General features: G+C 36.8%; 42 protein-coding genes, 1 tRNA gene, 1 other RNA gene and 1 pseudogene (1 of these 45 only partly in view). 28 read left to right on the forward strand and 17 right to left on the reverse strand.

Going from position 1 to position 47,606, the window contains the following annotated elements:
• The 3 genes in view from AC4BHA_RS11235 to AC4BHA_RS11245 are tightly spaced (at most 49 nt apart) and all read left to right on the forward strand, a layout consistent with a single transcriptional unit that may run on beyond the window.
• A protein-coding gene (locus tag AC4BHA_RS11235) for a gluconeogenesis factor YvcK family protein (RefSeq protein ID WP_302621342.1) crosses the window boundary here: on the forward strand, nt 1-898 show its 3' portion. It extends 77 nt beyond the left edge of the window; only the last 898 of its 975 coding nucleotides appear in the window; its start codon lies beyond the left edge, outside the window; the stop codon is at nt 896-898.
• Between the two features lie 29 nt (nt 899-927).
• Nucleotides 928-1,869: a DNA-binding protein WhiA gene (gene whiA / locus AC4BHA_RS11240; RefSeq protein WP_148630643.1), complete on the forward strand. Its 942-nt coding sequence runs from the start codon at nt 928-930 to the stop codon at nt 1,867-1,869.
• A gap of 49 nt (nt 1,870-1,918) precedes the next feature.
• Nucleotides 1,919-2,191, forward strand: coding sequence for an HPr family phosphocarrier protein (locus AC4BHA_RS11245; protein ID WP_148630645.1), 273 nt, complete (start codon nt 1,919-1,921; stop codon nt 2,189-2,191).
• 50 nt (nt 2,192-2,241) lie between these two features.
• Here AC4BHA_RS11245 and AC4BHA_RS11250 read toward each other — a convergent pair whose 3' ends face one another.
• From AC4BHA_RS11250 to clpP, 3 genes are all read right to left on the reverse strand, one after another.
• The gene (locus AC4BHA_RS11250; RefSeq protein WP_148630648.1) at nt 2,242-4,638 is read right to left on the reverse strand and encodes an immune inhibitor A domain-containing protein; all 2,397 of its coding nucleotides are present in this window, start codon (nt 4,636-4,638) and stop codon (nt 2,242-2,244) included.
• A 169-nt stretch (nt 4,639-4,807) separates the two neighbouring features.
• Complete coding sequence (locus AC4BHA_RS11255; protein WP_140461771.1) at nt 4,808-6,232, reverse strand: amino acid permease; 1,425 nt, start codon at nt 6,230-6,232, stop codon at nt 4,808-4,810.
• A gap of 346 nt (nt 6,233-6,578) precedes the next feature.
• Nucleotides 6,579-7,181, reverse strand: a complete 603-nt coding sequence (gene clpP, locus AC4BHA_RS11260) for an ATP-dependent Clp endopeptidase proteolytic subunit ClpP (protein WP_066106206.1) — start codon at nt 7,179-7,181, stop codon at nt 6,579-6,581.
• 296 nt (nt 7,182-7,477) lie between these two features.
• Here clpP and AC4BHA_RS11265 point away from each other — a divergent pair.
• The 10 genes from AC4BHA_RS11265 to eno all read left to right on the forward strand — a co-directional run bounded on the left by AC4BHA_RS11265 (nt 7,478) and on the right by eno (nt 17,877).
• A tRNA-Arg gene (locus AC4BHA_RS11265) sits at nt 7,478-7,549 on the forward strand.
• Nucleotides 7,550-7,971: 422 nt separating this feature from the next.
• Nucleotides 7,972-8,772, forward strand: a complete 801-nt coding sequence (locus tag AC4BHA_RS11270) for an alpha/beta hydrolase family protein (protein ID WP_490558632.1) — start codon at nt 7,972-7,974, stop codon at nt 8,770-8,772.
• Between the two features lie 253 nt (nt 8,773-9,025).
• Nucleotides 9,026-10,318, forward strand: coding sequence for an RNA polymerase factor sigma-54 (gene rpoN / locus AC4BHA_RS11275; RefSeq protein ID WP_490558633.1), 1,293 nt, complete (start codon nt 9,026-9,028; stop codon nt 10,316-10,318).
• A 45-nt stretch (nt 10,319-10,363) separates the two neighbouring features.
• Entirely contained in the window at nt 10,364-10,603 is a 240-nt protein-coding gene (locus AC4BHA_RS11280) for a glutaredoxin family protein (RefSeq protein WP_254654715.1), read from the forward strand.
• Nucleotides 10,604-10,746: 143 nt separating this feature from the next.
• On the forward strand, nt 10,747-11,778 hold the full coding sequence (locus tag AC4BHA_RS11285) for a sugar-binding transcriptional regulator (RefSeq protein WP_066106212.1): 1,032 nt from the start codon (nt 10,747-10,749) through the stop codon (nt 11,776-11,778).
• A 58-nt stretch (nt 11,779-11,836) separates the two neighbouring features.
• Nucleotides 11,837-12,844 carry a type I glyceraldehyde-3-phosphate dehydrogenase gene (gene gap, locus AC4BHA_RS11290; RefSeq protein WP_066106217.1) on the forward strand — a complete coding sequence of 336 codons (1,008 nt, stop codon included), beginning with the start codon at nt 11,837-11,839 and terminating at the stop codon, nt 12,842-12,844.
• Between the two features lie 171 nt (nt 12,845-13,015).
• A complete protein-coding gene (locus AC4BHA_RS11295; RefSeq protein ID WP_066106220.1) occupies nt 13,016-14,200 on the forward strand; it encodes a phosphoglycerate kinase in 1,185 nt (394 codons plus the stop codon).
• Between the two features lie 36 nt (nt 14,201-14,236).
• Entirely contained in the window at nt 14,237-14,995 is a 759-nt protein-coding gene (gene tpiA, locus AC4BHA_RS11300) for a triose-phosphate isomerase (protein WP_490558634.1), read from the forward strand.
• A complete protein-coding gene (gene gpmI / locus AC4BHA_RS11305; RefSeq protein ID WP_490558635.1) occupies nt 14,992-16,527 on the forward strand; it encodes a 2,3-bisphosphoglycerate-independent phosphoglycerate mutase in 1,536 nt (511 codons plus the stop codon). Before tpiA ends, gpmI begins: the two co-directional genes overlap by 4 nt.
• Before the next feature lie 54 nt (nt 16,528-16,581).
• Nucleotides 16,582-17,877: a phosphopyruvate hydratase gene (gene eno / locus AC4BHA_RS11310; RefSeq protein ID WP_066106229.1), complete on the forward strand. Its 1,296-nt coding sequence runs from the start codon at nt 16,582-16,584 to the stop codon at nt 17,875-17,877.
• A 189-nt stretch (nt 17,878-18,066) separates the two neighbouring features.
• Here the strand turns inward: eno and AC4BHA_RS11315 are convergent.
• A pseudogene (locus AC4BHA_RS11315) lies at nt 18,067-18,357 on the reverse strand (CAP domain-containing protein); the annotation flags it as partial.
• A gap of 704 nt (nt 18,358-19,061) precedes the next feature.
• Between AC4BHA_RS11315 and srtB the strand changes: the two are divergent.
• Nucleotides 19,062-19,805 carry a class B sortase gene (srtB, locus tag AC4BHA_RS11320; protein WP_140461767.1) on the forward strand — a complete coding sequence of 248 codons (744 nt, stop codon included), beginning with the start codon at nt 19,062-19,064 and terminating at the stop codon, nt 19,803-19,805.
• 46 nt (nt 19,806-19,851) lie between these two features.
• On the opposite strand, the gene AC4BHA_RS11325 is transcribed toward srtB, so the two are convergent.
• Nucleotides 19,852-20,694, reverse strand: a complete 843-nt coding sequence (locus AC4BHA_RS11325) for an aldo/keto reductase (protein WP_490558636.1) — start codon at nt 20,692-20,694, stop codon at nt 19,852-19,854.
• Nucleotides 20,695-20,784: 90 nt separating this feature from the next.
• Nucleotides 20,785-21,432 carry a bifunctional 4-hydroxy-2-oxoglutarate aldolase/2-dehydro-3-deoxy-phosphogluconate aldolase gene (locus AC4BHA_RS11330; RefSeq protein WP_490558637.1) on the reverse strand — a complete coding sequence of 216 codons (648 nt, stop codon included), beginning with the start codon at nt 21,430-21,432 and terminating at the stop codon, nt 20,785-20,787.
• A 193-nt stretch (nt 21,433-21,625) separates the two neighbouring features.
• Here AC4BHA_RS11330 and AC4BHA_RS11335 point away from each other — a divergent pair, with 193 nt between their 5' ends.
• Complete coding sequence (locus tag AC4BHA_RS11335; protein ID WP_490558638.1) at nt 21,626-22,396, forward strand: IclR family transcriptional regulator; 771 nt, start codon at nt 21,626-21,628, stop codon at nt 22,394-22,396.
• Nucleotides 22,397-22,575: 179 nt separating this feature from the next.
• Here AC4BHA_RS11335 and AC4BHA_RS11340 read toward each other — a convergent pair whose 3' ends face one another.
• From AC4BHA_RS11340 to AC4BHA_RS11370, 7 genes are all read right to left on the reverse strand, one after another.
• The gene (locus tag AC4BHA_RS11340) at nt 22,576-23,526 is read right to left on the reverse strand and encodes a sugar kinase (RefSeq protein ID WP_140461764.1); all 951 of its coding nucleotides are present in this window, start codon (nt 23,524-23,526) and stop codon (nt 22,576-22,578) included.
• Nucleotides 23,527-23,584: 58 nt separating this feature from the next.
• On the reverse strand, nt 23,585-24,574 hold the full coding sequence (gene kdgT / locus AC4BHA_RS11345; RefSeq protein ID WP_066106251.1) for a 2-keto-3-deoxygluconate transporter: 990 nt from the start codon (nt 24,572-24,574) through the stop codon (nt 23,585-23,587).
• Nucleotides 24,575-24,749: 175 nt separating this feature from the next.
• Nucleotides 24,750-25,199 carry a NanQ anomerase/TabA/YiaL family protein gene (locus AC4BHA_RS11350; RefSeq protein ID WP_262366002.1) on the reverse strand — a complete coding sequence of 150 codons (450 nt, stop codon included), beginning with the start codon at nt 25,197-25,199 and terminating at the stop codon, nt 24,750-24,752.
• Nucleotides 25,200-25,235: 36 nt separating this feature from the next.
• Nucleotides 25,236-26,012, reverse strand: coding sequence for a 2-dehydro-3-deoxy-D-gluconate 5-dehydrogenase KduD (kduD, locus tag AC4BHA_RS11355; RefSeq protein WP_490558639.1), 777 nt, complete (start codon nt 26,010-26,012; stop codon nt 25,236-25,238).
• 92 nt (nt 26,013-26,104) lie between these two features.
• Entirely contained in the window at nt 26,105-26,935 is an 831-nt protein-coding gene (gene kduI / locus AC4BHA_RS11360) for a 5-dehydro-4-deoxy-D-glucuronate isomerase (RefSeq protein WP_140461762.1), read from the reverse strand.
• A 359-nt stretch (nt 26,936-27,294) separates the two neighbouring features.
• Nucleotides 27,295-28,761 carry a sodium/proline symporter PutP gene (putP, locus tag AC4BHA_RS11365; RefSeq protein ID WP_066106265.1) on the reverse strand — a complete coding sequence of 489 codons (1,467 nt, stop codon included), beginning with the start codon at nt 28,759-28,761 and terminating at the stop codon, nt 27,295-27,297.
• 341 nt (nt 28,762-29,102) lie between these two features.
• Nucleotides 29,103-29,438, reverse strand: coding sequence for a winged helix-turn-helix transcriptional regulator (locus AC4BHA_RS11370; RefSeq protein WP_139892222.1), 336 nt, complete (start codon nt 29,436-29,438; stop codon nt 29,103-29,105).
• A 174-nt stretch (nt 29,439-29,612) separates the two neighbouring features.
• Between AC4BHA_RS11370 and AC4BHA_RS11375 the strand changes: the two genes are divergently transcribed.
• Nucleotides 29,613-30,461 carry a VOC family protein gene (locus AC4BHA_RS11375; protein ID WP_490558640.1) on the forward strand — a complete coding sequence of 283 codons (849 nt, stop codon included), beginning with the start codon at nt 29,613-29,615 and terminating at the stop codon, nt 30,459-30,461.
• Nucleotides 30,462-30,503: 42 nt separating this feature from the next.
• Nucleotides 30,504-31,109, forward strand: a complete 606-nt coding sequence (locus tag AC4BHA_RS11380; protein ID WP_066106273.1) for a nitroreductase family protein — start codon at nt 30,504-30,506, stop codon at nt 31,107-31,109.
• Between the two features lie 90 nt (nt 31,110-31,199).
• Here AC4BHA_RS11380 and AC4BHA_RS11385 read toward each other — a convergent pair whose 3' ends face one another.
• A complete protein-coding gene (locus AC4BHA_RS11385; RefSeq protein ID WP_490558641.1) occupies nt 31,200-31,733 on the reverse strand; it encodes a hypothetical protein in 534 nt (177 codons plus the stop codon).
• A gap of 177 nt (nt 31,734-31,910) precedes the next feature.
• Between AC4BHA_RS11385 and secG the strand changes: the two genes are divergently transcribed.
• The 7 genes from secG (at nt 31,911) to ssrA (ending at nt 38,563) form a co-directional block, all read left to right on the forward strand.
• Nucleotides 31,911-32,129, forward strand: coding sequence for a preprotein translocase subunit SecG (gene secG, locus AC4BHA_RS11390; RefSeq protein ID WP_373925489.1), 219 nt, complete (start codon nt 31,911-31,913; stop codon nt 32,127-32,129).
• A 141-nt stretch (nt 32,130-32,270) separates the two neighbouring features.
• Nucleotides 32,271-33,011, forward strand: coding sequence for an alpha/beta hydrolase (locus AC4BHA_RS11395; RefSeq protein WP_490552541.1), 741 nt, complete (start codon nt 32,271-32,273; stop codon nt 33,009-33,011).
• A gap of 41 nt (nt 33,012-33,052) precedes the next feature.
• The gene (rnr, locus tag AC4BHA_RS11400) at nt 33,053-35,428 is read left to right on the forward strand and encodes a ribonuclease R (RefSeq protein ID WP_490558642.1); all 2,376 of its coding nucleotides are present in this window, start codon (nt 33,053-33,055) and stop codon (nt 35,426-35,428) included.
• A 202-nt stretch (nt 35,429-35,630) separates the two neighbouring features.
• Complete coding sequence (locus AC4BHA_RS11405; protein ID WP_490558643.1) at nt 35,631-37,013, forward strand: L-cystine transporter; 1,383 nt, start codon at nt 35,631-35,633, stop codon at nt 37,011-37,013.
• A 137-nt stretch (nt 37,014-37,150) separates the two neighbouring features.
• Entirely contained in the window at nt 37,151-37,528 is a 378-nt protein-coding gene (locus tag AC4BHA_RS11410; RefSeq protein ID WP_066106287.1) for a RidA family protein, read from the forward strand.
• 69 nt (nt 37,529-37,597) lie between these two features.
• A complete protein-coding gene (gene smpB, locus AC4BHA_RS11415) occupies nt 37,598-38,062 on the forward strand; it encodes an SsrA-binding protein SmpB (protein ID WP_066106290.1) in 465 nt (154 codons plus the stop codon).
• Nucleotides 38,063-38,200: 138 nt separating this feature from the next.
• Nucleotides 38,201-38,563, forward strand: a transfer-messenger RNA (tmRNA) gene (ssrA, locus tag AC4BHA_RS11420).
• Between the two features lie 466 nt (nt 38,564-39,029).
• Here the strand turns inward: ssrA and AC4BHA_RS11425 are convergent.
• Nucleotides 39,030-39,956, reverse strand: coding sequence for a restriction endonuclease (locus tag AC4BHA_RS11425; RefSeq protein WP_490558644.1), 927 nt, complete (start codon nt 39,954-39,956; stop codon nt 39,030-39,032).
• A 290-nt stretch (nt 39,957-40,246) separates the two neighbouring features.
• On the opposite strand from AC4BHA_RS11425, the gene AC4BHA_RS11430 reads away from it, so the two are divergent.
• Nucleotides 40,247-42,232, forward strand: a complete 1,986-nt coding sequence (locus AC4BHA_RS11430) for an ATP-dependent nuclease (RefSeq protein ID WP_490558645.1) — start codon at nt 40,247-40,249, stop codon at nt 42,230-42,232.
• Nucleotide 42,233: 1 nt separating this feature from the next.
• Nucleotides 42,234-44,006, forward strand: a complete 1,773-nt coding sequence (locus tag AC4BHA_RS11435; RefSeq protein WP_490558646.1) for an ATP-dependent helicase — start codon at nt 42,234-42,236, stop codon at nt 44,004-44,006.
• A 287-nt stretch (nt 44,007-44,293) separates the two neighbouring features.
• Here AC4BHA_RS11435 and AC4BHA_RS11440 read toward each other — a convergent pair whose 3' ends face one another.
• Nucleotides 44,294-44,527, reverse strand: a complete 234-nt coding sequence (locus AC4BHA_RS11440) for a hypothetical protein (protein WP_490558647.1) — start codon at nt 44,525-44,527, stop codon at nt 44,294-44,296.
• Between the two features lie 678 nt (nt 44,528-45,205).
• Nucleotides 45,206-46,180, reverse strand: coding sequence for a hypothetical protein (locus AC4BHA_RS11445; RefSeq protein WP_490558648.1), 975 nt, complete (start codon nt 46,178-46,180; stop codon nt 45,206-45,208).
• A gap of 364 nt (nt 46,181-46,544) precedes the next feature.
• Here AC4BHA_RS11445 and AC4BHA_RS11450 point away from each other — a divergent pair, with 364 nt between their 5' ends.
• A complete protein-coding gene (locus tag AC4BHA_RS11450; RefSeq protein ID WP_490558649.1) occupies nt 46,545-46,820 on the forward strand; it encodes a DUF3986 family protein in 276 nt (91 codons plus the stop codon).
• Nucleotides 46,821-46,914: 94 nt separating this feature from the next.
• Nucleotides 46,915-47,403, forward strand: coding sequence for a hypothetical protein (locus AC4BHA_RS11455; RefSeq protein WP_140462136.1), 489 nt, complete (start codon nt 46,915-46,917; stop codon nt 47,401-47,403).
• The last annotated feature ends 203 nt before the right edge of the window (nt 47,404-47,606 follow it).

Consider the following 47,606-nt stretch of genomic DNA (forward strand, 5'->3'; position numbering starts at 1 on the left):
AAAGGCATATCCTCTCGACATTACCGCTATAGTGACCGTTGCGGATGATGGTGGCAGTTCTGGCAGACTGAGAGAGGAACTGGACATCCCTTCTCCTGGTGATATACGGAATGTTTTAGCAGCTATGTCTGATGTAGAGCCATTAATTGAGCAAATGTTTCAGCACAGATTTACAGGCTCTGAACAATTATCAGGTCATGCGCTAGGGAATTTAATTCTTGCTGCGATGACTTCTATTACCGGTGACTTTGTACATGCTATTCAGGAGATGAGTAAGGTTTTAAATGTAAGAGGACAGGTTTTGCCCTCTGCTAACCAGAGCGTAATCCTACATGCAGAACTCGAGGATGGGACGGTTGTTTCCGGTGAATCAAAAATTCCATACTCCGGGAAACGCATAAAGCGGGTATTCCTCAGTCCTGAGCATATTCAGCCTCCTCATGAAACCATCCAGGCCATCAGACAGGCAGATTTAATTTTGATGGGGCCGGGAAGTCTTTATACAAGTATATTGCCTAATTTGGTTGTGCCTACAATTGCAGCTGAAATTGCAAATGCCAAAGCATCCAAGGTATATATTTGTAACTTAATGACTCAAGCAGGGGAAACCCTGAATTATACAGCAAGTGACCATTTGAAAGTAATAAATGAGCATTTAGGTGAGTCATGTATGGATACAATCTTAGTCAATAAAGAGGATATCCCTGCGCATTTAAAATTAAAATATAAAGAAGAGTATGCCCAACCGGTTATCTTTGATATAAACAGACTTGAACAAATGGGACTGCAAGTGATTAAGGATAATATAGTAACGATTCAAAATAACCGTGTCAGACATGATACAGTCGTCGTTGCTTCTATTATCTATAATTTATTAAAGGAAAAGAATAAAGTGTAAGTTGTAAAGGGATTGAGGTGTAAAAAAGGATGTCGTTTGCGTCGGAAACAAAAAAAGAATTAACCAATTTAGAAGTAAAAGAGTGCTGCGCACGGTCAGAACTATCTGCGCTAATCCGGATGAACGGATCCTTATCCTTTTCCAATCGTCATCTTATTGTGGATGTGCAAACAGAAAATGCAGCGATTGCCCGGAGAATTTATACGTTTTTAAAGAAGCTTTATAATCTCCAGGTTGATTTGCTTGTTCGTAAAAAGATGAAGCTGAAAAAGAATAATGTCTATATTGTACGGTTTTCTGAGAAAGCGAAGGAAGTACTTACAGACTTGAATATCATTGAAAATGAATTTACGATTATCCATGATATATCCGAGGAATTAATCCACAAGAAATGCTGTAAACGATCATATTTACGTGGTGCATTTCTTGCAGGCGGATCAGTTAATAATCCTGAGACTTCCTCTTATCACTTGGAAATATCGTCTTTATATAAAGAGCATAATGATTCTTTGTGTGAGTTGATGAACTCATTCGGATTAAAAAGCAAAACGCTCGAAAGAAAAAAGGGATTTATCACCTATTTGAAGGAAGCGGAAAAGATTTCTGAATTCCTGAATATTATTGGAGGGCATAATGCACTCTTGAAATTTGAGGATATTCGTATTGTAAGAGACATGCGAAATTCTGTAAATCGACTTGTAAATTGTGAAACTGCAAACTTGAATAAAACAATCAGCGCTTCATTGCGCCAGGTTGAAAATATACGGTATATTGAAAATACAGTTGGTCTGGATATATTGCCTGATAAACTACGTGAAATTGCAAGACTGCGTGTCGAATACCAAGATGTAACCCTAAAAGAACTTGGGGAAATGGTTTCAAGCGATAAAATAAGCAAGTCGGGTATTAATCATCGTCTACGTAAAATAGATGAAATTGCCGAAAAGCTGCGAGCCGGTGAATCTAAATAAGTATTCCAAGCATTATGATATAAATAATATTTAATGGAGGGGAATCGCTGTGATTGAAAAAGAAGTCACTGTACAGCTTAAAACAGGCTTGCAGGCACGCCCGGCTGCTCTATTTGTTCAGGAGGCAAGTCGTTTTTCATCTGATATATTTATTATAGATGGAGAAAAGAAGGTCAATGTAAAAAGTATTATGGGATTAATGAGTATGGCGATTGGTACAGGTAAGACAGTGACCCTTGCAGCAGATGGTCAGGATGAAGAAGAGGCTATAGAGGTTTTAGAAGCATTTATGACAAAGAGTAGTAATACGAAGAATCATTAGGATACAAATAGAAAAGAGGTGGCTATCTATAAGCCGCCTCTTTTCCTGCTTTATTTACTAATAAGAATTTTTCCGACAGTACGGTCTTTGCTTTGACCCGTTAACTTGATTTTTACGCCAAACTCAGGGATATTCCGCCCTGCGTCAGGTTTGCCAGGATTTAAATAATTTTTGCTATCATCAAACACAGAAAATGGTTTCGTGTCAAAATCTGACAATGTTAAACCATTTACACTCTTATAATCCAAATACATTTTATCTGTTTTATCTAATCTAAATGCAGCATCATGAATTTGATAACGAGTTGCAGCTAAGGATTTGTCACTCCATTTTAATGTTCCTTGGTCAGCATCGACTACCCCTAGGAAGCCTTCACCTGGGTGACTGCCTGTCCAGTTATCTGAATAGCTGTCATCCACATACCAAACTACTAATCCACCATCATATTTCATTAGGCTGGCTCCGCGTTTGATATGAGCAAGTCCTAAATCGACCCCCTGATGATTTCGCCATTCTGCCAAATAGTATTGATCGCTTGTATAGAAGCCTTCATTCTTGGTGAAGCCATCTAATGTAAAGGCAGAGGTTGAAGTATCTGCATTATCTTTTACGAGTTCCTGTCCATCAGCAGTAATTGTAATGTCATCTACATAAAAACCTGGTTCAATAGCTGCTATATCAGTCCAGTAATTAAAGCGTAATTCAATTTTCTTGCCGGCATAGGCATTTAAATCAAATATACCATCTACCCATCCGTTGGAGTTTCCTGTTATACCATTACCCGGATTTTGTTCATATGGATTAGTAGAAGTGGTTATATTCCCTGCTACGCCTGTCCAGTTTGTTTGTCCTTCTTCACGCACTTGAACAGATGCATAGTCCCAATCCTGCTCTATTTGGTACCATGTCTTGAAAGATAACTGGGCTGTCGACTTATTTGTTAGATCAAGAGAAGTAACCAAAGAGTTATTTAGGTTATTACCTTTTCCGCTATGATATTCATACTTCCCGCTATAAGGAGTATTTACTGTGGTCTTCTTTTGTGGCAAATTCACTTTAAGCGCATCCAGGTTTCTTCCCTTTGTATTGGCTTGATCGAGAAGGAATTCAGATCCCCGTCTAGTCAGATCATCCAAATCGACCTCTTCATAATTAAGCCAGTTTCCACCGAGGCTCTCCTGAAGATATTCTTTGGCATATGGGCTGAATCCAGTTGGTTCTCCTCCTGGAACTTTACCTGCCCAGCTGCCGCTTGCCATGATTGACCAATAGCCGATGGCTTCACCAGATCCTGAGTATTGCGTATCATATTCATCCGGTAGACCCAAATCATGACCATATTCATGGGCAAATACTCCGGCAGCTCCATCAATTGGTTCGATTGTGTAATCGTAAGCAGCCATTTGTCCATTCCAGTAAGGTATGTCTGTTTCCGTATTAGCAATTGGGAATATCCCGTCGAATATCCCGTCCAAATTCGAACGATGGGACCAGATTGCATCTCCACCCAGTGTGCCGCCACCTGCTTCTTCACCTACAGCAGAGTGGACAATCATTAAGTGATCGATTAATCCATCTGGCTCGCGTTTATTGCCGTCCCCATCATAATCGTAGCGATCTTCCTGATCATACTCAGCAAAATCTACATTTGGATCGTTTGCTGCAGCTTCAAGTGCTTCCTCTACAAGGCTACGTGCATCCTTGTCATTTCCATCAGGTGTGGGAATATTTCCACCATACTCAGCAGCAGGTTTTTCAGCCATATACCAACCAGCTACTTCACCATCTACGGTATAGCTACCGCCAGATTGCTGTTCATAATATTGCTTCATAGAAATTAGCTTTTCGCCGTTAGGACCTGTATATCCCTTTTTACCAAAAATCATTTGTTGGTAATGATCCTTAGTATAATCTTGATAGTACATGTCTGTATCCTCTGGTCTGACATTGTCACCATTGTAATCAGGGAACTCAATCATCAGAACCAAAACTTTATCTTTTACTACAGACCCTTTATATTTCTCTTCTTTTACTGGTTGAACAACACCATTACTAGGTTTGGAACCTTTGCCAGTTTTTTTACCTTTTTTCTTTTTGTTCCACTTCTTTTGCAACTCTTTTATTTGCTTATCGAATTTTTTTGATGAGTCCTTTTTAGCGTTTTCTTCTTTTTTCTTTAGGTACTTTTTCAACTGTGCCTGTGCTTCTTTATCTGTTGCATTTTTCTTGATAACACCTTCCTTTTTAAGCATTTTAATTAATCGTTCCTCGTTGGCAATGCTTAAATCAAAAGAGCTTCCTGTATAGGTAACTGAATGATTATGACTGGTCTCGGTTGCAGCATGATTACTTATTGTCGAAACTTGGTGAGCAGAAGTGGCTGGTGCAAAGGCACTGAATGTTAAAGCAGCAGCGAAGGCCGATGCCAAAATAGATTTTCCTCGCAAATGGTTTCCTCCTCTTAATTTTAATTAACATCTATAAATATTCTAACTATTCTGTTAAAAAACCTCTTTAATAGTAGAAAATGGTAGATTAGGAGTAGTTGAGGAAAAAGAAGTGGGTAATTAGACATAAAAAAACCACCCTTTTTGAAAGAGTGGTTTCGTCTTATGATTATCTATCTTCTGTCAAACTTCTAGAAATTTCTTTTGGTTTCTTGTTTTTCATCAGGATTGGATAGAGAACAAGACCGAGGACAAATAAACCTATACCGAGCGAGAAGGTTTTTAAGTCGGCTGTTCCGGTTTTAATTACCCATAGGGTGTATACAAGAGCCACTATCGCTATTATGCCATCTATCAATCGTGATCGCTTCATCCCTGTGTATGTTTCACCGGTAATAATCAGTTTTACCTGATAAAGAACACTAACGAAATACGGGATTAAGTAAGCTAATGTAGCAACGACCATTGCGAATTCATAAGCTTCCATTATCGTTCCGGAAACAGTAGCGAATAAAAAGAATTGCGTTAAAAGGTTTGTGATAGTCAAAGAATTGACTGGACTTCCTTTTTTATTCGTTTTTCCGAAGAATGCCGGGAACAAGTTGGATTTAGCAGCTTGATATGGTACCTCGGAGCTAACGACAATCCAACCGACTGTGGATCCGAATAATGAAATTAAGGCAAGGAATCCTAAAATATAAGCACCGCTAGATCCGATTGCAGCTTGCAGAGCATCAACCAAAGGTTTATGTGACTGTTGCAATGCCTCTTGGGATAAAGCGCCCATTGTTAATAGTGTTATACCAATATAGATCGCAATGGCAATAATCAGTCCGGTGATTGTCGCTTTTTTCACATCAGTCTGAGACTTTGCCCTATTAGATAGCATCACAGCAGCTTCTACCCCAATGAAGGCCCATAGCGTGGCAATAGCTGCGTTATTTACTTGTCCACCCAATGAATGGGAAACCCCAGATGCATCGATGAATTCTTTACCGTTCATTATATTAGTAGAATCAAATATGAAAATGGTTGCGACGATAAAAAGGGCGAACCCAATTACTTTAGTGATGGTTGCCAGCAAATTGATTTTTCCAGCGCTGTTAAAGCTTTTGCAGAGAATAAAGTGAATGCCCCACAGCATAACTGTACATACCATAAAGTTTAAGAATTTCCCTAATTCCAGATCAAAATTGCCGCTTGAAAAAAGGATGTACTGGCTTTGCATAATTGGGAAGAAGGTAGATAAGTACCCGGCAAACGAGATAATGACTGATGCCGTTGCAGCCCAGTTAGCAGCCCAGTAACCCCAAGCAATACTATAACCAGCGATTTTCCCTTTCCTTGGTGAACTGAACATGGCTTGAGCATAGCTTTGCGGTCCCGTTTTTAATTCCGGCTTTCTGATAGCCAAATTTCCAAATACAAGAGCAACCATTAATACTCCAGCTCCTGTTAAGATCCAGGCCATTGATGCTCCAAACGGACTAGAAACACCAGCTAGGTTTGCCGGAAGCATAAATATTCCTCCACCAACCATGTTGCCGACAACAAACATGGTTAATATCCAAAATCCCCATTTTTTATTATTCATGATGAAAGACCCCTTCTGTTTTCAAAAATATGCGAAAAATATAATAAGATAAATTATTGCTAGTGGTACAAATCGTTATAATTCTATACCCGAATTATAATTTGATCATTCCGGTGGCTTATTGGTTGAGATTGTTAAGTATGAAATTCAACACAATAAACTCTCTTCAGAATGACTAATTATTAAATTGTGCTTTCATATTAACATCAAACTTTAATTTGGTAAAGTGATAAACAATTAGAGAACTAAAATATTGTGAGGTAGGGGAGTAGAGGGGGATATCTACATTATTTTTTTGATAAAACAAAAGAGCTGCCGAATATCTCGACAGCTCTTAATCAGTTTATTATTTTTTATTTTCTTCTACTACATTGCGGGTGATAATTTTATCAACTAATCCGTACTCTACCGCACGTTCAGCTGTCATGAAGTTATCACGTTCTGTATCGCGAGCAATTGTTTCATAAGATTGACCAGTACGTTCAGCCAAAATTTTGTTTAAGCGCTCACGCATAAAGAGAATGCGTTTAGCAGCGATTTCAATCTCAGTCGCTTGTCCTTGAGCTCCGCCAAGTGGTTGGTGAATCATCACTTCACTGTTTGGTAACACAAAACGCTTTCCTTTTTCGCCGGCAGCAAGAAGGAATGCACCCATTGAAGCAGCCATACCGATACAGATCGTAGAAACCTTTGGTTTAATATATTGCATTGTATCGTAGATTGCCATACCAGCTGTGATGCTTCCGCCTGGGCTATTGATGTAAAGATATATATCTTTCTCTGGGTTTTCAGTTTCAAGGAACAATAATTGGGCAACGATAGAGTTGGCAACATTGTCATCAATTGCACTTCCAAGCATGATAATCCGGTCTTTTAATAAACGGGAATAAATATCGTATGCGCGTTCCCCGCGATTTGTTTGTTCAATAACTGTAGGAATTAAATTCATTTATTTTCTCCTCCTTATATGTAAAAAAATAATACATTTGGCTTTGACTTTATCATACACTTTATGGTCAATAAAGGTCAAACAAAAGACGCTTACATTACTATATGTTTTTTATTAAGGACTGATGTCTAGTTTATCTGATTGGTCTGCGCTTAATTTGCAGCTGATTCTATGTATGGAAACAAAATAATCCCTGATATCCATCTTACCCAACATAAAGGCTTATAAACCTAAGGAATAGTTCTTGCAAAAAGACTTTCTCTTCCTTATAATATAATTTTGTAGGCTAACATTTTGCCCTCGTAGTTTAATGGATAGAACATAAGATTCCGGTTCTTACGATGGGGGTTCGATTCCCTCCGAGGGCGTATAATATTTTTTGGGAAATTTAACATTTTATGCTTTTATTGCCTCTGCGCTGTTTTATTGCGTAGAGGTGTTTTTATTTTCTGGGCATATACCATGCATATAACCATGGCTAACCTTTTGTGATGATTGTAAAGAGACACATTACTAAATAAGGAGATTGATTCTGAATGTCCCATGCAGGATATTAAAGAATTTCTATAAAACGCTAAAAGGCTAAAGTAACACTAGGGTTTGACTTATTATCATTATATCTGAGTTGAATAGGAATACTTTTTATGGTTCAGCTTTCCTCTTTTTAAAAGAGGTATTAATATCTTAAAAAGCATACCCCAGTTTATTATTAACTATTTAGATATTGTTTTATAAATATTCCTTATAATATAATTAATTGGATAGAAATGATACACCTGGAGGATAGTTGATGATACAAGGGAAGTTGGTTTCTAATAATTCAAAAAAGTTAATTATTATTTTCCAAAGTGCTGGTAGGATCTCAAAAGAAATGTTTGATAAGATATTAAAAAATCAAATTGATGAAAAAGAGATCATTGAAGCACACAGTAAATATAACTGGTATAAACTTAGCGAAAGAACGTATGCTGATTACCTCTATATTGAAGATTATTTTTCAAAAAGCTACGGTTGGTATATGTTCGATTCCGGTAGAAGTATTATTGAAGAGTTCAACAAACAATTAGAGGACTTTATTACTTCCAAAGGTTACACCTCAGTTACATCTTTCGGAAGTAGTAAGGGTGGGACTGGGGCATTGTTGTATGGATTAATAAACCCAAAAATTGACCATGTATATTCGATAGTACCACAAGTACATACCGTTGATTATATTGATTTACATTTAGCGCAATACAAATCACTTTTCTTTCCAGATAGTAATAAAGAAATTGAAACGTATTTCAATGAAATATTTTTTAATGAATCTCTCTATATAGAAGAAAATTATTTAAATACGACTATCTATCTATATACCGGAGTCGGAGATGAACAATATCTGGAAGCTTTAAGTTTGAATCAATTTTTATCGAAAAAGGTGAAAAATAACAACATCATTATTAATACAAGTTTAAAAAGACACAACGCAATCGTGATGGATAATGTACCATTTATTCGTTCAGGATTAAAGTTAATTGCCAATAATGAGCCTATGGCAGGCCCTAGATTATCCAATGTTAGAGATAATATATTGTTACTTAAAGATAAATAAGTTAATAACGTAAAACGGTAGAGCCAACATTAGTCTTCAGTATTTCCATATGCAATTCATCTAAAAGAACTTAATCTTATGTAGTTGTTTTTTCAGAGATTAAGAAAAATACATTAGTAGAAATGAAGTTATAATTCAAATTTATGCCTTAATGTCAATTCAATATTTTGTAAATATATCCTCCTTTTTCTTGCTCTGCTCCTTCCTATTTACTACTATTAATGTAAGCGATTTATTATAAGGGGGCAGGGATTTGAACGTAGAGTTTGGTTTGTACCAGCAACAAAAGTTAAAGCTGACGATGACGCCGGAATTAAATCAGGCAATAAACTTGCTTCAATACCCGGCAATTGAATTAGCTGCCTATATCGATGGAAAAGCACTTGAGAATCCGTTAATTGAAATAGATGACGAGTATCCGAAAGTCTCAGGCAGATCATATGGCGACTCATCAATCAATCAAATCAGTGAGGAGACTGTTTCATTAAAATCTTATTTACGATCCCAAATTCCATTTAAAGTATTAACCGACAGGGAAGAGTGCGTTTTATTGTTTTTGATTGATTGTATCGATGAAAATGGATATTTACGTATTACCTTTGAGGAAGCTCGATCCCTTGTGGAGGTTAGTCATGCAGAATGGGATGTTGCCTTATCTGTTTTGCAGGCATTGGAGCCTGTCGGAGTGGGTGCCAGGAATCTAAGTGAATGTTTGCTCATACAGGCTAAACGTGATTATATCGATGATCTGCCACTAGAAGAGGTTTTGGTTAATCATTTCGATATGCTTGTGAATAGAAAGTGGAAAGAGCTTGCCAAGCTGGTTGGTGTAACAATTGCAGATATTCAATCCATTTTTGATTTAATACAGGCATATAACCCCAAACCTGGTTCAGCTTTTAATAGTGGTGAATTCCAATATTTCATACCGGATGTAAGTGTTTCTGTTTCAAAAGGAGTACCCACTGTAAAAGTTTTATCAATGAGAAGATTTAAAACGAATGAATTTACTTCCCCTATAAATGGAAGTGATGACCTAACTAAAAAGTATATGTACGAAAAGAAATTGGAGCTTAACTGGCTAAAAAAGGCTATTGAGCAAAGAGAGCAAACTTTAAGGCGTGTAACTTATGCCATCATGGAAAAGCAATCTGCCTTCTTTGATACTGGAAAAAGTGTCACCTTAAAGCCATTAACTATGAAGGAAATCGCCAAAATGGTTGATGTGCATGAGTCCACAGTAAGCAGGGCGATTAGAGACAAAGTGGTAGAGACGCCATTTGGGACTTATGATATGAAAATGTTTTTTACGAGCAGCATCCCGAACACTCAATTGGAAGACTCTTCATCAGAACAAGTAAAGCAAGAAATAGTGCGGTTGATAAAGGCAGAGCAGAAAACATTACCTTTATCGGATCAGGCAATTGCAAAGCAACTTCAGGATGATTTTGGTATTCTTGTATCACGGAGGACAATCGCGAAATATCGGACTCTGCTTCATATACCATCTTCTTCAAAAAGAAAACGATATGAGGTTAGTGAATAATTAATTTATAAATGTAGAAAATAAGAAAGAGCAGGGGGAAAGAGAGTGAGTGTACCAATCATTCATTTTTATACAAAAAAGAATTGCCCATTATGCGAAGAGGCAAAGGATCTTTTGAAAATTTTGCAAAGAGAAATGACGTTTACTCTCCTTGAAGTCGATATATATTCCAATGATAAATTACTGGAACAATATGGGCTTATGATTCCTGTAGTCGAAATCAGTGATCAGGTTATTCAATACGGTCGTATAGATTTAGATGAGATTCGTCGCTATTTAACGTGATGTTCACATTTAGAACCTTGCAACTATTCGAAACTCCTGTTAGAATGGAATTACATCAGGAGCTATTTTTTTTACATAAACTGGGACGCTAAACGTCTAGCTAGGACAAAAAATGACCAAAGTATAAAAGGAGTTTGAAGGATATGGACGGAATACTCCATTTACAGAAGAAATTAATTCCAGATATATTTGAGGTCATGCAAAAAAGATACAATATCTTAAGAACGATTCGTACTCTGCAGCCGGTAGGCAGACGAAGCTTATCACTGACTTTGAACATTACGGAGCGGATTTTGCGCAGCGAAGTGGAATTTTTGAAAAACCAAAATCTTATACTCATTGCGAGCTCTGGAATGACTGTTACCAATGAAGGGAAAGAGGTACTCGACCATCTGGGTGGTGTAATAAGGCAATTATCGGGTATAGATGATATGGAACGCCTATTACAGGAAAAACTTAATTTGGAGAAAATAATCATCGTTAGCGGTGATAGTGACCAATCCCCATGGGTAATAGATGAGCTTGGACGTGCCGGTGCTTCGCGTATGAAAAGTCTCTTAACGGGTAAAAATATCATTGCCGTAACAGGTGGAACAACAATGGCAGCAATAGGAAGAATGTTACCTGATGTCTCAGAGCTTCCAGATGTGGATGACATTTTGTTTGTACCAGCGAGAGGCGGTCTTGGCAAGGGTGTTCAATACCAGGCCAATACAGTTTGCGAACAAATGGCGGAAAAGATGCATTCACGATATCGTGTCCTGTATGTACCGGACAACCTAAGTGAAGCAGCATACAATACGCTAACCAGTGAACCTGCTATACATGAGGTATTGAATTTGTTGAAATCAGCTAATATCGTTCTTCATGGTATAGGGGAAGCCAAAACAATGGCTGAAAGAAGGAAATCATCCGATGACAGTCTTCAGGAGCTTGAGAATAAAAAGGCAATTGGAGAGGCGTTTGGATATTATTACGATGAAGATGGCAACATAATACAAAAAGTCCATACAATCGGCCTTCAATTAGATGATCTGGTTAATGCGGAACATGTAATCGCCGTCGCTGGCGGAGCTTCAAAAGCTAAGGCAATAAAAGCCTATATCAAAATGGCACCTAAAAAACCGATCTTAATTACGGATGAAGGTGCGGCACTACAGTTACTTAAGGGATAACACCCTTTTGAATATAATTTAAATCTATTTCTAAGATTCCAAAAGGAGGAACCTTCTAATGGCAGTAAAATTAGGTATTAATGGTTTTGGTAGAATTGGACGTATCGTATTCCGTGCAGCGTTAAATAATCCGGAAGTAGAAGTTGTAGCAGTTAACGATTTAACTGATGCAAAAATGCTTGCGCATCTTTTAAAATATGATTCCGTTCATGGAACTTTAGATCAAGATGTAACAGTTGACGGAGACTACTTAGTAGTAGCTGGACAACGTGTGAAAGTTCTTGCTGAAAGAGATCCAGCTCAACTAGGTTGGGGAGATCTTGGAGTAGATATCGTTGTTGAATCTACTGGACGTTTCACTAAACGCGCAGATGCTGCAAAACACCTTGAAGCTGGCGCTAAAAAAGTTATCATTTCTGCACCTGCATCTGATGAAGATATCACTATCGTTATGGGTGTTAACGAAGATAAATATGACGCAGCTAACCATGATGTAATCTCTAATGCATCTTGTACTACAAACTGCTTGGCTCCATTTGCAAAAGTATTGAACGATAACTTCGGTATCAAACGCGGAATGATGACTACAATTCATTCTTACACAAATGACCAACAAATCTTAGACTTGCCACACAAAGACTACCGTCGTGCTCGTGCTGCTGCTGAAAGCATGATCCCTACAACTACTGGTGCTGCTAAAGCTGTTGCTCTAGTATTACCTGAATTGAAAGGTAAATTGAACGGTATGGCTATGCGTGTACCAACTCCAAACGTATCTGTTGTTGACCTTGTTGCTGAATTAGAAAAAGAAGCAACTGCAGAAGAAATCAATGCAGCATTGAAAGCAGCTGCTGAAGGTGAATTAAAAGGAGTTCTTGAGTACAGCGAACTTCCATTAGTATCTCGTGACTACAATGGAACTACTCAATCTTCTACTATTGATGCTCTTTCTACAATGGTTATGGAAGGCAACATGGTTAAAGTACTTTCTTGGTACGATAACGAAACTGGTTACTCCAACCGTGTAGTTGACCTTGCAGCTTACATTGCTAAAAAAGGTCTTTAATCTTTACGGAGTAGATAGAAAACCTTATTAAAGGTATAATGAATTTGTTTAAGGGGGGAGAGGGGAAAATTCCCCTTTCTCCCTGTTTTATTTTAACGGCAATTAATCAGAGTTTGGGCAGACCTGATTAAGTCTTTAGCTGGTCCCTTATTTTAAAGGAGGTTCATTTAAGTGAACAAAAAATCGATTAAAGACATTGATGTACAAGGAAAAAAAGTATTTTGCCGCGTTGATTTTAACGTACCAATGCAAGATGGCAAAGTAACTGATGACACAAGAATTCGTGCGGCTTTACCGACTATTCAACTTTTAATTGAAAAAGGCGCAAAAGTAATTCTTGCAAGCCATTTGGGCCGTCCAAAAGGTGCAGTAAAAGAAGAGTTACGCTTAACTCCTGTTGCTGCGCGTTTAAGCGAATTGCTAGGCAAAGATGTTAAGAAAACGGATGAAGCATACGGAGAAGCTGTACAAGCTGAAATCGGGCAGATGAAAGATGGCGATGTACTTCTTCTAGAAAACGTACGTTTCTATCCTGGTGAAGAAAAGAACGACGCAGAATTGGCAAAAGCATTTGCAGATCTTGCAGATGTGTATGTAAATGATGCATTCGGTGCAGCTCACCGTGCACATGCTTCCACAGAAGGAATTGCAAAACATATCCCTGCTGTAGCCGGTTTGTTAATGGAAAAAGAATTAGAAGTGCTTGGAAAAGCTCTTTCTAATCCAGAACGTCCATTCACAGCAATTATTGGTGGAGCAAAAGTAAAAGATAAAATTGGTGTAATTGATAATCTTCTTGAGAAAGTGGACAACCTAATCATTGGCGGTGGACTTGCATATACGTTCATCAAAGCTCAAGGTTATGAAATAGGTCAATCTCTTTTAGAAGAAGATAAAATTGAATTGGCTAAATCCTTTATGGATAAAGCAAAAGAAAAAGGTGTTAACTTCTTAATGCCGGTGGATGCGGTTATTGCAAAAGAATTTTCACCTGATACTGAATCTAAAGTGGTAGATATTGATGCGATTCCAGCTGATTGGCAAGCGCTTGATATCGGTCCTAAAACTGCAAAATTATATGAAGACACTATTAAAAATTCCAAACTCGTGATCTGGAATGGACCAATGGGTGTATTCGAATTTGATAAATTCGCTGGCGGTACAAAAGCAGTAGCAGAAGCACTTGCAAATGCGGAAAATACATACTCCGTAATTGGTGGTGGAGACTCAGCTGCGGCAGTTGAAAAGTTCGATCTTGCGGATAAAATGAGCCACATCTCTACTGGAGGCGGTGCTTCCTTAGAATTCATGGAAGGTAAAGAGCTTCCTGGTGTGGTAGCGTTAAACGACAAATAAATACATTATACGGACACATACGAGAGGATGAGAAAAGTGCGTAAACCAATTATCGCAGGAAACTGGAAGATGAATAAAACGGTTGGCGAAGCTTTACAATTTGTAGATGAAGTTAAAGGTTCCATTCCTACTCCAGAAAAAGTGGATGCGGTTGTGTGTTCTTCTCCGCTATTTCTTGAATCGCTTGTAAAAGCAACAAAAGGAACGGATCTTAAAGTTGGTGGACAAAATATGCACTTTAAAGAAAGTGGAGCATATACGGGTGAAGTAAGCCCGGAAGCACTTTCTGATTTAGGGGTAGACTATGTTATCATTGGACATTCCGAACGTCGTGAAATGTTCAATGAAACAGATGAATCAGTTAACCAGAAAACACTGGCTGCTTTTAAGCACAATTTAATCCCTATTGTGTGTTGTGGGGAAACTTTGGAGCAGCGTGAAGCTGGTGAAACGAAAGCTCTTGTAGCTGATCAAATTAAAAAGGCATTTCAGGGCCTAACTGAAGAACAAGCTAAGAAAACAGTTGTTGCTTATGAACCAATCTGGGCAATTGGTACAGGAAAGTCTTCCACAGCAGCTGATGCTGATGAAGTTTGCGGTCATATCCGTCAAACAATCGCTGAAAGCTTTTCAACTGAGGTGGCAGAAGCAATTAGGATTCAATATGGCGGTTCTGTTAAACCTGAAAACATCAAAGAATATCTTTCTGAAGATAATATCGATGGTGCTTTAGTTGGCGGAGCAAGCCTTGAACCAACTTCTTTCTTAGGATTATTGGAGGCTGTTTCTAAATGAGTAAGAAACCAGTAGCGTTAATCATTCTCGATGGGTTTGGATCTCGAGATGTAACACAGGGAAATGCTGTGGCACAGGCTAAAAAGCCTAACTTTGACCGTTATTGGGCAGAGTATCCACATAATCACCTGACAGCGAGTGGCTTAGCAGTTGGTTTGCCGGAAGGACAAATGGGTAACTCAGAAGTTGGCCATTTAAATATCGGTGCTGGCCGGATTGTTTATCAAAGCTTAACTCGTGTAAACCTTGCGATTCGTGAAGGTGAATTTGAAAAGAATGAAACTTTCATAGGCGCGATTCAACATGCGAGAGAGAATAATAAGGCTCTTCATTTGATGGGATTATTATCTGATGGTGGAGTACACAGCCATATTCAGCATTTATTTGCTTTACTTCGCTTGTGCGCTAAGGAAAACTTTACAAATGTTTATGTACACGGCATTTTAGACGGACGTGATGTTGGTCCTCAAACTGCTGAAAAGTACATTCAACAAACTGAAAATATGTTTAAAGAAATTGGTGTAGGCCAGTTCGCGACTATTTCAGGACGTTATTACTCCATGGACCGTGATAAACGCTGGGATCGTGTAGAAAAAACGTATCGTTCCATGACTTATGGTGAAGGACCTTCTTATTCTTCCGCAATGGAAGTAGTAGAGGATTCCTACCGTAATGGGATTTTTGATGAATTCGTTCTACCATCTGTAATTACGAAAGCTGATGGACAGCCTGTGGCGAAAATTGAAGATAATGATTCTGTTATTTTCTATAATTTCCGTCCTGACCGTGCTATCCAAATTTCTAACGTATTTACAAATGATGATTTCCGCGGCTTTGACAGAGGTCCAGGATTCCCGCAGAATTTGTATTTTGTTTGCTTGACTCACTTTAGTGAAACTGTTAAAGGATATGTTGCATTTAAACCAACAAATCTGGATAACACAATCGGTGAAGTCTTATCGCAAAACAACTTAAAACAGCTTCGCATTGCCGAAACTGAAAAATACCCACACGTTACCTTCTTTATGAGTGGTGGACGTGAAGATGAATTCCCAGGCGAGAAACGTATTTTGATTAATTCTCCAAAGGTTGCCACGTATGACCTTAAACCTGAAATGAGCGCTTATGAAGTGACTGAAGCCCTTATGAAGGAATTGGATGAAGATAATCATCATGCGATCATCCTAAACTTTGCTAACCCTGATATGGTTGGGCACTCCGGAATGCTTGAACCAACAATCAAAGCAATTGAAACTGTGGATGAATGCCTTGGAAAAATCGTCGATAAAATCCTATCTATGGGTGGTAAAGCCATTATCACAGCTGACCATGGTAATGCTGATGAGGTAATCACTCCAGATGGAGATCCGATGACAGCACATACGACAAACCCTGTTCCAGTGATTGTCACTGATAAAGAGGTAGAACTTCGTGACGGTGGAATTCTGGGTGATTTAGCTCCAACTATGCTTGAACTATTGCATGTAGAGCAACCGAAAGAAATGACTGGAAAATCATTAATTAAAAAGTAAGTTGTACAAACTATAAAATGTACTATATTTTCCAATTAAAAGGAGAGAAATTTAATGCCAATTATTATTGACGTTTATGCACGTGAAGTATTAGACTCCCGTGGTAACCCAACAGTTGAAGTAGAAATTGAAACAGAATCTGGCGCATTCGGCCGTGCTATGGTACCAAGTGGTGCTTCCACTGGTGAATACGAAGCAGTAGAACTTCGTGATGGCGATAAAGACCGTTACCTTGGAAAAGGTGTTCAAAAAGCAGTAGATAACGTAAACAATATCATTGCTGAACAAATCATCGGTATGCATGTTCTTGATCAAGCTGGAATCGACAAAGCGATGATCGACCTTGATGGAACTGAAAACAAAGGTAAATTAGGTGCGAACGCAATTCTTGGTGTTTCCATGGCTGCTGCAATCGCTGCTGCTGATTACCTAAACATTCCTTTATACCGTTACCTTGGCGGATTCAACACGAAACAGCTTCCAACTCCAATGATGAATATCATCAACGGTGGTTCTCACGCTGATAACAACGTTGACTTCCAAGAATTCATGATCATGCCTGTTGGAGCTCCAACTTTCAAAGAAGCAATCCGTATGGGTGCTGAAGTATTCCACAGCTTGAAAAAAGTTCTTCACGACAAAGGCTTAAACACTGCAGTAGGTGACGAAGGTGGATTCGCTCCAAACCTTGGTTCTAACCGTGAAGCTCTTGAAGTAATCATTGAAGCAATCACTAAAGCTGGCTACGAAGCTGGTAAAGATATCTACCTTGCAATGGACGTAGCTTCTTCTGAGTTCTTCAACAAAGAAACTAAGAAATACGATCTAGCAGGCGAAGGACGCAATGGTCTTTCTTCCGAAGAAATGGTTAACTTCTATGAAGAATTAATCAACGAATTCCCAATCATCTCTATTGAAGATGGTTTAGATGAAAACGACTGGGAAGGCCACAAATTGTTAACTGAGCGCATTGGCGATCGTGTACAACTTGTTGGTGATGACTTGTTCGTTACAAACACTAAAAAGCTTGCTGAAGGTATCGAAAAAGGTATTGCTAACTCTATCCTAATTAAAGTTAACCAAATCGGTACTTTAACTGAAACTTTCGATGCAATCGAAATGGCAAAACGCGCTGGTTACACTGCAGTTGTATCCCACCGTTCCGGTGAAACAGAAGATTCTACAATCGCTGACATTGCAGTAGCAACAAACGCTGGCCAAATCAAAACTGGTTCTATGAGCCGTACAGACCGTATCGCGAAATACAACCAACTTCTTCGTATCGAAGATGAGCTTGGCGATTTAGCTGAATACAAAGGTCTTCAATCTTTCTACAACCTTAAGAAATAATTAACGAAGTAGAAATTTTTGATGAGTTGATGAGTATTTTATATGATTTTCAAGGACGCTTGAGAAGTATTATAAAAGCTCAAAAGGGAAAACTCCTTTATACTGAATTTCAGTATAAGGAGTTTTTTTTTACAATAAAACGCCTCTTTCCAATAAGGAAAGAGGCATTTTTGTTAGAATAATGGTTGATTAATTTTGAATGAACATTTGCACCCAGTAATGCTCATACTTTTCATAACCAATCCCGATTTCAGTATAGTTTGGATTTAGGATATTTTCTCTGTGACCCTCTGAGTCCATCCAACCTTCCATAACGGCTTCAGCTGTTCTGTGGCCTTGCGCAATGTTTTCAGCTGCTGCTACATATGTGATTCCGAAAGCCTTCATCATATCAAAGGGACTTCCGTATGTTGGTGATGTATGGGCGAAATAACCGTTTTCTGACATATCCACAGCTTTCGTGTAAGCAACCACGGATAAGTCTGCATTATTGCGGTTTAGGTATATTATCAACTAATGCCTAGGAATACTAGTTTAATAATATTTATTCGCATATAAACAACCAATCTATCTAACAATTTAAATAGTAAACTTTTGGTTAACCATATTGAAGGTAACATTAAAGAGAAAATTCAGTCAAGTTTTATGCAAATGTTGTCGAATAATGATGAAAAATATACATGTTCTCCCTAAATTGGTACGGTTCTCGAGAAAGACATAAGGATGAGAAGGTGACAGGAATAAGATTATGCACTGGGAATTGGAGTTAAGTGAAGAAACAGTTCAGCAACTAAGTTTATCATTTAAAAGCATACAAACGGACGATTGATTGTTTCGATAAAAGATGAACAACTAGAATGAGGATCTGAGATGACTAAATTACAACAAGAAGGGACTTCAATGGAATTTGGTGAGGGAATACTTAAATACCAATATAGATTGTGAAAGGGAGTAAAAAGAATAATTCTACGAAGTAAAATTCCTATCCGAGTATGTATATGATTCCCAAAAATCGCTTGAGAAGTTTTTGAAACTTTAAAGGGATAGAATTAGTCAGACTTTAACCTCCTTATGCTTAAAATGTGGGGGTTTTGTTTTATTTGATAAGCTATTGTATTCTGAAATGTCTGTTATTAAACTTATATTATATAAGAATAATAATTTTCTTAAGAGAGTTGAGAGGCATGAAGCGAAGTCGGACAATTATATCAAAGTTAATCGGTTTAGGACTACTGATTGTGTTTTGCTGGTCAGGAATTTATTTGTTTCAATATGCAATGGATGAATATCAGATGTATAAATTGGAGAAGAAGCTGGTTCAAGATAAACACAAGGTCATATCAGAAGAAACAGGTAATGCCGATTTTACTAAATTGGTAGAGCTGAATGACCAATCGGTTGGTTGGATCACCATTGATGGAACAGCCATTGACTACCCCGTTGTACAGGGTGATGATAACAGTTACTATTTAACACATGATTTTAACAATAGCTCATCCATTCAGGGAAGTATTTTTATGGATTATCGTAATCAGGAAGGTTTTGCAGACAATCATATCATTCTTTATGGACATAATATGAAGAACGGTACGATGTTTCATGATTTGAATAAATACAAGGATGAAAACTTCCTATACGAGCATAGATACATAAACTTTTATGGGAAAACGGGCTATTATAAGTGGGAGGTTTTCTCTACTTATAACACAGATCCAAGCTTTAATTATATCCAAACTGAGTTTGGAACTAGTGAACAGTATCTTGCTTTTATAAACCAATTACGATCAAGGTCAGATTTTAGCTATAAGGTAGAACCGTTATCTGATAAGGATAAGGTTTTAACGCTCTCCACATGCAGTCAAGGTCTAAAGGATGGAAGAAGGGTGGTCCATGCAAGATTAATAGAAGAGAGAGCATACGCGGAGTAATAATAGAAAGGAGGCAGCCTATATATAAGCTGCCTCCTGATTATTATTAAAATTCAAAGCCTGCTTTCATTGTATCAGGATGAGATCCAGCACGGCTATCTTGATTTAATTGATCAATTCTTTCCATATCCTCTGCAGATAATTCAAAGTCAAAGATACTGGAATTTTCAATAATGCGATGTTCTTTAATTGATTTCGGAATCGTTACGACACCATGTTGCAGATCCCAGCGCAGGATAACCTGGGCAACCGATATATTGTGTTTCTCGGCAATTTCTTTAAGAACTGGATTGTCCAAAAGCTGTCCTTGTTTTAAAGGAGACCAAGCTTCAAGTTGAATTCCTTCTTTTTTGCAATATGCACGAAGATCCTCTTGTGTTAGATGAGGATGGAATTCCACTTGATTCACCATTGGTTTAATTTCAGCTGTAGCAATTAAATCCTCAAGGTGATGAACCAGGAAGTTACTTACGCCAATTGCACGAACTCGTCCATCTTTGTAGAGTTTTTCAAAGGCTTTCCATGTTTCTTTATATTTATCCTTACCAGGCCAATGAATTAGATAAAGATCCAAGTAATCCAAGCCTAGCTTTTCCATGCTTTCATCGAAGGCTTTTAAGGTAGATTCATATCCTTGTTCACTATTCCATAACTTTGTTGTAATAAATAAATCCTCGCGTGGCACACCTGATTCTTTTATCGCTTGGCCTACGCCTTCTTCATTACCGTAAATGGCAGCTGTATCAATGCTGATATATCCATTTTGGATGGCTGCTTTAACAGACTGGATAACCTCTTCGCCTTCTTGAACTTTAAAAACGCCCAATCCAAGCCATGGCATTTCAACGCCATTATGTAAGGTGACTGTATCTTTGAGATTTGTTGGCATATCTGAATCCTCCTCTGTCTAATTTGGTTTTTTCTAACTATTCTTTTATTATAAAGGATGACTGTTCAACTTAGTTAATAGAATGAATTCTTATTTTTTTCTTGCTGCTACAGCCTTTTCAATATACATCTTTGCGATTTCAGTAATCTGATCGTAATCGCCTGTTTTGGCCGGTGCTAACAGATTGCCGCCGACTCCGACAGCAACGCAGCCATTTGAAATCCATTCTTCAATATTATCTAAACTCACCCCGCCGGTTGGCATTATATTTACCTGAGGGAGAGGGGCTTTTACGGCTTTTATAAACCCAGGGCCAAACGCATTTCCAGGGAATAGTTTAACAATATCAACCCCAGCTTCCAATGCTGTTTTCATCTCTGTAATCGTCATACACCCAGGCATATAAGGGATTTGATAGAGGTTACACAACTTAGCTGTTTCCCCATCAAATGCCGGGCTGACAATGAACTGGGCACCTGCTAAAATAGCAATTCTTGCAGTAGTAGCATCCAGGACGGTTCCAGCACCGATGACTACCTTTTTATTAGTTTTATAGACAGAAACCAATTCCTTGATGACCTCGTCTGCTGACTGGACTGTGAAAGTCACTTCAATCCCCTGAATACCACCTTTTACACAGGCTTCAGATATCAATCGAGCTTCTTCCTTAGAGTTAGCTCTAACGACTGCGACTACACCACATTCCGTAACCTTTTGTAAGATTGCTTGTTTTTTCAATATGAACACTCCTTTTCGTACTGTAATCATTTCTTTGCATACTTGCTGAGTTTTATCTTTCTATAATAGTTCTTATTTCGAATTTACAAAAATTGTAGGTTCCCGTATCATTATAGATAGAGCAGGATATTGGGAAACCTTACGATTGATCAGGAATCTCTCTATACAAATCAACTAAAAGAGGTAGAAAATCATGTCTAATGTTCAATCGATTGAACGAGCTTTAACTATATTAAATAAACTTTCAGAATATCCGAATGGTCTCCAGGTTACACGTCTGTCCGAACAGGTGGGTTTAACAAAGAGTACCGTCCACAGGCTTCTGACTACCTTGTCCAATATGAACTATGTTGTAAAAGATGAAGAGACCGATAAGTATAAACTTGGGCTGCAAATTCTCTTTTTATCTAGAAATCTTCTGAACAACAATGATGTCATCACAGTGGCAAAGCCCTATCTCGAAAAATTATCTCTTGAAGTCAATGAAACGGTTCATTTATGTATAGAGAACCTTGGTGAGATTGTTTATATCGATAAAATAGAAAGTAATCAAACGGTTCGCATGTTTTCACGTATTGGTAGCCGGGCGCCGATGTACTGTACGGCAGTCGGTAAAGTGTTATTATCTGGAATGGATCAGGAAAAATTTGATTCTATTCTTTCCAAAACAGAATTCATTGCTAAGACTCCTACTACAATCACGTCGCAAGAACAGCTTTTAGAAGAAATCGAGAAAATAAAGATAGAAGGCTACGCATTGGATAACTCAGAGAATGAAGAAGTCTTAAGATGTATTGCGGCGCCTATTTATGATCATAAAGGGAAGATCATCGCGAGTTTCAGTATATCTGGGCCCAATAATCGCGTGACTATGGACTTGATTAATGAAACGCTAATTGAAAAAATGAAACACTACAGTATGGCCATCTCTAGAAACTTGGGATACATAGGAAGTTTAAACTGAAAAGTAATCTCTGCGCCTTTGATTGATTTTATCCAAAGATCCTATTAGGAGATTAGGATATCTAATCTCTTAGGGAGCGCATGTGCAGAGTTACAGGGAATGGCATTTATTCTGATCATTTTAAAAAGCAAAAGTAAAGATAATGGATGCCATTATCTTTACTCTTTATGAGCCTTTATTTAAATCTCTGCGATTGAATCCTCCATGTAAGCTAGTAAACTTTCATGGTTAGGCAATCCATCATTGTCTCCCGGAGACATAACGGCAAGTGCCCCAATTGCGGCTCCGCGTCTTACAGCTTCCTTGATGGGAAGTCCTTCTAATAGACCACTCACTACTCCAACTGCAAAGCCATCTCCGGCACCTACCGTATCAACAACCTGTTTGACAGGGAAACGGTCGGTATAGAAACGTTCGCCTTCTGAACTGGTAAATGCCCCTTTTTCACCAAGTTTAATAACGACGGTTTTAACACCTGCTGCATGATAGTAGTCCGCAATATGTTGAACATCATCCTGGCCGGTTAACAGTACCCCTTCCTTAATGCCGGGAAGGACAATATCTGCGCGACATGCCAAATCATTGATAATTTCAGCCATCTCTTGTTTATCCTCCCAAAGACCTGGACGAAGGTTGGGGTCGAAAGAAATTTGCACACCATTGGCTCTTGCTGTATCCATTAATTCATAGACCATATCTCTGCAGCCCCCTGAAAGAGCTGGTGGTATACCAGTTAAATGAATATGATTATACTCGGTCCAGTTTATATGAGCGATTGTTTCCCGATTCATATGGGAAGCGGCTGAATTTTTCCGTGCCGAAAATACTTCCGGGTCGCCAGCACTAACTTTTTGCTTAAATTGCATACCTGTTGTATGGGTTGAATCATATTTAATATATTCGGTGTTAATCGAATTTTGCTGAAGAAATGTTTCTATGCTTTTTCCAAACGGATCTTGGCCTAATTGGGTTATATAGGTGACCTGATGGCCTAAACGTGCCATACCGATTGAAAAATTAACCTCGGCACCTGAAACAAAACGAACAAAACGGTCGGCGGTTTCTAATGAACCTTCTTTTTCAGAAACAAAAAGGGCCATTGGTTCTCCCACGGTGATAATTTTACTCATAGGATCCTCCTGTTCATTCCAGAAGGGGCAAGCCATTTGCCCCCCCGGGACTAGAATATTAAACGGTAGCTTTGCTATCTGGTGATATCGTATCTTTGTTTCTCTTTTTCATATATTGAGCCCAGTATGCAGTTAAGATTGGTACCAATATCGATGTTACAATAACAGATGCGGCCACCAGAGAAGTAGCAGATTGAGCAACAGGCATGAATTCAGGTGCCATTGTTGCAATGATCATTGGGTTGGCGACAGCAGCTCCTGCTGTACTTGATGCAGCAAGACCAGCTGTTCCGTTACCGCCTCCAATATATTTATCTGCCAGTATCAATGGAATACCCGTAATAATAATAACTAATACACCCAGCAAGATTCCTCCAATACCTGTTTGAAGAATAACACCTAAATCGATTGAGTTACCCAATGCAAATCCAAAGAATGGAATCATAGTAGTAGTAGCCTTGCTGAAAAAGTCGCGTAAATCAGAATCAAGGTTTCCAAGAAGGAATCCTAGTAAGAAAGGTAATACAGCACCTACAAAAGCTTGTGGTTCAAATGCAGCAAGACCGGTTGAACCCAGAATCAACATTGTTACAAGCGGGCCGGATTCTATGGACATCAAGACAAAAGCGCCTGCTTCTTCTTTGGTGCCATATTGTTGCATGATGGATGCATAAAGTCCGCCGTTTGTCATATCCATGGCTGCCACTAAAGCGAGAACGGACAATCCTGCGAAAACTCCAGTCTGGATTCCACCATCAGGAATAAACATAGATGCCACTAATGCTATAAGCCAGGCAACCGCGATTTTGGTTATAACAAGGGTTCCGGATTTACGTAATACAGTTCCTGTTGCTTTAATATTAATACCGGCACCCATACAGAAGAACCAAACGGCTAAGATTGGAACCGTTCCTGTCATTAATCCGTTTGTGAATGAACCAAAGTATTCACCTGATGTTGGAGCAAAAGTATGTATAATGGCCCCTAAAAATAGTGGTACCAGCATGAGCCCGCCTGGGATTTTTTCAATCGTCTTTAAAATTCGCATGATGATCTACCTTACCTTCCGGATTAAAATGAGGTCACAATTATGTAAGGTCTAAGATGGTAGATTTATGGATATAAAGCTGGAATTATGATTTTCTATGATTGATAGATTTCTCTTGTTCACATACATATTCTCTTTGGTTGGATTGAATCTTCATATCCAGGGATTTTAGGATTTACCGTTTTACTTTAAGAACAATTTTTTTAACCATTTGCTTTTCTTCAGTTATAATTCCAACCTTGTGGGAATCTTTTGGGAAACAAATCATCACATCACCTGGATTCATGGCTACAAGCGTTTGGACATCACCTTCAAGAAAGATAGCATCTTTTGCTTCATCGTAATTTTCCTTGATTTGTTGACGATTTATATGGTCAACGGCAATGTTTTCTTTGCCTTCAAGAATATAATGGATGTCCAGGTATTTTCGGTGGGCTTCCCAAATACAGTCAGGTTCTTCCTTTGTTTCATATTCATTGAGGAAGAAAAATAAATTCTCGTCAATGTCATGGCGCCCAGCAGAGTACTGGGAGCTATCGAACTCTTTTAAAAATGTTAATTTTGATTGTAAATTCTCAGCAAGACTCTTTTGCTCAATCAGGTCATCTATATTGCCGGTAATCAATGAAATCAGCCCCATTCAAATTGGTGTAAGCCCTTTTTAACGCGCTAACCAACCACCGTCTACTGCGAGAATATGTCCGTTCATATAATCGGATGCTTTACTTGCCAAGAACACAACGACTCCCATCAAATCAGCTGGTTTAGCCCATCTTCCAGCAGGAATTCTTGATAGAATTTCCGCATTCCGTTTCTCATCAGCACGAATAGGATCAGTGTTAGCGGTTTCAATATAACCAGGTGCAATCGCATTAATTTGTATATTGTATTGTCCTAACTCATTGGCAAACGCTTTTGTTAACCCGGCAACACCGTGTTTACTCGCTGTGTATGGTGGGATAAACTTACCGCCCTGGAAGGAAAGCATGGATCCAATATTGATGATTTTTCCGCTTTCTTGTTTGACCATCACTTTTGCTACTTCTTGGCTAAGGAAATAAACAGCATTTAAGTTAATGTCCATGACTGCGTTCCAGTCTTCTTCTTTATATTCAAGTAAGGGAGCACGGCGAATTGTTCCTGCATTATTAACGAGAATATCAATCCGACCAAATACACTTACGCATTCTTCGACAATATCTTTTATACTTTTTCTATCCGTCAGTTCAGCCTGTTTAAAATGAGCTTTCCTTCCGGTAGCTTCAATTAAGTCCTGCGTTTCCTTCCAATTATCATTATGGGTAACTACGAATACATTAGCTCCGGCTTTCGCCAAGGCAACCGCATATCCTTGTCCTAGGCCTGTATTGCCACCGGTCACGATGGCTACCTTGTCTGTTAAATTAAAGTAATCAAGTGAAAAGTTTTCTAGACTCATTTGAAAACCACCTTAAACATTATTTTTAAAATCTGTGTTTTTTTGGAATAGCAAAGAAAAATTAATGCCATTATTTTAAATCGTTCCTGAAATTATCTGAGCTCATCTATTGATACAGCATCCATATCATTGTAGGTTTTGTTTTCACCGGCCATCGCCCAAATGAATGTATAGTTACTAGTAGCACTACCGCAATGGATGGACCATGGAGGTGAAATAACCGCCTGCTCATTTTTCATCACAATATGGCGAGTTTCTGTAGGTTCACCCATCAGATGGAACATTCTCGCATTTTCATCTAAATCAATATATAGGTATACTTCCATTCTGCGGTTATGTGTATGGGTTGGCATGGAGTTCCATACGCTTCCTGTATTTAATTGCGTCATTCCCATTACGACTTGGCAGCTTTGTATTCCTTCATTATGAATCATTCGTCTAATCACACGGTCATTTGCATTTTCTGCTGATCCTAATCGGTCGCCCTCAATATCATTAAATGCTACATGTTGGGTAGGATACTCTTTATGTGCAGGGGCAGAGAACAAATAATATTTTGCCGGTTGATCAGATTGGTTGCTTGTGAAAATTAACTCTCTTTTGCCTAAGCCAACATATAAACAGTCTTTATTCTCCATTTCATATACTTCACCATCAACGGTAATTTTACCGCCGCCTCCAACATTGAAAATTCCGACTTCTCTGCGCTCAAGGAAATAATCTGCTTTAATTTCATCGTAACCCTCTAGAGAGATAGATTCGTTTAAAGGAGTAATGCCTCCGATAATAGCGCGGTCTTCCATTGTATTCACAAGCTTAATTTCTCCTGGTACAAATAATTCCTCAATTAAATAATGTTTACGGATTTCCTCCGTTGTAAAAGTTTTCGCATGATCAGGGTGAGTAGAATATCTTATTTCCATTATTCACATCTCCTTCATTTAATTTATAAAATTTTGTGCAGCAATCAATGAAGCTCTTTACTTTAGTTGTTGGGAACAAACTGCTGGTTGCTTAAAAGAGTACAAGTAGCAGCTCTTCCAGAATCAAGTCTTCTGGTTACCTCTCTCCAATTTTTAATTAATTTTGAAATTGTTCCACATTATGGTACATCGTCCCACAAATTAATTATAGCGCTTTCATAGATAAAAAGATAGCGAGAATATGACAATATATTGAATTTAATAAAAAAGTTGGAGGGGAATTGCGGACTAGTAGTCCAGTCATATGGGGCTATTTTTCAAAAAAAAGCATTGGGGCTCGCCCCAATGCTTTTTACTTTCTATTGCCTCATTAAATCATTAAATTGCTTGTATTGGATACCCACTTCTTGCTTCGGTGGAGCGGTCAGTAAGCTGACAATGATGATAGCAAGTGTGCTTGCTCCAAAGCCAGGAATCATTTCATAGAGCGTATCAGAGAGACCTAAGCTGGACCATATAATAACAGTGAAGGCACCCATAACGATACCTGCCAATGCTCCCCATTTATTCATACGTTTCCAGAAGAGACTTAAAAGGATGAGCGGACCGAATGATGATCCGAAGCCTGCCCAAGCATAACCAACCAGTTCGAGAATTGTGGAGTTCTTTTCCCAGGATAAAAATAACGCGACAATCGAGACAATTAAAACGGACAATCTTCCTAAGAAAACAAGTTCTCTATCAGATGCTGATCGTCTGAAAAATGTTTTGTAGATATCTTCTGTTAACGAGCTGGATGTAACGAGAAGTTGCGAAGAAATGGTACTCATAATAGCAGCTAAAATAGCTGAGATTAAAAATCCAGTAATAATCGGGTGGAATAATACTTCTCCTAAAACGATAAAGACCGTTTCCGGGTTTTCTAATGGTGAGCCATTTTGTGAGAAATACGTAATCCCGATAAATCCAGTCAGCATTGCCCCAATAATAGAGAAAATCATCCATCCCATTCCGATTCGACGGGCCTTTTTAATTTCTTTAACAGATGAAATGGCCATAAAGCGGACAATGATATGAGGCTGGCCGAAGTAACCAAGTCCCCAGGCAATGGAAGAAAGGATGCCCAGTATCGTTGTGCCTCTGAAAATATCTAATAAGGCTGGATTGATAGATCGTGCTGTATCAATTGATTCTCCAAATCCGCCCACTTCAATAAGAGTGACGATTGGAACAAGAATCAGTGCTATAAACATGATGATCCCTTGCACAAAGTCAGTCCAGCTGACGGCAAGAAATCCTCCAAACAAAGTGTATGCGACTACTACTAGAGTAACCACTATTAATCCAGTATGGTAATCAAGCCCGAATGTACTTTGGAATAGTATACCGCCGGAAACCATCCCCGATGAAACATAAAAGGTAAAGAATACAAGAATAACAAGTCCAGAAATCAAGCGCAGTATTTTTGAGGTATCGCCAAAGCGGTTCTCTAAATAGCCAGGAATTGTAATGGAATCATTGGCTATTTGTGTATAGGTACGCAGTCTTGGCGCTACATAAATCCAGTTAGCCCAGGCTCCTATAGTTAAACCGATGGCAATCCATGCTGCGCTAAGGCCGGATACGTACATAGCTCCGGGTAATCCCATTAACAGCCAGCCACTCATGTCAGCAGCTCCTGCACTTAATGCTGTTACGGCAGGTCCGAGTGTTCTGCCGCCAAGCATATAATCAGATAAATTGGATGTTCTTTTATAGGCAAAATATCCGATCCCGAGCATTAAAATCATGTAAATAATGACTGATGTTAATAATGCATAATCCATCTGTGATCCCCCTTTGTCTCTTCTCTAATTTGTCCTGCACTTTCACTTACTATCTAGAATAAAACGTTTGATTAATTTTATCAGAAAAGTTAAAATAATTCACTTTATATATAAGTAGATCAAAATTAAAGATACTGAATACATAGCTTCTAAATGAAAGCGTATATAATTAACGCTTGTATTAGGGCTTTTTATAACCAGCACCTAAACAAGTGATGATTAAAAAATAATGAAGGGATGGGAGAGTAGGGAAACCTCCTATTCTCTTTTTTTTTATTGTAGGCTGATATGAATTTCAATCAAAAAAAGAAAAAACCGATTGCGGCCAGCGCAATCGGCATTTATTTTTGATCAGTTTCTGGAGAATCCTTTTTCATCCATTCATCGGCCCATTTTGCAATGGATTGCATCATAGGCTTCATGGCTTCTCCTGCTTCTGTTAAGGAATATTCAATTCGGACCGGCGTTTCCGGATAAACTTCGCGTTTGACAATCCCTTGTTTTTCCAATTCCTTTAGCCGTTCAGATAGTACTCGTCCACTGATACCAATTGAGGATTCCAGCGTACAGAAACGCTGAGGACCGGATTGCAGTTGATAAATAATTAACCCTGACCAACGGCGGCTGAGGATATCCATAGCTTTCTCAAATTTAGGACAAATGTGAGATTGATTCATATTACATCACCCCTCTGGTCTATATTATATCGTATTATTGAAAAATCATATAATTATTTATAGGAAATAATTTACTTGATATAAATTTATTACTAAAGTATAATTACTTACATAAAGTAAGTTATGTACTGATTAAATTATAAAAAAACAAAATGCCATTTGGGAGAGAGTAATATGAACTTTCATCAGAAAACAAATACGTTTGTGAAAAGTCTTGAATTGAAGATACTTAATATGGAAAGATCGCTCGCCTTTTACGAAAACATCATTGGTTTTAAAGTGCTGGAGAAAGAGGAGAATCGTACAGTTTTAACAGCTGATGGGGAAACACCATTATTAACTTTGATTCAACCTGAAAATGTTATACCAAAAGAGGCACATAAAACCGGGCTGTACCATTTTGCTTTATTGTTGCCTTCACGTGCAGATTTAGGAAGCTTTTTGCATCATATTGCAAAAATTAATTACCCATTGGGTGCTTCAGATCATCATGTTAGTGAAGCACTATATTTACAGGATGTTGATGGGAATGGAATTGAAATTTACGCAGATCGCCCAGCTTCCTCATGGATATGGAAAGACAAAGAGGTTCATATGGTTACGGAGCCTTTGAAGGCAGAAGAAGTATTGGCAGCAGGAGAAGACACGATGTGGAAAGGCCTTCCGTCTGATACGGCAATGGGGCATATTCATTTGCATATTGGCAATCTTGAACTGGCGGAGGAGTTTTATTGCCAGGGATTGGGATTTGATGTAGTTACTCGTTATGGAAATCAGGCATTGTTTTTGTCCACAGGTGGCTACCACCATCATATCGGTTTAAATGTATGGAATGGCAGGAATATACCGGCTGCTTCAAAAGAAAGTGTGGGACTCCAAACATTCACTATTCATTATCCTAATCATGAACAAAGAGAAGAAGTGATTTCACGTTTGAATAATATAGGTGCTGAAGTTCGAGAAGAGAATGGAATTTGGGTAACAACAGACCTGTTTGGTTTATCTATTCGGTTATCTGTCTAAATAGATTTTAGTATGTATAAAAACATTGGGGAGGAATAAATCATGACAAATACAAATGAATTTTTATCAGCAATTGAAAAAAGACGTTCACTGTATGCGATTAGTAATGAAAAGGTAATTTCTGAAGAAAGAGTAGAGGAGATTGTTAAATTCGCCGTCAAGCATACACCATCTGCCTTTAACTCACAAAGCGCAAGAGTAGTCGTATTATTTGGAGAACAAAGTAATAAGTTTTGGAGTATCACAACTGAAACATTACGAAAAGTCGTACCTGCCGAAAATTTTGGTGGCACTCAGGAAAAAATGGATATGTTTAATGCTGGATATGGCACTGTACTCTTCTTTGAAGATCAATCGGTCATAGAGGGGCTGCAGTCACAATTTGATCTATATGCAGATAAATTCCCTATTTGGTCTAATGAAGCCTCCGGAATGCTGCAGCTCGTCGTTTGGACAGCTCTTGAAGCGGAAGGATTAGGAGCTACACTTCAGCATTACAATCCGTTGATTGATGAAGAAGTGAAGGCAACCTGGAATATACCTGCAAGCTGGAGATTATCCGCCCAAATGCCATTTGGTAAACCAGTTGCTCCTGCTGGTGAAAAACAATTCAATCCAATTGAAGATCGTGTGAAAGTGTATAAATAAATCAACAAAAAAGATGCTCCATTTTTAGTTTACTCCAAAAGTTAGATTTTATATCTAACTTGAGGTGCTAAAAAGTGAGCGTCTTTTCATTTAATTTCTATCGCGGTACTCTCTCCTTAGTTCGTTTTGAAAACGGTCCAAAAATACGCCAATCAGGAAAAATGCGATTAATATAGAATAGAAGGTTTTAAATACGACCTGGACAGATACCGGACTCCAAACAGTCGACCAGAAAGTGCCTTCGCCAATAAATCCATAGGCAAGTATTAAGATATGTAATGCCAACCAAAAGAGGCTTAGAGTGCTCGTATTCGAGCGAATAATGACTGCTATTATGCTAATCAGTGCTGCTATACACACTACGAAAAGGATGGGGTTAATAGACAACCATTCTATAGATAAGAGTTCAAAAATCAATAAACCAATCAAACATAGATGTACAAAATAGGTCATAAAATAGATGAATGGCCTTCCATTAAGTTTAGAAAGAATTAAAAGTACACCGGCCGCGAGTATAAGAGCTCCCATTAAGGGGGCATTCCATACGAAGAACATCATTAAACTGCCAAAAATAAATCCAATCATATTTATGTAATTTACTTTATATAACCAATCGGTAAACATAATCATGTCCCCCTCTATCACGGGTTTTGAATCCTCTTATTTGATTATACCCTGCCTGCGGTGAATTTAACTATTATCTCCTTGTTAGTTATTGTGAAAAAAAGGTGGTTATGGTAAAGTGATAGTATTGATAAGACCGTAATTAGGAGGTATTTGTTCGTGTTGCATACTACGCTCATGGTATTATTGGTTATCACATGTATTAGTTTAATTGTTGTGGTCTTACTGCAATCCGGTAAAAGTGCAGGTTTATCCGGCGCAATTTCCGGTGGTGCTGAACAGCTTTTTGGTAAACAAAAGGCCAGAGGACTTGATTTATATTTACACCGCGCTACTATTGTTTTATCCGTATTATTTTTTGTTTTAACCATTTTGGTTTCTTTCTTTGCAAAGTAATAGTGCGAAAACAAACATTGCCTGGCAGCTTTGCCAGGCTTTTTTTGATGTGTAAATCGTTCTTATTAATAGCGTTTTGTTCCTCTGACATCGTAAACTAATAGTACATAGTATAAGTTTTAACAAAGGGAGATTTTTTATATGAAATTAACTCAGCCAAAACCATTTACATTTGAGGGAGGAAACCGGGCAGTCTTATTGCTTCACGGTTTTACAGGGAATAGCGCTGATGTGAGGATGCTAGGCCGATATCTTGAAAGCAGGGGATATACATGCCACGCACCGCAATATAAAGGGCACGGAGTACCTCCTGAGGAATTGGTAGAATCCGGACCAATTGATTGGTGGAAGGACTGTATGAAAGCCTATGATCGATTGCGGGCAATGGGCCATAAGGAAATTGCGGTAGCAGGCCTTTCATTAGGAGGGGTATTTTCCTTGAAATTAGGTTACACTGTACCTGTTAAGGGTATCGTAACCATGTGTTCACCTATGTATATAAAAAGTGAAAAAGTTATGTATGATGGGGTACTTGAGTATGCCCGTCAGTATAAAAAGCGTGAAGGTAAAAGTCAGGAACAAATTGAGGAAGAAATGAATCGTTTTCGTCCAATGAATACCCTGCAAGCCTTGCAAGAATTGATTGGCAATGTAAGAGATCATGTGAATCAAGTGGATGTTCCGCTTTTTGTCGCTCAGGCACGCCACGATCATATGATCAATACTGACAGCGCTAATATTATCTATAATTCTGCAAATACTGAACAAAAAACATTAAAATGGTATGAGGAATCAGGCCATGTGATAACACTGGATAAAGAACGTGATCAGCTTCATCAGGATGTTTTTGCGTTTTTAGAGAGTCTTGATTGGGCAAATTAATAGATAGATTAATGATAAAGGAAAGAAAGGAGGGGTTTGTGATGGATGACATGATACGTCAACATGTAGAAAAGCTATATTCTTATATGAAAGAAGAAGCTTACAAACCCATGACCGTACAAGAATTAGAGGCAGCAATGGGGGTAGAAGACTCCGGGGATTTCAAGGATTTTGTGAAGGCTCTTGTGTATATGGAGGAGCATGGTCAAATCGTGAGAACTCGTTCTGATCGTTATGGACTGCCAGAACGTATGAACCTTGTAAAAGGGAAGGTATCCGGTCATGCTAAGGGATTTGCTTTTGTGCTACCTGAAGAGAAAGGCTTGGATGATATTTTTATTCCTCCGCATGAGTTAAATAATGCGATGCATGGTGATATTGTTATGGTCCGTGTCTCTTCACAGTCATCAGGCCAAAGACGGGAAGGTACCATTGTTAAAATCATTGAACGCGGTGTCCAAAATGTCGTAGGGACATACACGGAAACAAGAGGGATTGGTTTTGTAATCCCAGATGATAAAAAAATGGCTAATGATATCTTTATCCCTAACGAGGCGAAGAACGGTGCCGTTGAAGGACATAAAGTAGTTGTTAAAATAACAAATTACCCAGAAGGCAGAATGTCGGCAGAAGGTGAAGTTATCACGATCTTAGGGCATAAAAATGACCCGGGTGTTGATATTTTATCGATTATTCATAAGTTTGGTTTGCCAGGAGAATTTCCAGAAGATGCGTTAGAACAAGCTAATCAAACACCTGAAGTCATAGATGAAAAAGATCTGGCCAATCGTCGTGACCTTAGAAATGAAACGATTGTCACGATTGATGGTGCGGATGCGAAGGACTTGGATGATGCTGTTACAGTAACGAGACTTGATAATGGAAATTATAAATTGGGTGTACATATTGCCGATGTTTCTCATTATGTAACCGAAGGATCGCCAATTGATAAGGAAGCGGCAGAGCGTGCAACAAGTATCTATCTCGTGGATCGAGTTATTCCGATGATACCGCATCGTCTTTCAAATGGGATTTGTTCATTGAATCCACGTGTTGACCGTTTAACATTATCATGCGAAATGGAAATTGATTCTGAAGGAACTGTTGTTTCCCATGAGATTTTCCAGAGCGTAATTAAAACAACGGAGCGTATGACGTATTCAGATGTGAATGAGATTCTTGTTGATAAGAACGAAGAATTGATTGAGCGCTATGAACCGCTTGTTCCAATGTTTGAGGAAATGGAAAAATTAGCTGAAATTCTTCGCGAAAAAAGGATGCGCAGAGGAGCCATTGATTTTGATTTTAAAGAAGCGAAAATCCTTGTTGATGAGAATGGAGAACCAACCGATGTTGTTCTTCGTACACGTTCTGTTGCAGAAAAATTAATTGAAGAATTTATGCTTGCAGCCAACGAAACAGTAGCTGAGCATTTCCATTGGATGGACGTGCCTTTCCTTTATCGGATTCACGAAGATCCTAATGAAGAGAAGCTGAGAAAATTCTTCGACTTTATCGTGAACTTTGGCTATATCGTTCGTGGTACAGCCAATTCCATTCACCCGCGTGCTTTGCAGGAAATCATTGAAGCAGTACAGGGAAAACCGGAGGAAATGGTCGTATCGACAGTCATGCTTCGCTCCATGAAACAAGCAAAGTATGATCCTGAAAGCTTGGGACACTTTGGATTGTCGACCGATTATTATACTCACTTTACATCACCGATCCGCCGTTATCCGGACTTAATTGTCCACCGCTTAATTCGTACGTATTTAATAAATGGGGATCTAAGCAAAGAGACGCAGGAAAAATGGAATGAAAGACTTGGTGAGATTGCGCAGCATACTTCCTCAATGGAAAGACGCGCGGTTGATGCTGAGCGTGAAACAGATGATCTGAAGAAAGCTGAATACATGGAAGATAAAGTTGGCGAGGAGTTTGACGGGATTATTAGCTCTGTCACAAACTTCGGTATGTTTGTTGAGCTTTCCAACACAATTGAAGGTCTTGTCCATGTCAGCTATATGACTGATGATTACTATCATTTTGACGACCGTCAATTTGCAATGATTGGTGAACGTACAGCTAAAGTCTTCCGCATTGGTGATGAGATCACGGTAAGGGTTATTAAAGTAAATAAAGACGAGCGTGCCATTGACTTTGAAATTGTTGGGATGAAAGACAATCGTGAACGGGTTTCTGGTGAAAAACGTATTTTTAAAGCAGAACCGGGTAAAAACCGCCGCAAGGATTCTTCCAGACCACAGGGAGGAAATGGAGACAAATGCGGTCCTAAAGGCCAGGGCAAAGGTAAGCCGGGAGAAAGCTCCGATAAAAAAGGCCCGAGAAAGAAAAAGAAGTTTTATGAAAACGCACCGGCTGCTAAGCGCAAATCCGGTAAGAAGAAAAAACGATAATAAGCAGAGGAGAGCTGACTTATGTTGGCTCTCTTTTCTTTGTGTTAGATTTGTAGTTATATTTACCATGCTGAGGTATATAGATAAAAAAGAATTGATGATATAGAAAAACAGCTTGTCTAGTCATAATACTGTACAATAGACAGTACAATCTATATAATACATATGTATTTAGTATGAATTAAAAGGGGGAGAGATTGAATTGGATACGACCTTAGTTATTATAAATATTCTTATTTTGTTAGCATTAGTCGGTGTACTTTTCTATATGCAAAAGAAACATGTTTCTTTTGCAAAACGAGTATTTACAGGTCTTGGATTAGGAATTCTTTTAGGTGTATTCCTTCAATTGGCATTTGATCCTGAGAGTGCTGTATTGGCAGATACAAAAAACTGGTACAGTATTGTTGGAACAGGGTATGTTAGCTTTTTGAAAATGATTGTCATGCCTTTGATCGTTGTGTCGATTATATCGGCTATCATTCGCATAAAAGGGCAGGCTGGAGTTGGTAAAATCAGTTTCTCCATTATCGGAATTCTGGTATTAACAACAGCTATAGCGGCAGCTGTTGGAATTGGCAGTGCCTTAACGTTTGATTTATCAGCGGACCATCTTGAATCTGGCGAAGCAGAAGAGGCGCGTTCTGCTCAATTAGAAGAAACTATGATTCAAGTAGAGAACCAAAGCTTTCCGGAACGTATTTTGCAGGTCATCCCAACAAATCCGTTTCTTGATTTGACTGGCCAACGACCTACTTCTACAATCGCAACTGTTATTTTTGCAGCGTTTGTTGGAATTGCGGCAATTGGTGTTAGAAGAAAGGCACCTGCAGAATTTGAAACATTTGAGAAAATCATTAATGCCTTATATAAAATTGTCATGCGAATCGTTACGTTGATTCTTCGTTTAACACCGTATGGTATTTTAGCGTTAATGGCTACAACCATTGCTAATACAAATGTACAAGGAATCATTGAATTATCTACATTTGTTATTGCTTCCTATGTAGCATTGATCGTGATGTTCCTGATCCACTTAGTTATATTATTCTTTAGCGGTTTAAATCCAATGCAATATGTTAAGAAAATGGGTCCATTACTTACGTTTGCTTTTACATCCCGGTCCAGTGCGGCAGCTATTCCTATTAATATAGAGACTCAAACCAAACAATTTGGTAACTCTGAAGGGATTGCTAACTTTTCTTCTTCATTGGGAGCGTCTATTGGTCAAAATGGATGTGCAGGAATTTACCCGGCTATGCTGGCTGTAATGATTGCACCTGATCCGCTAGATCCCGTTTTCCTTATTCAATTAGTCATCATTGTAGCTATCAGTTCATTTGGTGTAGCTGGTGTTGGCGGAGGAGCTACCTTTGCCGCATTAATCGTATTATCCAGCATGAACCTGCCAATTGGTATAGCTGCCTTACTGATCTCTGTAGAACCATTAATTGATATGGGAAGAACAGCTCTTAATGTCAGCGGTTCAGCAACAGCAGGATTAGTAACCGGCCGTATGACAGGCGAATTGAACAAAGAAGTATACAATGGTAAAATGGTTGAAATGAATTCACTTGAAGCATAAAAGAGTAAGGAAGAATGCGTAATTGTTGCATCTTCCTTTTTTCTTTAAGTCCGGATCCCATTCCTGATGGAAGGATAAGAGGACATTTCAATCGAATACTAAAGGTATGGAATTTAGCGAAATGGAGGAATACTAGAATGAGTAAGATTACGATTCAAACAGCTAAAGCACCGGCCGCAATCGGGCCATATTCTCAAGCCATTCGAGTGAATGGGTTTATTTATACATCAGGCCAGCTAGGATTAGATCCTGAGACGGGCGAATTAAAAGATGGTGTGAAGGAACAAACTCACCAAGCATTTAAAAATATTCAGGCCATTTTAAACGAAGAAGGCCTTGGTTTGGACCAAATTGTGAAGACAACGGTCTTCCTGAATGATATGAATGATTTTGCAGCAGTTAATGAAGTATACGCAACCTACTTTACCGGCAGCTTTCCGGCAAGGAGTGCGGTAGAAGTAGCGCGGCTTCCAAAAGACGGACTTGTAGAAATAGAAGCCATTGCTGTAGTATGATAAAAGGAGAGCCTGATATTCTGGGCTCTTTATTCACCTAACCCATATAAAGAGAGAGGGGGCAATTATATGCCAAAAGGTTCAGGAAAGGTAATCGGCCAAAATAAAAAAGCGTACCATGATTACTTTATCGAGGAAACCTATGAAGCAGGAATTGTTTTGCAGGGAACTGAGATTAAATCGATTCGAAATGGTCGTGTGAACTTAAAGGATTCCTATGCAAGGATTATTAATGGGGAAGTATTCTTAATGGGAATGCATATTAGCCCATATGAGCAGGGTAACCGCTATAATCACGACCCATTGCGTGTGCGTAAGCTACTTTTGCATAATAAGGAAATCAGTAAATTAATTGGTTCCACAAAAGAACAGGGATATGCACTTGTTCCATTGAAGCTGTATTTAAAGAACGGTTTTGCAAAAGTTTTGATCGGTTTAGGTAAGGGTAAAAAGAATTATGATAAACGTGAAGACTTGAAGAGAAAAGAAGCAAAGCGTGAAATCGAACGAGCGTTCAAAGAACGTCAGCGTTAAGCTTTGACTGGTACTCTCACCAAGTTCTTACAATTGAATTTCATATTCATTATGTTATAATTACTTATGTACCACAATTGAATAGAAGCAACGCTCAAAGTACGCTTCTTCATTTCGTACGATCCACATTCTTATCATGGGGACGTTACGGATTCGACAGGGGTAGTTCGAGCTTATGTTGCGAGTCGAGGGGATCGGCCTCGTTAAAACGTCACAGCCTATAACTGGCAAACAAAACAACAACTTAGCTTTCGCTGCTTAATAACAGTCGATAAGCTGTTCCTCCCTCCATCGTCCATGTGGTAGGGTAAGGGACTCAACTTTAGTGGACTACGCCGGATCTCACCGTCTGAGGGAGAAGGAAGAGAATAACCAGACTAGCTGTCCGGACGCCTGTCGATAGGCATAAGGCACAGCGAATTGCCAATATATCGACTACACTCGTAGATGCATAAGTGCCGTTATCTTTGGACGTGGGTTCGACTCCCACCGTCTCCACCAAATACATAATTTTGGTGGTTTTTGTTTTATGTGACTTAACTCATAAAATTGCCTGACTGGTAACTATATGAGTAAAAGCATTTTCGGCATTTATATGCGTAAATAAAGGGAAAGGTATATCTTTTAGAATATACTTTTCCCTTTTTGAATGGTTACTTTTTAAAAGAAGTTAGATGGATGTTTATTGATTAATTCATTTTATAAAGCAATTTGTAAAGTGAAGCATAAAATTTTCGATTAGAAAACTTTATGCTTTATTTTATTTTAGGAAATTTTATGCTTTACCACTTTAATCCCTTTGGGCACTTGGTTGGAGTAGAGCGTCATCAGCGGAAACAGCTTTTCTATTTTAGTTCTCTAAAGATTAATTTGTCTTGCTTATAGGAAAATGAAAAAGATCTATATAGTTATAGATCTTTTTATAAATTGTAATAGTTTATAAAAGGTAAAGGAATATGAACACTTCTTAGGTCAACAAAATCTCACTTACTTTTAAATATATGTTTCCTTTTTGAGAAGCATACCGTTTTTTTAGTGATAATAATTCTACTAGGTCAATTCTTCTTTCTAATACTGCCATTAAATCCATTCCATCCATTAAAATCATCGTCTTCTTACCAGTGGAATGTGCTATCAAAGCTTCATCAGTAAATCCATTTATGGAAATAAATAATCCAAGTGTGTTTTCTAATTTTCGGCCTATTTTACCATTAAAAGCATCTAAGTGTTGAATATTTGTTGGGGCTTTATGCCATTTTGCTTCGAGTAAAAATTCAGTATTTTGAAAAGAAAAGGCACCGTCTATTTGTTCTCCTACTAATTTAAAAGAGGACTTTGGATCTAAATCAAATAAAAGAAATAGCTCTTTTAAAAAAATCTCTAATTTGTATCCTCTAGATTGCGGATTATTTGATTGGCCTAATAACTGATAATATTCATAACTTAATTGCTCTAATCTTTCATTTAATGCGGTACTTCTTACTAACTTTTCACTGGCTAGTGCCCGTCGTTCTTCAATTTTCTTTTTTTCTTCTATCAGGGAAAAGTGAGAACTACAAAGCTCTTTTAAGGCATTAATTGAGTCTTTTGCAGCTTTAGCTTTCTCCTTACCATCTTCTAACTTTTGTAGATGACTAAAATCATTTATCTTTATTAACTCTGCCATAAGGGTAAGTAAGTCGTCTTTATATAACTCTTGATTTTCTGCTAGGTAATCAACCAAATCAGAGACTATGTTCCTTTTATAATCCTCCCAGTCTAATTTTGAGAGGATACTCGAATTACTAATACTGTGTAATAAAAAGCTTCTTAATTGTTTCTTATACCAATAAACATTAGTTAATGCCTCTTTAAGTGCGTTTATAGTAACTGAAGATATGATTTTCTTGGTCAAAAAAGATCACACCTCTTCTTTTCTTAAGTATATATCTGTTAATAATATACTAATTTTATCATAATTGGTAATAAAAAAGACAATAACTGTTACTGGGCTGCCCATTTAATTGAAAAATTTTGTAGTAGATATTGTTCCAATATATTTCCCTATAGCATCTACTTAGAATACTTGATTAATGGTTATGATAAATGATTATTTCATTAGTTTAAATTCAATCTCTTTACAAAATCCCATTTGGAAATATTTGTGTTTTATGTGGTATGATTTTATATAAGAGGTGATAAATTTTGGAAGAAAAGACGATAAAATACCCTTTTATATCCAGAGTGACTATAAATAATTTTAGAAATTTTAAAAATGTAGATGTTAATTTAACTAATAAGCAAGTAATCCTTGGAGAAAATAACATAGGGAAAACAAATTTTATAAGGGCATTACAATTAGTCTTAGATCCTAATTTATCTGACTATGATAGATACTTAGAAGAGACAGATTTCAATGATACAATTGAAACTCCTTTTGACAATAGGGAAATAATTGAAATATCAATAGAAATTCAAGGGTTTGAACATAACACAGCACTTTTAGCAACATTTTGTGATGCAACTATTAATACAGAACCACCAACTATAAGAATTACATATGAGTTTGCTCCAATTAGTGAAAAAGAATATGGTTATTCAATTTATTTGGGAGAAGATAAAAGTTTTGCTTTCACTCATCAACATCGTAAAATGCTAAATTTAAAAGTCATTAATGGCTTACGAGATGCAAATAATGACTTTAAGAATTCTAGAAAATCTCCCCTTAATCAATTACTTAAACAATATGATTTTGACAAAGAAGTTTTAAAAGAGATAGCTCTAAATATGAAAGAAGAAGGCAATTCTATTTTGAGTTTTGAGGAATTAATCGATTTAAAAGAGAAAATTAATGAAAATATTATTAAGATTGTTGGTAATCAAACTTCTTACTCTGATATTTCTTTAGAAACTGTTGATATTAATCCTGATAAAATTTTAAATACTTTAATGTTAATGATTGGTTCAAATAAACAACGTCCTACTTCAGAAATAAGTTTAGGTGTTACAAATATACTCTACATATCTTTAGTTTTACTTTCTTTAGAGGATAGAACTATTCCTACACTAATTTTAAATGAAGAATTTGAAAAGATAAAAGAACTTGATAGCGATAATCTACTAGATGAATTTTATGAAGTACAGGGAGAAAGATATTACAAATTGACTCAAGGAAAAGAAATCTCACTTGATATATATAAGTTCTTTAGTGATAATTATGATTCCGATAAGAGTACCACAATTTTAGTAATTGAGGAACCTGAGGCCCATCTCCATCCTATTCTACAAAGATGTATTTTTAGAGATGTTATGCGAAAGCCAATGTCAATTATTCTTACAACTCATTCTACAGATATAACTTCAGTATCTCCAATTAACTCTATCGTCCATATGAGATCTGAAAAAGAATCAACAGTTGTACATTCAACAAAAAATATACAACTTATTGAAAAAGATAAGTTAGATATAGAAAGATATATGGATGTAAAAAGAAGTGAATTATATTTCGGAAAAGGTGTAATTTTAATTGAAGGAATTGCTGAAGAATACTTAATACCACGGTTAGCTTTAAATTTAGAAATAGATTTAGATTTTTATGGGATTGTTTGCTGTAATATTAATTCTACTAATTTTAAGCCTTATATTGCGCTACTTAAAGAATTAGATATTCCATATATAATATTTACAGACGGTGATTATTATTACGAAATTGAAGATTATAGTTCTTCTAAACCTAAGCAAAAACGTATATATCACGAAATAGAAAAAGAAGAACATAGAAATAAAGGATGGCTAGGTATAGAAGTAGCTTACGATGCATTAATAGAATTGGAGATTTTTGATAATACTCAAGTGTATGACATAAAAGCGTTTAATAAGGAAGGTTATTATTTTAGCAATTATACTTTGGAAATTGATTTAATGATTGCAAATTGCCGAGGTGTGGGTTCAGAAATTATTTGCGATACATTTGAGGAATTAACAATAGGCGGGGATAAGCATAAAGAAAATTTTAGAGATGAATTTAAGAATGGAGATTTCTATAGTTGTTTAAGAAAAATTGAAAACAGCCAAAATAAAGTAGGTAAAGGAAGGTTTGCTCAAAGATTATCTACACACATCAACTTAATAGTCCCATCATATATTGAAACTGGTTTAAAAAGTCTTATGTCAAAAATATCAGGAGATTGATGTGAATGATATCTATTTAAGAAAAGTGAAAATGTTGGAAAAAGATCTGGGACAAACTATAGCTTATAACTCTAAAAATTCAATTGTGATTAAGGCTGGACCTGGAAGTGGAAAAACAAATGTTTTAACTTTAAAGATGGCAAGATTGCTAAAAGAGAAGGTTAAGTTCCCTAGAAAAGTTGCGTGTATAACTTTCAGTAATGAAGCAACTAAAGAAATCAAAGAGCGACTTCATCAACTAGTTGACTATGATGAAAATAACTCATTCATCGGCACTGTACATTCTTTTTGTTTATCGCAAATATTAAAACCATTTGTTAAGCTATTTGAATATGGAATCAATAAGGAATTTGAAATTATTTCAAAAAAAGATAAAACAAAATGGATTGAAGATATAAAAGATGATTTATCAATTAGTTCAGATATGTTAAGTGTTACAGATGTTGATAAAGAAAGAACATATATGATAGAAGGCGAAAGTCAGGTAACCATTGAATTTTATGATATCGCATTACAAGTTGCAAAAGCTTATGAAGAAAAGCTATTAGAGAACAATATGGTCGACTTTATTTCGATGGTAAAAATAGCTACAAAAATGATCCAAGAAGAACCTTATGTTCGTAGATGTTTAGAAGCGAAATTTCCTTATATATTAATAGATGAATATCAAGATCTTGGAAAACCTCTTCACGAAATGGTATTAACACTAATCCATAAGACAAATATATCGCTAGTAATTGTGGGGGATCCAAATCAAACTATTTATGGTTTTAATGGTGCAATACCTTCATACCTATTAGAACTCAATAAAATAGAGAAATTCGAAAGCGTAGAACTAAAAAATAACTATAGGAGTCATCAAAAAATACTAGATATTTCATCAAATACGTTGGATTTGCCGGCCGGTTTTTTTAATGCAAAAAATGCGATGGAAAAGATACCTGAAGTTAATCTTATAACGCTCAAAGGAAATCATATTGCTCAATATCATTATATTGCTGATAAAATAATACCTACTTGTTTAGAAAATGGTATAAATTACAGTGATATTGCAATTCTTATTAGAGCAAAAAATAAAGTCAAGGATTGTCAAGAAGTTTTTGAACAAAAAGGTATACCCCATTATGTGATGGTATTTGAATTTAACAGAGGAAAACTCATCAAATTTTTAGAAGACTGTGCTGCTTGGGTGTTAAATAATCGAAAAATTTACTTTAAAGATCTTTTAAATGAATGGATTACTTTGAGATATAATACGTTACCAGCAAATAAAGTAATCAATAAAGAAAGAGTTTTTCTATATTTAACCTTAATAAGTTCAAAAGAACATACATCTGATTTAGTGGCCTGGACAAAATTTATCTATATTAAACTAAATTTAAAAGAAAATATTATATCTTCTTCTAGGCATATAGATGATGCAAAAGATTTAAGAGATTTTGTGAAATTTATTAAAAATAATAAAGAAAAAATGGATATCGAGAAATTTTCAAACATAGGTATTCAAGGTGATACGGTATCCTTACTTACAATGCACAGTTCTAAAGGCTTAGAATATGAAGTAGTTATTATGCCTGCGATGGAAGAAGGGACCTTTCCGTTTTATAAAGTCCAAGAATCCGAAATGGAAGAGGAAAAAAGAATTTTTTTTGTTGCACTGACCAGAGCTAAGTCAATTTGTTATTTTTTGATGTCAAAAAGTTTATATGGGTATAGTAAAGAACCATCCAGATTTATAAAAGATATTGATTTTACATCAATTATAGAAGAATAAATGGTTAAATCGAGTATAAAATCACAAAGATTTTATACTCGATTACTTTGATATATATGGTTTTAAAATAGTATATAAATAAACAGGTGCATTGATTTAAGAAGGATTAATGTCTTTTTTCGAATTTCTTATGGAAGGAACGGGGCAGTTTAGTGGAAGAAGAATTGATTTTGCCTAACATCGAATTATCTATATCTGAGAATTAATTTAATCTTGTTCCATACACTTTTTGTACCTTATTTGTTTTGCTGTGTATACGTAGGAAAAGGACGAAACAAGGTTCGTCCTTACTTTTTTTGATTATCGTCTAATCTATAAAAATGAAAGTGCGGGCTAACAGCAGAAATAGCGAATTCACCAGGGAGAAAATCAGCGTCTTCCTGAAATTCAGGCTCTGCATAGTAAAGTAGTGCCTTGTAGTCGAACTGTACTTTATATATCTCATCTTGTTTGAAGAGTATTATATCTGTTCCTTCTAACAGAACATCTTTAAGGCATTTTGCGTGAGTGCATTTATTCATAGAAATTTGTCTCCTCGCTATGTGGTTTGTTTAGGGAGCTCTTCTGAGTAATTGATATTATACCAGTTATTCAATAGATGATATTTAACTTTCTTCAATTACGAGGGCAATAGCAGAAGGTCAAGGTTTTCATATTATTTTTTTCCTTATGCAGCTAAAGGGGGCAATGGTTACTTAAAGAAGAAGGAAAAAAGTCCTTACTTGAATAATTAATGGTGATAACATCCTTCTTAGGATATTTTTTATGGTTAATGTAGAAAGATTTTAGAGATATGTTTTGATATGTATAGTTTTATGTTAAAGGGAGAAGATAATGTGAAACAGTTGTTGTTTCTTTTAGCTAGTGCTTCAGAAAGTCCATTTGGTTGATTGATCGACTAAGGACGCGAACGATCACCAAGGGAAACCACTCTTACGTTTGCGTCGTAAGGGTGGTTTTTAATTTAGAAAACTTCTTATAGATAACAGGGGCAGTTCCAAGAAGGATTAATGCCTTTGTATGTTGAATTTCTTATTGTAGAAGCAGGGGCGTTAGTTCAATAACAAGTGCAGCCACTTCCTTTATGGAGGTGGCTTTTTCTCATATCTCAAACACATATTATTAGATAGTAACAATCGTTGCGAAGAACAGGCTTAATTAATCATACTCTAAAATATTTTTATTTACATTTTCCAGCACTAATTAATGTCAGAACAACTATCACTTATCCCCTCTACTTCTTCCTTTATTGACTGTAATTGAGTATCTATATTATCTAAGTATTCTTTTATATTTCTGTAATATTCATCTGTAAATTCTACAAATTCGTCCTGTACTAAAACTTCTTTCCCTAATTCCTTTATCAATTTTTCTATGACAATAAAATTATTATAGAGTTCATTTTCTTCATTCAAGCTTTCAAATAGCCTATCACCATATTCTTTTTCTATTCTAATCATATTATCTAAGCACTTTCTACTTGTTTTATCTATCATTTTTCTTATTTTATATATTGTCTTATCTAGATTTTTAAATCTTACTTTATTTTCCTTGCTGAAATCATTTATAAAATCAAGAAACTGTATAGTCTCTCCCTCTGTTACATCTAGGGTCTCTTCTATCCAAGTATTTACATCATCGAAAAACTTTTTCATATTAAGTATATGAATATTTACTACTTTCTTTTTTAAATTATTTATTGAAATATAGTTATTTAAATCATCTAATAATAAACCATTAAGTTCTTCCCTTTGTTTTAAAAATGACTTTTCTAGTCTAAGATAGCTCTCAGTATAATCAAAACCATTAAACTTAATATTAGGATTTATATCCTCACTAGTTCGACCTGTAAGTGCTTGAGTCATTATAACAAACGATAATATATTTTCTTTCTCTTTAGTTGTAGGTTTATATATTTCCGACAAACTTTTTAAACTTTTATATTGTTCTTTTCTTCTATAAAACATATTTTGAATTTGAACTGACATATTGTTCATATATAAACCAATTATAAAAAGAAATAGGGCATAAAAAATGCTTAAAACATACGCCATCTCATCACTGTTACGATTCTCCAAATATATAAAAATACATATGACAGTAGCTAAAGTTACTATTGTGTAAATAACCTTTTTATAAATCAATTCTTGAAGTCTAAATATCTTGAATTTCATATGCTGTTTAATTCCCCTTTATTTTTTTGCGTAAAACATTTCAAAAAACATCTATAAATTCTCTTGTGTTTAACTTGTAATTATTACCAATTATACTAGATTATTTATGTATTGTTTATATGTAATCCAAAAAATTCAATTTCAATATAGGTTGATTTCGAGAGTGGATTAGACATATTATCATAAATAAAAATGAAATCGCTTGATAATAAAGGGGTTTTACATTTTCTTTTCGCTTAATTGCTTTTGAATAAAAAGGGAAGCTGCTATCCATTTTACAGTACAATTGGATTGGGAGTGCCTTCTTGAACAAAAGGGGCAGGTTAAAATTAATTCTTATAAACGATAAAAATAGAGGTGCTTAATGGATATTTTGTATGACAATAGATATCATCTACATTTAGGTTTTTATGAGGATACTTGTGATTATGAGTCAATAGCACTTAAAAGACAATTTGAGGATATATGGGATATATTTTTTGATTTTAAGGGATATGGTATTAAATATATAACTCCAAATAACGAATTAACATTAGAATCATTTGGAACAAGAATATTCTCTATTTACAGCAAAGAAATCGAGTATGATGTGGGCGTGCAGCAGTTTGAACACTGGCTATCCATTAATAAAATAATATAAACGCAAGGTTTGATATTTAACTAACGGGCAGGTTAGTGGAAGAAGATAACAAAGAATTGTTAAGGCATATAGTCTGGAACAATTGGTTAATAAAATGACAGGGGAGAATGATATAGAAACTTCTATTTTGTATTATAAAATACATCAAAGCAATGTTAAACCTAATGACTATATTAATTGGGCTTTGAGGATGTTGGAAAATGATTATTCATCTTTTTCTTTGAATATCCTTTCTTCTCTAAGAGAACCTCTTAATATCTTTGAGGTGGAAGGTTATTTTAGAAATGCTGTAAGTGAGCTAAGCATAAAGGAACCAACATATACAGAATGTGCAGAATTTTACATTCATCAATTATCAAAAAAGATACTAGAAAATGAAAATAATGCGATTGATATAGCATATCAGATTTATGAGATAGTTCAAGACCTAGATTATCCCGAAGACCTAGAAGAATGGTACAACATCAGCGAATTTTTAGATGATTTTAAATATGGAGATAATCATTCTAAATTAAGTAAGGTCGCCTTAATTAGAACTATCGTGAACGAAGCAAAAAATCACTTAAGAAGAAACAGCAAGTAAAGGTTCTTATTTAACTACGGGGGTGTTGATCCAAAGGAGGATTAATGCTCTTTTTTGTTGAATTCCTTATTGTAGAAACTGGGCAGTTTAGCGGAAGAAGGAATGTAATACTTTAAGGGGGATTACTATGCAAGATTTAGAAGTCAGGAAAAAGTTCTTTTTGTCGCTTCTTATTTTCCCGCCAATTGGTCTCTTGATTAGAA

This window comes from Pradoshia sp. Z3_51, from assembly GCF_058215915.1.

What these genes read in the sequence shown, in the direction of transcription:
- whiA (WP_148630643.1), top strand. Translation starts at nt 928, where the DNA reads ATGTCGTTTGCGTCGGAAACAAAAAAAGAATTAACCAATTTAGAAGTA.
- AC4BHA_RS11255 (WP_140461771.1), bottom strand. Translation starts at nt 6,232, where the DNA reads ATGAATAATAAAAAATGGGGATTTTGGATATTAACCATGTTTGTTGTC.
- clpP (WP_066106206.1), bottom strand. Translation starts at nt 7,181, where the DNA reads ATGAATTTAATTCCTACAGTTATTGAACAAACAAATCGCGGGGAACGC.
- AC4BHA_RS11270 (WP_490558632.1), top strand. Translation starts at nt 7,972, where the DNA reads ATGATACAAGGGAAGTTGGTTTCTAATAATTCAAAAAAGTTAATTATT.
- AC4BHA_RS11285 (WP_066106212.1), top strand. Translation starts at nt 10,747, where the DNA reads ATGGACGGAATACTCCATTTACAGAAGAAATTAATTCCAGATATATTT.
- gap (WP_066106217.1), top strand. Translation starts at nt 11,837, where the DNA reads ATGGCAGTAAAATTAGGTATTAATGGTTTTGGTAGAATTGGACGTATC.
- gpmI (WP_490558635.1), top strand. Translation starts at nt 14,992, where the DNA reads ATGAGTAAGAAACCAGTAGCGTTAATCATTCTCGATGGGTTTGGATCT.
- eno (WP_066106229.1), top strand. Translation starts at nt 16,582, where the DNA reads ATGCCAATTATTATTGACGTTTATGCACGTGAAGTATTAGACTCCCGT.
- srtB (WP_140461767.1), top strand. Translation starts at nt 19,062, where the DNA reads ATGAAGCGAAGTCGGACAATTATATCAAAGTTAATCGGTTTAGGACTA.
- AC4BHA_RS11325 (WP_490558636.1), bottom strand. Translation starts at nt 20,694, where the DNA reads ATGCCAACAAATCTCAAAGATACAGTCACCTTACATAATGGCGTTGAA.
- AC4BHA_RS11335 (WP_490558638.1), top strand. Translation starts at nt 21,626, where the DNA reads ATGTCTAATGTTCAATCGATTGAACGAGCTTTAACTATATTAAATAAA.
- AC4BHA_RS11340 (WP_140461764.1), bottom strand. Translation starts at nt 23,526, where the DNA reads ATGAGTAAAATTATCACCGTGGGAGAACCAATGGCCCTTTTTGTTTCT.
- kdgT (WP_066106251.1), bottom strand. Translation starts at nt 24,574, where the DNA reads ATGCGAATTTTAAAGACGATTGAAAAAATCCCAGGCGGGCTCATGCTG.
- kduD (WP_490558639.1), bottom strand. Translation starts at nt 26,012, where the DNA reads ATGAGTCTAGAAAACTTTTCACTTGATTACTTTAATTTAACAGACAAG.
- kduI (WP_140461762.1), bottom strand. Translation starts at nt 26,935, where the DNA reads ATGGAAATAAGATATTCTACTCACCCTGATCATGCGAAAACTTTTACA.
- putP (WP_066106265.1), bottom strand. Translation starts at nt 28,761, where the DNA reads ATGGATTATGCATTATTAACATCAGTCATTATTTACATGATTTTAATG.
- AC4BHA_RS11370 (WP_139892222.1), bottom strand. Translation starts at nt 29,438, where the DNA reads ATGAATCAATCTCACATTTGTCCTAAATTTGAGAAAGCTATGGATATC.
- AC4BHA_RS11375 (WP_490558640.1), top strand. Translation starts at nt 29,613, where the DNA reads ATGAACTTTCATCAGAAAACAAATACGTTTGTGAAAAGTCTTGAATTG.
- AC4BHA_RS11380 (WP_066106273.1), top strand. Translation starts at nt 30,504, where the DNA reads ATGACAAATACAAATGAATTTTTATCAGCAATTGAAAAAAGACGTTCA.
- AC4BHA_RS11385 (WP_490558641.1), bottom strand. Translation starts at nt 31,733, where the DNA reads ATGTTTACCGATTGGTTATATAAAGTAAATTACATAAATATGATTGGA.
- secG (WP_373925489.1), top strand. Translation starts at nt 31,911, where the DNA reads ATGGTATTATTGGTTATCACATGTATTAGTTTAATTGTTGTGGTCTTA.
- AC4BHA_RS11395 (WP_490552541.1), top strand. Translation starts at nt 32,271, where the DNA reads ATGAAATTAACTCAGCCAAAACCATTTACATTTGAGGGAGGAAACCGG.
- rnr (WP_490558642.1), top strand. Translation starts at nt 33,053, where the DNA reads ATGGATGACATGATACGTCAACATGTAGAAAAGCTATATTCTTATATG.
- AC4BHA_RS11410 (WP_066106287.1), top strand. Translation starts at nt 37,151, where the DNA reads ATGAGTAAGATTACGATTCAAACAGCTAAAGCACCGGCCGCAATCGGG.
- smpB (WP_066106290.1), top strand. Translation starts at nt 37,598, where the DNA reads ATGCCAAAAGGTTCAGGAAAGGTAATCGGCCAAAATAAAAAAGCGTAC.
- AC4BHA_RS11440 (WP_490558647.1), bottom strand. Translation starts at nt 44,527, where the DNA reads ATGAATAAATGCACTCACGCAAAATGCCTTAAAGATGTTCTGTTAGAA.
- AC4BHA_RS11445 (WP_490558648.1), bottom strand. Translation starts at nt 46,180, where the DNA reads ATGAAATTCAAGATATTTAGACTTCAAGAATTGATTTATAAAAAGGTT.
- AC4BHA_RS11450 (WP_490558649.1), top strand. Translation starts at nt 46,545, where the DNA reads ATGGATATTTTGTATGACAATAGATATCATCTACATTTAGGTTTTTAT.
- AC4BHA_RS11455 (WP_140462136.1), top strand. Translation starts at nt 46,915, where the DNA reads ATGACAGGGGAGAATGATATAGAAACTTCTATTTTGTATTATAAAATA.